The sequence below is a fragment of the Burkholderia pyrrocinia genome (assembly GCF_018417535.1).
GTDB classification, from domain to species: Bacteria; Pseudomonadota; Gammaproteobacteria; order Burkholderiales; family Burkholderiaceae; genus Burkholderia; species Burkholderia pyrrocinia_E.
In genome coordinates this window covers 854,751-911,974 of sequence record NZ_CP070978.1, presented here as the reverse complement: position 1 = coordinate 911,974, position 57,224 = coordinate 854,751, and the positions used below count along the sequence as shown (strand labels likewise).

51 protein-coding genes (2 of these 51 cut by a window edge) are annotated in these 57,224 nt (G+C 68.8%); 26 read left to right on the top strand and 25 right to left on the bottom strand.

The annotated features are described in order from the left end of the window. The 7 genes in view from JYG32_RS22180 to JYG32_RS22150 are tightly spaced (at most 36 nt apart) and all read right to left on the bottom strand, a layout consistent with a single transcriptional unit that may run on beyond the window. Positions 1-645: the 5' portion of a 2-aminoethylphosphonate aminotransferase gene (locus tag JYG32_RS22180; protein ID WP_213266980.1), read on the bottom strand. Its footprint begins 420 nt before the window's first position; 645 of the gene's 1,065 nt are visible here — the first part of the coding sequence; the start codon lies at positions 643-645; its stop codon lies beyond the left edge, outside the window. Further along, positions 645-1,826 (bottom strand): phosphonopyruvate decarboxylase, encoded by a 1,182-nt coding sequence (aepY, locus tag JYG32_RS22175; protein WP_213266979.1) that lies wholly within the window; start codon positions 1,824-1,826, stop codon positions 645-647. Before aepY ends, JYG32_RS22180 begins: the two co-directional genes overlap by 1 nt. Further along, positions 1,823-3,511 carry a phosphoenolpyruvate mutase gene (gene aepX / locus JYG32_RS22170; RefSeq protein WP_174382623.1) on the bottom strand — a complete coding sequence of 563 codons (1,689 nt, stop codon included), beginning with the start codon at positions 3,509-3,511 and terminating at the stop codon, positions 1,823-1,825. The genes aepY and aepX overlap by 4 nt, the downstream gene beginning before the upstream one ends. Continuing rightward, a complete protein-coding gene (locus JYG32_RS22165) occupies positions 3,508-4,275 on the bottom strand; it encodes an NTP transferase domain-containing protein (protein WP_213266978.1) in 768 nt (255 codons plus the stop codon). The genes aepX and JYG32_RS22165 overlap by 4 nt, the downstream gene beginning before the upstream one ends. 36 nt (positions 4,276-4,311) lie before the next feature. Next, positions 4,312-5,313, bottom strand: coding sequence for an HpnL family protein (locus JYG32_RS22160; RefSeq protein WP_213266977.1), 1,002 nt, complete (start codon positions 5,311-5,313; stop codon positions 4,312-4,314). Next, complete coding sequence (locus JYG32_RS22155; protein ID WP_174382620.1) at positions 5,310-6,119, bottom strand: HalD/BesD family halogenase; 810 nt, start codon at positions 6,117-6,119, stop codon at positions 5,310-5,312. Before JYG32_RS22155 ends, JYG32_RS22160 begins: the two co-directional genes overlap by 4 nt. Beyond that, on the bottom strand, positions 6,116-6,796 hold the full coding sequence (locus JYG32_RS22150) for a CDP-alcohol phosphatidyltransferase family protein (RefSeq protein ID WP_213266976.1): 681 nt from the start codon (positions 6,794-6,796) through the stop codon (positions 6,116-6,118). The genes JYG32_RS22155 and JYG32_RS22150 overlap by 4 nt, the downstream gene beginning before the upstream one ends. 651 nt (positions 6,797-7,447) lie before the next feature. Between JYG32_RS22150 and JYG32_RS22145 the strand changes: the two genes are divergently transcribed. Then, positions 7,448-8,962: an acetyl-CoA hydrolase/transferase family protein gene (locus JYG32_RS22145; protein ID WP_213266975.1), complete on the top strand. Its 1,515-nt coding sequence runs from the start codon at positions 7,448-7,450 to the stop codon at positions 8,960-8,962. A gap of 39 nt (positions 8,963-9,001) precedes the next feature. On the opposite strand, the gene JYG32_RS22140 is transcribed toward JYG32_RS22145, so the two are convergent. After that, positions 9,002-10,531 (bottom strand): DHA2 family efflux MFS transporter permease subunit, encoded by a 1,530-nt coding sequence (locus JYG32_RS22140; protein ID WP_213266974.1) that lies wholly within the window; start codon positions 10,529-10,531, stop codon positions 9,002-9,004. Between the two features lie 134 nt (positions 10,532-10,665). Between JYG32_RS22140 and JYG32_RS22135 the strand changes: the two genes are divergently transcribed. Beyond that, complete coding sequence (locus JYG32_RS22135) at positions 10,666-11,106, top strand: MarR family winged helix-turn-helix transcriptional regulator (protein WP_213267442.1); 441 nt, start codon at positions 10,666-10,668, stop codon at positions 11,104-11,106. Positions 11,107-11,250: 144 nt separating this feature from the next. Here JYG32_RS22135 and JYG32_RS22130 read toward each other — a convergent pair whose 3' ends face one another. Continuing rightward, entirely contained in the window at positions 11,251-11,748 is a 498-nt protein-coding gene (locus JYG32_RS22130) for a DUF2938 domain-containing protein (RefSeq protein WP_174382615.1), read from the bottom strand. Positions 11,749-11,888: 140 nt separating this feature from the next. On the opposite strand from JYG32_RS22130, the gene JYG32_RS22125 reads away from it, so the two are divergent. Then, a complete protein-coding gene (locus JYG32_RS22125) occupies positions 11,889-12,314 on the top strand; it encodes a helix-turn-helix domain-containing protein (RefSeq protein WP_174382614.1) in 426 nt (141 codons plus the stop codon). A 115-nt stretch (positions 12,315-12,429) separates the two neighbouring features. Continuing rightward, on the top strand, positions 12,430-13,218 hold the full coding sequence (locus tag JYG32_RS22120; RefSeq protein ID WP_213266973.1) for a hypothetical protein: 789 nt from the start codon (positions 12,430-12,432) through the stop codon (positions 13,216-13,218). A 1-nt stretch (position 13,219) separates the two neighbouring features. On the opposite strand, the gene JYG32_RS22115 is transcribed toward JYG32_RS22120, so the two are convergent. Together JYG32_RS22115 and JYG32_RS22110 are read right to left on the bottom strand one after the other, a co-directional pair. Next, complete coding sequence (locus tag JYG32_RS22115; RefSeq protein WP_174382612.1) at positions 13,220-14,101, bottom strand: helix-hairpin-helix domain-containing protein; 882 nt, start codon at positions 14,099-14,101, stop codon at positions 13,220-13,222. A gap of 181 nt (positions 14,102-14,282) precedes the next feature. Continuing rightward, on the bottom strand, positions 14,283-15,818 hold the full coding sequence (locus JYG32_RS22110; RefSeq protein ID WP_213266972.1) for a sigma-70 family RNA polymerase sigma factor: 1,536 nt from the start codon (positions 15,816-15,818) through the stop codon (positions 14,283-14,285). Positions 15,819-16,115: 297 nt separating this feature from the next. Here JYG32_RS22110 and JYG32_RS22105 point away from each other — a divergent pair, with 297 nt between their 5' ends. Beyond that, positions 16,116-16,547 (top strand): hypothetical protein, encoded by a 432-nt coding sequence (locus JYG32_RS22105; RefSeq protein ID WP_174382610.1) that lies wholly within the window; start codon positions 16,116-16,118, stop codon positions 16,545-16,547. Positions 16,548-16,580: 33 nt separating this feature from the next. After that, positions 16,581-17,402, top strand: coding sequence for an SH3 domain-containing protein (locus tag JYG32_RS22100; RefSeq protein WP_249744844.1), 822 nt, complete (start codon positions 16,581-16,583; stop codon positions 17,400-17,402). Between the two features lie 170 nt (positions 17,403-17,572). Here the strand turns inward: JYG32_RS22100 and ilvD are convergent, their stop codons facing one another. From ilvD to JYG32_RS22075, 5 genes are all read right to left on the bottom strand, one after another. Further along, on the bottom strand, positions 17,573-19,432 hold the full coding sequence (gene ilvD / locus JYG32_RS22095) for a dihydroxy-acid dehydratase (RefSeq protein ID WP_213266971.1): 1,860 nt from the start codon (positions 19,430-19,432) through the stop codon (positions 17,573-17,575). A 280-nt stretch (positions 19,433-19,712) separates the two neighbouring features. Further along, positions 19,713-20,735 carry an Ldh family oxidoreductase gene (locus JYG32_RS22090; RefSeq protein ID WP_213266970.1) on the bottom strand — a complete coding sequence of 341 codons (1,023 nt, stop codon included), beginning with the start codon at positions 20,733-20,735 and terminating at the stop codon, positions 19,713-19,715. Then, complete coding sequence (locus JYG32_RS22085) at positions 20,728-22,320, bottom strand: aldehyde dehydrogenase (NADP(+)) (protein WP_213266969.1); 1,593 nt, start codon at positions 22,318-22,320, stop codon at positions 20,728-20,730. Before JYG32_RS22085 ends, JYG32_RS22090 begins: the two co-directional genes overlap by 8 nt. A gap of 77 nt (positions 22,321-22,397) precedes the next feature. Further along, positions 22,398-24,023 carry an APC family permease gene (locus JYG32_RS22080; RefSeq protein ID WP_213266968.1) on the bottom strand — a complete coding sequence of 542 codons (1,626 nt, stop codon included), beginning with the start codon at positions 24,021-24,023 and terminating at the stop codon, positions 22,398-22,400. Between the two features lie 230 nt (positions 24,024-24,253). Further along, positions 24,254-25,174, bottom strand: a complete 921-nt coding sequence (locus JYG32_RS22075) for a dihydrodipicolinate synthase family protein (RefSeq protein ID WP_174384512.1) — start codon at positions 25,172-25,174, stop codon at positions 24,254-24,256. Between the two features lie 251 nt (positions 25,175-25,425). Between JYG32_RS22075 and JYG32_RS22070 the strand changes: the two genes are divergently transcribed. The 4 genes from JYG32_RS22070 to JYG32_RS22055 are packed head-to-tail and all read left to right on the top strand — an operon-like array spanning position 25,426 to position 28,977. Next, on the top strand, positions 25,426-26,358 hold the full coding sequence (locus tag JYG32_RS22070) for a 4-hydroxyproline epimerase (protein WP_213267441.1): 933 nt from the start codon (positions 25,426-25,428) through the stop codon (positions 26,356-26,358). Beyond that, entirely contained in the window at positions 26,355-27,482 is a 1,128-nt protein-coding gene (locus JYG32_RS22065; RefSeq protein ID WP_213266967.1) for an NAD(P)/FAD-dependent oxidoreductase, read from the top strand. Before JYG32_RS22070 ends, JYG32_RS22065 begins: the two co-directional genes overlap by 4 nt. Further along, the gene (locus JYG32_RS22060) at positions 27,479-27,712 is read left to right on the top strand and encodes a 2Fe-2S iron-sulfur cluster-binding protein (protein ID WP_012338331.1); all 234 of its coding nucleotides are present in this window, start codon (positions 27,479-27,481) and stop codon (positions 27,710-27,712) included. The genes JYG32_RS22065 and JYG32_RS22060 overlap by 4 nt, the downstream gene beginning before the upstream one ends. Continuing rightward, the gene (locus tag JYG32_RS22055) at positions 27,709-28,977 is read left to right on the top strand and encodes an NAD(P)/FAD-dependent oxidoreductase (protein ID WP_213266966.1); all 1,269 of its coding nucleotides are present in this window, start codon (positions 27,709-27,711) and stop codon (positions 28,975-28,977) included. The genes JYG32_RS22060 and JYG32_RS22055 overlap by 4 nt, the downstream gene beginning before the upstream one ends. A gap of 43 nt (positions 28,978-29,020) precedes the next feature. Here the strand turns inward: JYG32_RS22055 and JYG32_RS22050 are convergent, their stop codons facing one another. Next, complete coding sequence (locus JYG32_RS22050; RefSeq protein ID WP_213266965.1) at positions 29,021-29,965, bottom strand: LysR family transcriptional regulator; 945 nt, start codon at positions 29,963-29,965, stop codon at positions 29,021-29,023. A gap of 169 nt (positions 29,966-30,134) precedes the next feature. On the opposite strand from JYG32_RS22050, the gene gtdA reads away from it, so the two are divergent. The 8 genes from gtdA to JYG32_RS22010 all read left to right on the top strand — a co-directional run bounded on the left by gtdA (position 30,135) and on the right by JYG32_RS22010 (position 36,601). Continuing rightward, on the top strand, positions 30,135-31,181 hold the full coding sequence (gene gtdA / locus JYG32_RS22045; RefSeq protein ID WP_213266964.1) for a gentisate 1,2-dioxygenase: 1,047 nt from the start codon (positions 30,135-30,137) through the stop codon (positions 31,179-31,181). Between the two features lie 83 nt (positions 31,182-31,264). Next, positions 31,265-31,963, top strand: coding sequence for a fumarylacetoacetate hydrolase family protein (locus tag JYG32_RS22040; protein WP_174382303.1), 699 nt, complete (start codon positions 31,265-31,267; stop codon positions 31,961-31,963). 25 nt (positions 31,964-31,988) lie between these two features. Then, positions 31,989-32,630 carry a maleylacetoacetate isomerase gene (gene maiA / locus JYG32_RS22035; RefSeq protein ID WP_213266963.1) on the top strand — a complete coding sequence of 214 codons (642 nt, stop codon included), beginning with the start codon at positions 31,989-31,991 and terminating at the stop codon, positions 32,628-32,630. 19 nt (positions 32,631-32,649) lie between these two features. After that, positions 32,650-33,858: a 3-hydroxybenzoate 6-monooxygenase gene (locus tag JYG32_RS22030; protein WP_213266962.1), complete on the top strand. Its 1,209-nt coding sequence runs from the start codon at positions 32,650-32,652 to the stop codon at positions 33,856-33,858. A 79-nt stretch (positions 33,859-33,937) separates the two neighbouring features. Further along, positions 33,938-35,299 (top strand): MFS transporter, encoded by a 1,362-nt coding sequence (locus JYG32_RS22025; protein WP_213266961.1) that lies wholly within the window; start codon positions 33,938-33,940, stop codon positions 35,297-35,299. A 97-nt stretch (positions 35,300-35,396) separates the two neighbouring features. Then, positions 35,397-35,747 carry an ArsR/SmtB family transcription factor gene (locus tag JYG32_RS22020; RefSeq protein ID WP_213266960.1) on the top strand — a complete coding sequence of 117 codons (351 nt, stop codon included), beginning with the start codon at positions 35,397-35,399 and terminating at the stop codon, positions 35,745-35,747. Further along, complete coding sequence (locus JYG32_RS22015; RefSeq protein WP_213266959.1) at positions 35,737-36,171, top strand: YeeE/YedE family protein; 435 nt, start codon at positions 35,737-35,739, stop codon at positions 36,169-36,171. The genes JYG32_RS22020 and JYG32_RS22015 overlap by 11 nt, the downstream gene beginning before the upstream one ends. Position 36,172: 1 nt before the next feature. Further along, positions 36,173-36,601, top strand: a complete 429-nt coding sequence (locus tag JYG32_RS22010; protein ID WP_213266958.1) for a DUF6691 family protein — start codon at positions 36,173-36,175, stop codon at positions 36,599-36,601. Between the two features lie 142 nt (positions 36,602-36,743). On the opposite strand, the gene JYG32_RS22005 is transcribed toward JYG32_RS22010, so the two are convergent. The 3 genes from JYG32_RS22005 to JYG32_RS21995 all read right to left on the bottom strand — a co-directional run bounded on the left by JYG32_RS22005 (position 36,744) and on the right by JYG32_RS21995 (position 39,992). Continuing rightward, positions 36,744-37,019, bottom strand: a complete 276-nt coding sequence (locus JYG32_RS22005; RefSeq protein WP_174382310.1) for a hypothetical protein — start codon at positions 37,017-37,019, stop codon at positions 36,744-36,746. Between the two features lie 97 nt (positions 37,020-37,116). Next, entirely contained in the window at positions 37,117-38,532 is a 1,416-nt protein-coding gene (locus tag JYG32_RS22000; protein ID WP_213266957.1) for a cytochrome-c peroxidase, read from the bottom strand. After that, positions 38,529-39,992, bottom strand: coding sequence for a metallophosphoesterase (locus tag JYG32_RS21995; protein ID WP_174382312.1), 1,464 nt, complete (start codon positions 39,990-39,992; stop codon positions 38,529-38,531). The genes JYG32_RS22000 and JYG32_RS21995 overlap by 4 nt, the downstream gene beginning before the upstream one ends. A 179-nt stretch (positions 39,993-40,171) precedes the next feature. On the opposite strand from JYG32_RS21995, the gene JYG32_RS21990 reads away from it, so the two are divergent. Beyond that, positions 40,172-41,020 (top strand): class I SAM-dependent methyltransferase, encoded by an 849-nt coding sequence (locus JYG32_RS21990; RefSeq protein ID WP_213266956.1) that lies wholly within the window; start codon positions 40,172-40,174, stop codon positions 41,018-41,020. 96 nt (positions 41,021-41,116) lie between these two features. Here the strand turns inward: JYG32_RS21990 and JYG32_RS21985 are convergent, their stop codons facing one another. The 5 genes from JYG32_RS21985 to JYG32_RS21965 form a co-directional block, all read right to left on the bottom strand. Further along, on the bottom strand, positions 41,117-41,428 hold the full coding sequence (locus JYG32_RS21985; protein ID WP_174382314.1) for a hypothetical protein: 312 nt from the start codon (positions 41,426-41,428) through the stop codon (positions 41,117-41,119). Between the two features lie 61 nt (positions 41,429-41,489). Further along, a complete protein-coding gene (locus JYG32_RS21980) occupies positions 41,490-43,511 on the bottom strand; it encodes a BCCT family transporter (RefSeq protein WP_174382315.1) in 2,022 nt (673 codons plus the stop codon). A 308-nt stretch (positions 43,512-43,819) separates the two neighbouring features. Beyond that, complete coding sequence (locus JYG32_RS21975; protein WP_213266955.1) at positions 43,820-45,007, bottom strand: porin; 1,188 nt, start codon at positions 45,005-45,007, stop codon at positions 43,820-43,822. Positions 45,008-45,114: 107 nt separating this feature from the next. Beyond that, positions 45,115-47,535 carry a glycoside hydrolase family 31 protein gene (locus JYG32_RS21970; protein WP_213266954.1) on the bottom strand — a complete coding sequence of 807 codons (2,421 nt, stop codon included), beginning with the start codon at positions 47,533-47,535 and terminating at the stop codon, positions 45,115-45,117. 27 nt (positions 47,536-47,562) lie between these two features. Then, a complete protein-coding gene (locus JYG32_RS21965; protein ID WP_174382318.1) occupies positions 47,563-48,834 on the bottom strand; it encodes an MFS transporter in 1,272 nt (423 codons plus the stop codon). Between the two features lie 468 nt (positions 48,835-49,302). Between JYG32_RS21965 and JYG32_RS21960 the strand changes: the two genes are divergently transcribed. The 7 genes from JYG32_RS21960 to JYG32_RS21930 form a co-directional block, all read left to right on the top strand. After that, positions 49,303-50,247 (top strand): MurR/RpiR family transcriptional regulator, encoded by a 945-nt coding sequence (locus JYG32_RS21960; protein WP_213266953.1) that lies wholly within the window; start codon positions 49,303-49,305, stop codon positions 50,245-50,247. Further along, positions 50,244-51,248, top strand: coding sequence for an isoaspartyl peptidase/L-asparaginase family protein (locus JYG32_RS21955; protein WP_213266952.1), 1,005 nt, complete (start codon positions 50,244-50,246; stop codon positions 51,246-51,248). Before JYG32_RS21960 ends, JYG32_RS21955 begins: the two co-directional genes overlap by 4 nt. Before the next feature lie 25 nt (positions 51,249-51,273). Next, entirely contained in the window at positions 51,274-53,175 is a 1,902-nt protein-coding gene (locus tag JYG32_RS21950) for a dipeptide ABC transporter ATP-binding protein (protein WP_213266951.1), read from the top strand. A gap of 129 nt (positions 53,176-53,304) precedes the next feature. Then, on the top strand, positions 53,305-54,867 hold the full coding sequence (gsiB, locus tag JYG32_RS21945) for a glutathione ABC transporter substrate-binding protein GsiB (protein WP_213266950.1): 1,563 nt from the start codon (positions 53,305-53,307) through the stop codon (positions 54,865-54,867). 67 nt (positions 54,868-54,934) lie between these two features. After that, positions 54,935-55,855: a glutathione ABC transporter permease GsiC gene (gene gsiC, locus JYG32_RS21940; protein WP_128849790.1), complete on the top strand. Its 921-nt coding sequence runs from the start codon at positions 54,935-54,937 to the stop codon at positions 55,853-55,855. Positions 55,856-55,862: 7 nt separating this feature from the next. After that, positions 55,863-56,756, top strand: a complete 894-nt coding sequence (gene gsiD / locus JYG32_RS21935; protein ID WP_213266949.1) for a glutathione ABC transporter permease GsiD — start codon at positions 55,863-55,865, stop codon at positions 56,754-56,756. Beyond that, positions 56,756-57,224 carry the start of a P1 family peptidase gene (locus JYG32_RS21930; protein WP_213266948.1) on the top strand. The gene runs 614 nt beyond the window's last position, so only the first 469 of its 1,083 coding nucleotides appear in the window; its start codon is at positions 56,756-56,758; the stop codon falls past the right edge of the window. Before gsiD ends, JYG32_RS21930 begins: the two co-directional genes overlap by 1 nt.

Here is a 57,224-nt window from a genome sequence, read left to right as displayed (position 1 = left end):
GTACGTGCGGCTCGCGGCCTTCGCGAGCGCGCTGCGGCGCACGATCACGAACGCCGCGCCCGGCACGCCGTGCAGGCACTTGTTCGCGGTCGCGGCAACCGCGTCGATGTCGCCGCCGGCGAAGTCGATCGCTTCCGCGCCGAAGCTGCTGACGCCGTCGACGAGCAGCTTCACGCCGCGTGCGCGGCATACGTCGGCGATCGCGCCGAGATCGTTCAGGCGGCCCGTCGTCGTTTCGTGATGGATCACGGCGACGTGCGAGTAGCCGCCCGCGTCGAGGCGCGCGGCGATCTGCGCGAGATCGGGCGCCTGCATCCATTCATGCTTCAGCACGTCGTGCGCGATCCCGTACTGCGTCGCGATCTGCGCGATCCGCTCGCCGTACACGCCGTTCTCGATCACGAGCAGCCTGCCGTCCTGCGGCACGAGCGCCGCGATCATGCTCTCGACGGCGGCCGTGCCCGAGCCGGTCATCAGCACGGCGGCCCATTCGGCCGGATCGAGCTCGTATGCGGCGACGAGGCGCGCGCGCGCTTCGTCCTGCAGATCGAAGAATTCGCTTTCGCGATGGCACAGGTCGGGTTGCAGCAGGCTGCGGCGCACGCGTTCGGTGAGCGTTACCGGGCCGGGGTTCAGCAGCAGCATCAATGGGCTCCTTCAGCGTGGGCTTCGGTCTGCGCGGCGCCGATGTGCCGCATCAGACGGGTCTTGACCTCGACCGGCGTGACGGTCGGGCGGGGCAGGCCGTCGGGCACGCCCGTGCGGATCGCGAGACGAACGAACTGCGCACCATCGCTCGACGCGGCAAGCGCGGCATCGAGCACGTCGAGCGTGTCGCCTTCGGCCGCCGACGCGTAGCCGCATGCGGCCGCGACGCCCGCGAACGACACGTGCCGCGACACGGTCGCCTGGCCGCCCGTCGATTCGTGTGCGCCGTTGTCGAGCAGCACGTGCGTGAGGTTGGCCGGGCCGTAGGTGCCGAGCGTCGCGAATACGCCCATCCGCATCAGCGCGGCGCCGTCGCCGTCGACGGCCACCACGCGCAGGTCGGGGCGCGCGAGCGCGAGGCCGAGCGCGAGCGGCGTCACGCAACCCATCGAGCCGACCATGTACAACTGGTTCGGGCGATCGTCGATTGCGTAGAGTTCGCGGCCGCAGAAACCGGTCGACGCGAGCACGACGGTCGAATCGACCGGTGTGTGCGCGATCACGCGTTGCAGCGCGTCGTGACGGGTCGGCCACGCGTCGGCCGACACGGCGCGCGACGACGATTGCGCGGCGACATGCGCACGCGGCTGCGCCGCCGGGTTCGCCTGCAGTTCATACGGCGCGACGCTGCCTTTCTGCATCACGAGCGCGTACGGGCGGCCCGTCGCGTCCATGTGCGCGATCGCGCGGTCGAGTGCCGGGCCGACCTGTTCGGGGTCGGTCGGGAACGTCTCCCACGGAATCTCCATCGTGTCGAGCATCGCGGGCGTGATCGGGCCCATCAGCGCGTGCTGCGGCTCGTCGGCGACACCCGGCTGGCCGCGCCACGTGACGATCAGCAGTTGCGGCAGGCGGAACGTCCAGGTCAGCGACGTCAGCGGGCTCACCGCGTTGCCGAGCCCCGAGTTCTGCATCATCGCGATCCCGCGCTTGCCGCCGAGCGTCGCGCCCGCGATCAGCGCGACCGCGTCGCCTTCGTTCGCGGCCGACACGTAGTGCAGCGTCGGGTCCTGCAGGACGTAGTTGATGAACGGCGTCAGGTACGAGCAGGGCACGCCCGCGTACCAGTCGAAACCGCGTTCGCGCGCGGCCTCGACGAACCGGGCCGCTTCGATCATTGCGCGCCCCCGTTGCCGGCGCCCGGCTCGGACAGCGGCGTCTGGCCGTGCGCGAAGTCGCCCGCGCGGCGGAAGTCTTCGAGATCGTTGACGCCGCGCCAGTGGCCGTGCACGTACTGCACTTCGATCTTCTCGCCGGCGGCGATCAGTTCGTTGAGGAGCGTGGGGAGGTCGAGCGTGTCGAAATCGTCGCGCGCCTGCAGCGTCGCGAGCATCGCCTTCAGGCGATCGACGCCGGCGCCGCGCACGTTCAGCAGGCCGATCCAGCGGCCGTGCGTCGTGCCTTCGGTGGCGTCGCTCGACACGCGCTGCAGCGTGGTCTTCTGGCCGAACAGGCCGCGGTCGTCGGCGGCCGAGCAGACCGCGAAGTCGCGCACGCTCTGGTTCGACGGCTGCGTCAGCGACGAATCGACGACGACGCTGAACTCGGCCTCGCTCTCGGCGAGGTCGCGCAGGATGTAGCTGCGGAACAGCAGGTCGCCGTACGAGATCACGGTGTCGCCCGTCAGGCGCTCCGCCGCGCACGCGAGCGACGCGAGCTCGCCCGTCTGCGCATGGCGCTCGTTGACGACGAGCTTGATGCCCGACGTGTCGATCGCGTCGGCGCGATAGCCGCCGACCACGGTGATGTCGTTCACGCCTTGCTTCTTGAAGCCGTCGACGAGCCAGCGCAGCAGCGGCTTGCCGGCGACCGGCAGCATGACCTTGGGCTTGTCTTCGGTGACGGCTTCGAGCCCCTTGCCGCGGCTCGCGGCGAGCACGACCGCCGCGTTCGACGCGCGCGACGACGACGACAGGTAGATGCGCTCGGCCGCCGAGTATTCGTCGGCGTCCTGCAGGCGGAAGATCTCGTTGACCGACGCGACGCGGTCTTCGACGTTGATCAGCGTTTCGTTCTCGTGGATCTCGCGCGCGACGGCCTGCATTGCCGACGCGGACGCGCGGATCAGGTGGTTCGCCCAGATCACGGTGCTGATGCCGGCCTGGCGGAACACGTCGGTCGGCGTGCTGTAGTACTTGGTCGGCACGATCACGAGCGGCGCCTTGCCGCTCCATTCGCGTGCGAACTGCAGGATTTCGTCCGGGCGCGACAGCTTGCTGTGGATCAGGATCGCGTCGGCGCCGGCTTCCGCGTACGCGTTCGCGCGGCGCAGCGCCTCGTCCATCCCCCAGCCCGCGATCAGCGCCTCGACGCGCGCGACGATCGAGAAGTCGGGATCGGTCTGCGAATCCTTGCCGGCCTTGATCTTGCCGCAGAACTCGTCGATCTCGGCGAGCGGCTGGCGCTCGCCGTCGATGAAGCTGTTCGTCTTCGGGAACTGCTTGTCCTCGATGCAGACGCCGGCGATGCCGCGCTGTTCGAGCTTCTTCACGAGGCGGCGCACGTTGTTGAAGTTGCCGTAGCCGGTGTCGCCGTCGAGCAGGATCGGCAGGTCGCTTGCGTCGGCCATGAATTCGAGCACGTCGACGACCTGGGTCCAGCTGGCCTCGTTGTTGTCGCGCACGCCGAACTGCGCGGAGATCGCGAGGCCCGAAGCCCAGATCCCCTTGAAGCCGGCCTCGCGGACGATCCGCGCGGACAGGCCGTTGTGCGCTTCCATCAGGAATTCGAGGTCGCTGCTGACGAGCATGCGGCGCAGGCGTGCGCTGCGCGATTCGGTGAAGTTGGGTTCGCGTGCGTTCATCGTGCGGCTCCTGCGGTGGTGCGTTGAATCAGGGGGAGGATTTCTTGCGTCGCGCGTGCGACATCGTTCGGGAAGTCGATCTCGATCCACGGCGAGCCGGTGACGTCGGCGACGTCGAACGAATGGCCGCCTTCGAGCAGCAGGTCGCGCACGGCTTCCTCGTGCGGCATGTTCGCGCGGCCGCTGTCGACGTAGCTCGCGACGATCGTCGCGAGGCGGCGCGCGGTGCCTTCGGTGAAGCGGAAGAAGCCGACCGATTCGCCGATCGTGTCGTAGTCGAGGTCGACCGCGAGCTGCTTGCGCAGCTCGACCGGCACGCCGTTCTTCACGCACAGCTTGACGGGTTCGTCGCCGGCCTCGAAGTCGCGATCGATCAGCAGGCGGTCGACCGCCTTGTCGGGATCGGCCACCAGCGCGTGCAGGATGTTCTCGTCATACAGCACGTCGGCGTCCATCAGCAGCACGTCGCCGCCGCGCGTCATCGCATCGGCGACGGTATGCACGGTCAGCACGCTGCCGAGGTCGTAGCGCTCGTTCAGCACGATCTCGGCCTGGCGGCCGAGGCGCTTCAATTCCTGCTCGACCTTCCCGGCCTGGAAGCCGAGCCCGAGCACGATCTCGTCGACGCCCGCGGCGTCGAGCACGCGCAGATGGCGCTCGAGCAGCGAAACGTCGTCGAAGCGCAGCAGGCACTTCGGGAACTGTGCCTCGGGCGGTTGTTGCAGGCGCAAGCCGAGGCCTGCCGCAAGAATGATGGCTCGCATGGGTTCTCCAACCAAAAAGCCGGCGGATCTGAACGATCAGTCGGCGAGCGGCTGCGGCGCACGGCGCCGCTGCCAGTTTCTTTCACTGAAATGCAGATAGAGCAGGCCGGGCAGGCCGAGCGCGAGTTCGCGCGCGCGCTTCGCGAGCGACAGCGCGAGCGCCGCGTCGGGCGGCAGTCCGACCAGCGGGGCGAGCAGCAGGTAGCCGCCTTCCTGCGCGCCGAGCGAGCCCGGGATCGCGAAGGCCGCGCCGCGGATCGCCTGGCCGACGCTTTCGAGCAGCAGCGCGTCGAGCCAGCTCACCGGGTGCCCGAGGAAGTGCAGCGCGAGCCACACTTCCGCGGTACCGACGATCCAGCCGACGAGGCTCAATGCGAAGGTTTTCGCGACCTTCGCGCGATCGCGGTACAGCGCGCCGACCGCGTCGTCGATCGCGTCGGCACGGGTCGCGAGCGACGACCAGTCGCGCGGGCCGAGCAGCTTCGACGCGAGGCGCAGGCCGCGGCCGAACAGCCCGCGTCGCTGCGCCATGTAGAACAGCACGGCGAGCGCGCCGAGTACACCGGTGGCGATCAGCGCGGGCGTGCGCAGGTGCGCGACCGACTCGTGCGTTGCATAAAGGCTGAACGCGGCGATGCCGATCAGCGCGAACGCCATCTGCGCGAGCGCCTGCATCGTCGTGCCGACGGTAACGGCAGCCGCCGCGTCGGCCATCCGCGTGCCGCGCTGCGCGAGGTGGCGCACCATCAGCACGGGGCCGCCGATCTGCCCGGCGGGCAGCAGGCTGTTGACCGATTCGCCGACCCAGCGCGCGCGCAGCGCGTTGCCGAGCTCGGCGCCCGGCTGGCCGCGGCGGAACATCACGGAGATCGCGATCGCGTCGATCACGAGCGGCACGACGTGGAACGCCGCGACGAGCGCGAGGCCCCAGCCGGCCGCGAGGAACGTGGACGCGACCGCGCCGACGCCCTGCCATGCAAGGAGTGCGATGAAGAGTGCCGTCCCGAGGGACAGCAGGATCAGGCCGGCGCGTGTCATGACCCGATCGTGCGTCGCGTGGCCAGTTGCTTGAACACCTGGCGGAAACCGAAATACGCGATCGCGTCCTTCATGTTCGAGATGAAGCGCTTCCACGGCCGCATGCCGGGGTTCGTCACGTATTCGAAAGTCAGCGACACGCGCATCTCGTTCTGGCCGAGCGGCGTGATGCGGTGGCGCAGCTTGTCGCCGTCGAACAGCACGATGCCGCCGTCGGCGATCTGCACGGAGCCCGGTTCGTCGGGCACGTCCGGGTTGCGCGTGTGCAGCTCGTAGTCGAGCCGGCACGACGATTCGTCGATCACGCCGATCAGCAGCGTGTAGCGGCGGCCGTCGTAGTACGACGTGTCGTAGTGCCAGCCGATGTGATCGCCGGGCTTCGTGTAGTAATACAGCGCGTACGCGTGCGGATCGTCGTCCGGCGACAGCATCAGCTTGTCGCCCGTGACCTTCTCGAGGAAGCCGATCAGCGCCTTCGACCGATACAGCTCGGCGATGTACGGCGCCTGCTCGTCGATCGTATGGCGACTCACGCTGCCGCCCTGCTTGTGGCCGGGCAGGTAATTGCGGTTCAGGCCGGCCTGCATCGCGCGGGCGGCCGCCGCGAGTTTCGCGTGCGCGTCGGCCGGCAGGAACGCGTCGAGATACAGGAACGACCCCTGGCGCGTGTAGTCGCCGCGCAGGTGGTCGAGGTCGAGATGGCCGACGCAGTCGGCCACCGTGCGATCGGGGTCGGACGCGGCCGCGCGCGCAGGCGCGGGGCGTGCCGGGCTCAGCACGGAGTCGTCGCGCGTGCTCGGAGTCATTTGGAAGCCTGGATTTCGGTTGGATTCTGCGGGAGGTTGCCGCGCCGGACGACGCGCCACCAGTCGATCACGACCCATGCGGCGAACAGCGGGGCGCCGATCGACGCCGCGAGCAGGAACGGTTCGACGCCGTCGACGAGCGTCACGAGCGGCAGCAGATACAGCACGTCTTCGGTCTCGAAGCCGCCGGCGAACGCCTGCTTGGTACCGGCCTTGCCGGCGATCGATTCGATCCGCATGCGCAGGAAGAAGATCAGCGCGACGGCCGCGCCGGCCACCGCGCCGAGCAGCACCGGCGACGCGGCCATCTGGCCGCCCTGGGCGACGATGCCGAGGCCCATGCTGACGAACAGTGCGATCGTCACCACCGCATCGGCCGCGAGGTCGTAAAAATGACCGATCTTGCTGGACTTGCCGCTGATGCGCGCGAGCTCGCCGTCGGTGTGGTCGACGAAATTCGACAGCACGATCAGGAACGCGCCCGCGTTGCTCCAGCCGAAACCGCCGTGCGCGAGGCACCAGGCGCCGGCGAGGCCGATCAGCAGACGAAGCGTAGTAAGGTGATTCGGGGTGACCGGCGTATCGACAAGCGGTCGGACAAGCGAGCGCGCGAGCCGCGCATCCCAGGTGCGAGGCAGGGGGGGCTCGGAGCGTGTGGCGGTTTTTCTTTGGTCCATCGGCGAAATATATACGGAATTGTAATTTGTTGCTTTTTATTCAATCAGTGTCCTGACATACGGTAGTGATACCGCTTCTTGCGGGCCGCGGTCGGGCGAAAACCGGGCGTGCGAAAGGGCGCGCAAACGGGGCGGCCGGGCCCGTATTCCAGTGTGGTTCGCATCGCGCGGCTGTCAAGGACAGGCGGGCCTCGAAGGCCGCTGCGGCGGTGCTTTTCGTGCATGCCGGCGGGCGGCGCGCGGCGCGTGCGATCTTGATCTGCGTCAGGCCCGGAAACGGCGCATCGGGCGACAATCGGCCGCGCCGCATCCGTATCGACCATTGCCGATCGGCGGGCGGCAAATTGCAATGGAAATCCGCCGATTGATTCGCGAAGGTTGGCGATCGGCGACCGGTCATTCGTCCCGATGCTTTCGCGCACCTTTCGTGTGCATCCGGTTCATGCGGAGCACCTGTCACAGAACGGTCGTTCGATACCCGGCAAATTCGGCAAGGATCTTTTGCATCCGACGGACATTTCGCGGCGAGCGCGTCTGCGATACTCCGACCGTGCCTGTGGTGCAGGCCGCTCCTTGCGGCCCCAAGGGCTTCATGTCGCTCAGGAGCGCCCCCGCGACGTCAACGACAGATCAAAGCGTCAGAAACCAGCCATGTCTTCATCACGCATCCTCGCTCCCGCCCTGCGTTCGCTCGTCCGCACCGCCGACGAAGCCGCCGCGCTGATCCGTCCCGGCATGACCGTCGCCATGAGCGGCTTCACCGGGTCGGGCTATCCGAAGGCCGTGCCGGCCGCGCTTGCCGCCCGCATCGACGCGGCGCACGCGCGCGGCGAGGACTTCCGGATCAACGTGCTGACGGGCGCGTCGACCGCGCCGGAACTCGACGGCGCGCTCGCCCGCACCAACGGCATCTCGATGCGGCTGCCGTACCAGTCCGACCCGACGCTGCGCGACAAGATCAATAGCGGCGAAGTCGACTACCAGGACGTCCACCTGAGCCACGTCGCGCAATATGCGTGGTTCGGGCTGTACGGCGATCTCGACGTCGCGATCGTCGAAGTCGCGGGCATCCGCGAGGACGGGCTGCTGATTCCGTCCGCGTCGATCGGCAACAACAAGACGTGGCTCGAACGCGCGAAGCACGTGATCCTCGAAGTGAACGCGCGCCAGCCGCTCGGCCTCGACGGGATGCACGACATCTATTACGGCACGGCGCTGCCGCCGCATCGCAAGCCGATTCCGCTGACGAAGAGCGACGACCGGATCGGCGAGCCGTACCTGCGCTGCCCGGCCGACAAGATCGTCGCGATCGTCGAGACCGACGCGCCGGATCGCAGCAATGCGTTCTCCGCGCCGGACGAGACGTCGAAGCAGATCGCGCTGCAATTGATCGACTTCCTGCGCCACGAAGTGAAGCGCGGCCGGCTGCCGGACAACCTGCTGCCGCTGCAGTCGGGCGTCGGCAACATCACGAACGCGGTGCTCGCGGAGCTCGGCTCGGCCGGCTTCTCGAACCTGACCGCGTACACCGAAGTGATCCAGGACGGCATGCTCGACCTGCTCGACGACGGCACGCTGAGCTTCGCGTCGGCCACCGCGCTGTCGCTGAGCCCGGCCGCCGTGCAGCGCTTCGCCGACGAGATCGCGACGTTCCGCGAGAAGATCGTGCTGCGCCCGCAGGAGATCAGCAACCATCCGGAACTCGTGCGCCGCCTCGGCTGCATCGCGATGAACGGGATGATCGAGGCCGACATCTACGGCAACGTGAACTCGACGCACGTGATGGGCACGAAGATCCAGAACGGCATCGGCGGCTCGGGCGACTTCGCGCGCAACGGCTACCTGTCGTGTTTCATGTCGGCGAGTACCGCGAAGGGCGGCGCGATCTCGCGGATCGTGCCGATGGCGAGCCACGTCGACCATACCGAGCACGACGTCGCGGTGGTCGTCACCGAGCAGGGCCTCGCGGATTTGCGCGGCCTGTCGCCGAAGCAGCGCGCGCGCAAGGTCATCGCGACCTGCGCGCACCCGGATTACCGGCCGATGCTCGAGGACTACTTCGAGCGCGCGTCGCGCGAAAGCTTCGGCAAGCACACGCCGCACCTGCTCGCCGAAGCGCTGTCGTGGCACGAGCGCTACGTGCGGACCGGGACGATGAAGGCCTGACGCGAAGCGGGCGCGCGTCGCGTGCGCCCGCCGTGATCGTCAATCCATCGCCGCGTGCGCGACGTCGACGCTCGCCGTTTTCTGCGGCGGGCGGATCAGCAGCAACAGCGGAATCATCAGCAGCGTCGCGACGAACATCAGCTTGAAGTCGTTCAGGTACGCGATCATCGTCGCCTGCTGGTTGATCGTGCGGTCGAGCAGCGCGAAGTCGAGCTGGCTGCCGGCGATCGCCTGCACGGCCGGGTTGAACGGCGTGATGTGGGTCGCGAGGTCGGCATGCGCGACCTGCGTGTTGCGCGTCATCAGCGTCTGCACGATCGAGATGCCGATACTGCTGCCGATGTTGCGCATCAGGCTGTAGGTGGCCGTGCCGTCCGCGCGCAGCTCGGGCGGCAGCGTCGAGAACGACAGCGCGCTCAGCGGCACGAACACGAGCCCCAGCCCGAAGCCCTGGACGACGCCGGGCCACACGATGTCCGATTCGGACAGCACGACCGTGTACTGCATCATCTGCCACAGCGCGAGCGCCGAAATCGACAGCCCCGCGAGCAGCAGCAGTCGCGCATCCACGTATTTCAGCAGCCGCCCGACGAACAGCATCGCGATCATCGTGCCCGCGCCGCTTGGCGCGGTGACGAGGCCGGTCGTCGCGACCGGGTAGCCCATCAGGTTCTGCAGCATCGGCGGCAGCAGCGCGCGCGTCGCGTACAGCACCGCGCCGACGACGAAGATGAACAGCGTGCCCGTTGCAAAGTTCGAGTCGCGCAGCAGTTCCGACTTGAAGAACGACGCGTTGCCGACGGTCGCCGTATGCACGAGGAAGAACGCGAAGCCGAGCGCCGCGACGAGCGCCTCGATGCGGATTTCGTATGAGCCGAACCAGTCGAGCTGTTCGCCGCGGTCGAGCATCGCCTGGAACGCGCCGATCGCGAGCGCCAGCGTCGCGAAGCCGAACGCGTCGAATTTCACGTGCGGGCGCGGTGCGCGCGCGGGCAGGAAGGTCATCACGCCGGCCAGCGCGAACGCACCGATCGGCACGTTGATGAAGAACACCCAGCGCCAGTTGTAGCTGTCGGTGAGCCAGCCGCCGAGCGTCGGGCCGAGGATCGGGCCGACCATCACGCCCATCCCCCAGATCGCCATCGCCTGGCCCTGTTTCTCGCGCGGGTTGATGTCGAGCAGGATCGACTGCGACAGCGGCACCAGCGCGGCGCCGAACACGCCCTGCAGCAGCCGCGCGCCGACGATCTGCACGAGCGTCTCGGACAGCCCGCACAGCGCCGAGGCGACCGTGAAGCCCGCGATCGAAACAATCAGCAGCCGCTTGACGCTCAGCCGGTCGGACAGCCAGCCGGTGAGCGGCGTCGCGATCGCCGCGGCGACGATATAGGAGGTCAGCACCCACGTGATCTCGTCCTGCGACGCGGACAGGGTGCCCTGCATGTGCGGCAGCGCGACGTTCGCGATCGTGCTGTCGAGGGTCTGGATCAGCGTGGCGAGCATGATCGACAGGGTCAGCATCGGCCGGTTCAGGGCGGGCGAGGCGGGGGCGTCGGCGGCGGGGTTCAAGCGGTGTCTCCATGGGGCGGTCGCCGTGGGCAGCGATCCGGTATGGCTCGAATTATAAGCACGCTTATTATATATCTGCTTATCGCCGGGTCTCGAGCCGAGGGTCGTCGATGGCTTGCCCCTATAATCCGCGCATGGACAAGACCTACGAGAACCGGTTCGGCTACCTGATTTCCGATGTGGCCCGCCTGAACGGACGCCTGTACGACCGGCGCGCGAAGCGCATCGGGCTGACGCGTGCGCAAAGCCGCGTGCTCGCGTACCTGACGTGGAAGGGCGAGATGAATCAGGCGCGGCTCGCCGAATGGCTCGAGATCACGCCGATCTCGCTCACGCGGCTGCTCGACCGGATGGAAAGCTATGGCTGGATCGAACGCATCGCGAACGACGACGACCGCCGCGCGTTCGTGATCCGGCTGACCGACAAGTCGCGCGAGATCTTTCCGCAGATGCTGGAGGTCGGCGATACCGTTTCCGACGACGGGCTGCGCGGCTTCACGCCCGACGAGCGCGATACGCTGGTGCGATTGCTCGGGCGCGTGCGCCATAACCTGATCGACTGCGGCGGCGAGTGACGCGCGTGGATATCCGGGCGCGCCGGATGGATCGAAAACATCGAGAACGCCGGGAGACATGGCACGAGCACGACGCATCGCAGGTTTCGGCGACGGCCGGCCGGGCCGGGCCCACCCGGCTGGGCGTTCCGCAAAGCCGCGTGCTCAACGGGCCAGCGCCGCGAGCGTGAATGCCGCCAGATAGAGCCCCACGCCGTACGACAGATGCGTGATGAGACTGCGCCGGCGCGCGACGCCCGGATGCGGCGTGCGCGACGCCGCGATCCCGAAGCCGAACGCGGGCTGCATCACGAAGAACGGCGCGACCACGCTGGCGAGGCCGGCTACGAGCGCGGGGAGCGGTGTCGGCGTGCCGATCCATTCCGTGCCCGCGATCGCGACAGGCAGCGCCGCGAACGCGATGCCGATCGCGTAATGCGCGATCCAGCCGAGCGCACGCTCGCCCGGCACGGGCGGCGCCGCGACGATCGACACATGCCGGAACCGGCCGTGCATCATGTGGCCGACCCAGCGGCCAACCAGCGCATAGTCGAGCGACGGAATGTCGAACGCACGCCGCCGGAACAGCGCCCACAGATCCATCACGAGCGTGGCGCCCGCGCCGATCGGCAGCAGGTCGAGCAGGATGTCGGGCGGGCTCATTGCACACCTCCGCGGCGAACGGCGAGGGCTGCGCGGCGCAGCGGAATACGTGTCGGTTTCAGCGGTTTCATTGAGGTCCACGCTTGTCTTTACGGAGTCGAGCGACTATCTTGCAACTTCAAGTTCACTTGAGGTCAAGCATGGGCCGTCTGGACATTGCGGACGTCGCGCGGCGCACGGGATTGCCCGCGTCGACGCTGCGCTACTACGAGGAAAAGGGGCTGATCGTCCCGAACGGCCGTCACGGGCTGCGGCGTCAATACGACGAATCGGTGCTGGAGCGCCTGGCGCTGATCGCGCTCGGCCGCGAGGCCGGTTTTTCGCTTGACGACATCCTCGCGATGGTCGGCGCGGACGGCCGGCCCGCGATCGATCGCGCGAAGCTCGACGGCAAGGCCGACGAACTCGACCGCACGATCCGCCGTCTCGGCGCCGTGCGCGATGCGCTGCGGCATGCTGCCGTGTGTCCGGCGCAGAACCATCTCGAATGCCCGTCGTTCCAGAAGCTGCTGCGCATCGCCGCGCATCGTCATCCGGCGCGCCGCACGAAGGCGGACGGCGCGTAAGCGGCCGGCCTGCGCGATGCGCGTGCATCGACGGAGGACAGCGGCGGTCGGGTGGCAGCGCGATGCGGTGCCAGTACCGCGTGGACGTCACAAACAGGAACGACGGGGTTGCCGCATGTGGTTTTTCTATGCGCTTTTTGCGTTTCCGGCAGCGTATGCGGCATCGAAGGTCGGGCCGCATTACGGGTTTCTCGCGGGGTTCGTGACGCTGGCCGCCGTGATGGCGACACAGGCCGCGCTGCTGGGGTGGGTAGTGGCCCGGGTGACAGGGCAGAGCGCGGCCGCGCAGCCTGCGGCGGCCACGCCGTCGGCTGACGGTCCGGAGGCCGAGCCTGATGACGAGCCGGGCGACGAACCCGAAGTGCGGCTGCGCTACGGTGAGCACGCGCGATTCAAGCAAGTGGTCCTGATTGCCGACGACGCGCGGCCCGACGTCACGCACCGTCTCTACGATCGGTTGAAGCGTGCGATCGAAGCGTTCGTGGACGTCGAGACGGGGCGCGGCGGTTCGGGCGCGGAAATGGTGTCGGCGGCCGAACTTGCACCGGCAGACGGCGAGTCGGCCGCGCCGCCGGCCGATACGCTGACCATGTTCGTGTCGAACGACGGTACGTGGTCCGGATTCCGCGTCGGCGACGACTGCTTCCGGTTCCGCCACGGCGCGATCACGAGGCTGCAACTCACGCACGTGATGCCGCTTCGCTGGAAGGGCGACTACATGGTGACGTTATGGTTCGACGTGCCGAAGCGCAAACAGACTGCCGAATACGTGTCGCATTCGACGTGGTTCGATCTCGATCTGGAACATTCCGATCGCCGCTCACGCACGCTCACGCATGCGTGTCGCGAGATCGCGTCCGTGCTCGATGCGGCATTCGACGTCAGCGAAGCGTCCGACGCATGACTCATCCCGCGTAATACACGCGGCACTCCATCTCGCGCCCGCGCACGATGCGCTTGCCGACGAGCGAGCCGGACGTTTCGGTGAAAACCGTGCGCTGGTGTTCGCACTGCACGGCATCGTAGAAGTAGAGCGAAACCCAGTCCATCGTGTGGCCGATTTCCGGCGTGCGCGCGGCGGCGTGCAGGCACAGCGCCGTGAAATGCCAGCCGCCTTTCGTCATGTGCATCACGGGCGGCGGTACGTAGTCGTCCGCGTTCAGGCGTCGGTGCGTGAGCGTCGGCAGCACGCCGGCGGCGGCCTTGTTGCGGTACTGGCGATCGATGTAGAGCAGCAGCTCGACAGGCGGCTCCGTGCCGGGGCCGGCGTCTTCCACGTGACCCTGCCAGCGCCGGCGGCGGGTCAGCACGTCGTCGAGCGCGGTGCGGATGCCGACCGCACGCCGCGGGCCGACGCCTGCGATCGTTTCGAGCTGGCCGTTGCGGGCCGCGCGTTCGAGCTCCTCGAGCGTGTCGATGTGCAGCGCGTCGTGAATGCGCAGCGCGAGCGCGTGGCCGATGCCCGGCACGGCCTCGAATGCGGATGTCCGTTCGGAATCGCCGCGCAGCCGGTCGAGCTGGCGCCAGCGTCCCGTCACCAGCAGTTCGGCGATCGCCTGCGCGACGCCCGTGCCGATGTCGGGCAGCGCGTCGAGTGCATCGACGCCACCGGCTTCGAACAAGGTGCGGATGTTGCGGTCGAGTACCTCGACCGTATCGGCCGACGCGCGGTACGCAGCGACCCGGTAAGGATTCGCGCCCTGGTCGGCGAGCCACTGCGCGGCCTCGCGCAGGCATGCCGCGATGTGCCGGTTTTCCTCGTACGTTTGGCTGGTGGTCGACTGCATGGCGAGGGACCCGGGGAAGCACAAACGGAATGGACGCGGCGAACGATGCGCCGGTCGGCTTTTGATCATTGTCGCGACGCACGACGAGCAAGACTTGACGCACATCAATGGCAAACGTAACACAGGCGCGTAGAGCACGGTCGTGCCGCATGCCGGCACGACCGTGCGTCGCGTGATGCGATTACGCGTCGAGAAACGACTGCGCGTTCTCGGCCTCGGCGGCCGCGCGCAGCGCGGCGAGCGCACGTTTCTCGATCTGCCGCACGCGTTCGCGCGACATGCCCGCGTCGTGCGCGATCGCGTCGTACGTATCGGGCTCGGCGCCACCGAGGCCGAAGCGCCGGCGCAGCACGTCGGCCTCGGCCGGCGTGACCGACCGCAGCAGCGACGTCACGCATTCGCGCATGCGCGTGTCGGCCAGTTGCTCGAACGGGCTGGCCGACGCGTGGTCCTCGATCAGGTCCACGAGGCCGGTGTCCGCGTCGGGCAGCGGCGTGTCGAGCGAGACGGGCTCGGCAGGCAGCGCGAGCACCGCGCGCAGCTTGTCCTCGTCGAACCCGGTTTCGGCCGCGAGTTCGGCAGGCGTCGCGCGGCGGCCCGTGCGCTGGCGAAAGCGCAGCGCCTGCCGCTGCACGCGCTGGTACTGGTCGCCGACGTGCACCGGCACGCGGATCGTGCGCGAGCGATCCGCGACCGCGCGCGCGACCGCCTGGCGGATCCACCAGGTCGCATAGGTCGAGAACTTGAACCCGCGCCGGTATTCGAATTTCTCGATCGCGCGCATCAGGCCGAGGCAACCGTCCTGCACGAGATCGGACAGGTCGATGCCGCGGTTCATGTACTTGCGCGCGATCGACAGTACGAGCCGCAGGTTTGCCTCGAGCATTGCGCGCGTCGCGTCGCGCACTTTCTGCTGGCCGTCGGTAAGCGCCGCCGCGAGGGCACGCCGGGCGACCGTGTCGAAGCAGGCGGCTTCGCCCGTGGCGGCGTCATGCGGCGCTGCCGCGAGCGCGCGCACGACGCGGCTTGCATCGTCGACGGCCGGCCCGACCCATGCGATCGAGCCGAGCAGCGCGGCCATGCGGTTGCGTGCGTCGCGGTATTCGCCCGAACGGCAGCCGTGCTCAAGCAATGCACCGCGCAGCGCCGACACGGCTGCCTGCAGTGCGTCGTCGCCGGCGGGCAAGGGCGTGTCGCCGTCGTCGTCATCGGACGATCCGGTTGTGCCGGCGGCACCCGTTGTGCGGTGACGCGCGAGCAGCGCATCGACCGCCGCCGGACAGCCGGCGAGCGCGTGCAGCACCTGGTGGCGGCCCGTCTCGATTTCGCGGGCGAGCACGATTTCGCCTTCGCGCGTGAGCAGCGGTACGGCTTGCATGCGCCGCATGTAGAGCGCGAGCGGATCGGTCGACGCGCTCGTGCCGCGGGCGAGGTCGCCGAGCACGGCCCGGCCTTCGTCGAGCGTGTCGCGATCGACATCGACAGGCGCCGTGCCGGCGAACGGCGCGGGCGCGGCCGGCTCGTCGAGCACGGCGATGCCGATATCGGCGAGCGCGGCGCGCACGACGTCGAGCGCGTCGGGGCTGTCGCTTTCGGGCGGCAGCGCGTCGACGAGGTCGGCGTGTGTCAGATAACCCTGTTCACCGGCGAGCGCCAGCAACTGGATGATCGGATCGAGCGGTGTGTCCGCCCGGGGCGTGGGGCGTGGCGTAGTCATGTCGATGGCGGCGTGGGCCGCGCTCCTGTCGGGGGCGGGCCGAAGTCCGCCGGTTTCGGGCTGCCGGGTGTCCGCGAACGCTCGTCCGCGCCGGTCAGCCTGACATCGTTCAAGTTGAGGGCATTTGCGCCAACTTCAACGCGGGCGCGGCAGACGGGCCAGCACGCAGCATACCCGCACGACCGCCGAAGCAGGAAACAAAAAGTAACCGATCATACCCGCTGAAATCTGCAGGGGACGTAAGCTAGAGTCAGGCGCGCGCCCGGCGGCGGCGCGCGGATTCTGCCGGAGCATGAGATGAACCCGATTCCCGCCGCGAGGCCCGCCGTCATCGCACTGGCTGCGCTGACGCTCGGCGGCTGCTACTACACGAGCCCGTACGGCTATGCGCCTTATTACGCGCCGGTGCCCGCCACGGTGACGCAGCGCGAGATTCCGGTTGCACCGGCCGCGCCCGGTCCGGCCCTTTCGCCGGCGCCCATCGCGCCCGACACGTCGGCCGACGTCGGCTCGCCGGCGCCGGTGTATGTCGCGCCGGCCTATGTGCCGCCGCCGTATCCGTACTACTACCCCGGGTACTACCCGGGATGGTACGGGCCGCCCGTCACGATCGGCTTCTGGGGCGGTTGGGGCGGCGGATACTGGCGCGGGCGCGGCGGGTACTGGCATCGTCCGTGGGGCGGTGGGCATTGGGGCGGCGGCCACTGGGGCGGCGGCCATCGGCACTGACCGGCGCGCGGCGGGGCCGCGCGGGAGAGCATCATGAGCAACACGATTGTCCGAAGTCTGTGCGTCGTCCTGCTTGGCCTCGCGGCCGCGCCGGGCGTCGCCGATGCGCAGAGCAGCGCCTACACGAACTCGCCGGCCGAACTGTTCGCCGGGCCGGCGCCTGATTATCCGGTGGTCGCGGAGATCCCGCCCGACACGGCGCTGGACGTATTCGGCTGCCTGAGCGACTACTCGTGGTGCGACGTCGCGCTGCCGGGCGTGCGCGGCTGGATCGATGCGCAGTTGCTCGCGTATCCGTACCAGGGCAGCTACGTGCCGGTGCTCGAATACGGCGCGATCATCGGTGTGCCGGTGACCGGATTCGCGATCGCCGCGTACTGGGATCGTTATTACCGGCACCGCCCGTGGTACCACGACCGCGATCGCTGGGCGCATCGCGCGGAACCGCGGCTCGGCCCCGGCGGGTTCCCGCCGGGACAGGGCCGTCCGCAGCCGGGCGGGCCGATGCACGCCGCACCGGGCGGCCCGCCGCCGGGGGGGCCGCATGATGCACGGCCGTCGGCTACGCGCGGCGGCTGGAACGGTGCGAACCGCACGCCGCCGCCGGCGGCACCTGCGCCGATGCCGGGCGCGGTGGGCAATGCCCGTCCGGCAAGCCCGCCGCCGGCCGTGTTGCGTCCGCCGCCCGCACCGGGCGGCGAGGCCCGTACGATGCCGCCGCCGATGCGTCAGGGAGGTGGTGGCGGCGGCGGCGGTGGCGGTGGTTATGCGCGGCCGCAAGGCGGCGGAAACGGCGGCGGTAGCCACGGTGGCGGTGGCGGAGGCGGCGGCGGACCCGAGGAATTCCGGCATTGACGGCGCCAGCGCGGCGGGTTCTCCCGGCGCCGGACGAAAAAAAGCCGCTCCGGAGAGCGGCTTCTGGATCGGGTGAACGGGCGGTCGGGCGGTTGTGTGGTCCGCAGCCCGACCGGCTGCCCGTCGTCGGATGCCCGTTGCCGGCCACCCGTCGTCGGTAGGCCGCCCCGTCAGTCGTCGAGCAGCGACAGGTCGCGCACCGCACCCTTGTCGGCCGACATGACCAGCTTCGCGTACGCCTTCAGCGCCGCGGACACCTTGCGCGGACGCGGCTGCGTGGGCTTCCAGCCCTTCGCGTTCTGCTCTTCGCGGCGGTGCGCCAGTTCCTCGTCCGATACCAGCACGTCGATCGTGCGGTTCGGGATGTCGATGCGGATCCTGTCGCCGTCGCGCACGAGGCCGATCGCGCCGCCCGCTGCCGCTTCCGGCGAGCAATGACCGATCGACAGACCCGACGTGCCGCCCGAGAAGCGGCCGTCCGTCAGCAGCGCGCAGGCCTTGCCGAGCCCCTTCGACTTGATGTAGCTGGTCGGGTAGAGCATTTCCTGCATGCCGGGGCCGCCCTTCGGGCCTTCGTAGCGCACGATCACCACGTCGCCGGCCTTGACCTTGTCGTTCAGGATGTTCTCGACCGCTTCATCCTGCGATTCGGTCACGTGAGCCGAGCCCTCGAACACGAGGATGCTCTCGTCGACGCCGGCCGTCTTCACCACGCAGCCGTCGAGCGCGATGTTGCCCGTCAGCACGGCGAGGCCGCCTTCCTTCGAGAACGCATGCTCGTACGAGCGAATGCAGCCTTCGGCGCGGTCGACGTCGAGGCTCGGCCAGCGCGTGTCCTGGCTGAACGCGACCTGCGTCGGGATGCCGGCCGGGCCGGCCAGGTAGAACGTGCGGACCGCGTCGTCCTGCGTGCGGACGATGTCCCACTGGTCCAGCGCGTCCTTCAGCGTCGGCGCGTGCACGGTCGGCACGTCGGTGTGCAGCTTGCCGGCGCGGTCGAGCTCGCCGAGGATCGCCATGATGCCGCCGGCGCGGTGCACGTCCTCGATGTGGTACTTGTTCGTGTTCGGCGCGACCTTGCACAACTGCGGCACGACGCGCGACAGGCGGTCGATGTCCTTCATCGTGAAGTCGATGCCGGCTTCCTGCGCGATCGCCAGCAGGTGCAGGATCGTGTTGGTCGAGCCGCCCATCGCGATGTCGAGCGTCATTGCGTTCTCGAACGCCTTGAAGCCGACCGAGCGCGGCAGCACGCGCGCGTCGTCCTGCTCGTAGTGCTGGCGGGTCAGCTCGACGATGCGGCGGCCGGCGCGCTTGAACAGTTGTTCGCGATCGGCGTGCGTGGCGACTACCGTGCCGTTGCCGGGCAGCGACAGGCCGAGCGCTTCGGTCAGGCAGTTCATCGAGTTCGCGGTGAACATGCCCGAGCACGAGCCGCAGGTCGGGCAGGCCGAGCGCTCGACTTCGGCGACTTCGGCGTCGGAATACGACGGGTCGACCGCGATCACCATCGCGTCGACGAGGTCGAGCTTCTTCAGTTCGACGGTCTTGGTGACCGGGTTCGCGAGGCGCGTCTTGCCGGCTTCCATCGGGCCGCCCGACACGAAGATCACCGGGATGTCGAGGCGCATCGCGGCCATCAGCATCCCCGGCGTGATCTTGTCACAGTTCGAGATGCACACCATCGCGTCCGCGCAGTGCGCGTTCACCATGTATTCGACCGAGTCGGCGATGATGTCGCGGCTCGGCAGCGAATAGAGCATGCCGTCGTGGCCCATCGCGATGCCGTCGTCGACCGCGATCGTGTTGAATTCCTTCGCGACGCCGCCGGCGGCTTCGATCTCGCGCGCGACGAGCTGGCCGAGATCCTTCAGGTGCACGTGCCCGGGCACGAACTGGGTGAACGAGTTGACGACCGCGATGATCGGCTTCGAGAAATCGTCGTCTTTCATGCCGGTGGCGCGCCACAGCGAGCGCGCGCCTGCCATGTTGCGGCCGGCGGTGGAGGTTTTGGAGCGGTAAGTGGGCATTGTGGTGGCTGAAGAAATATCGCGGAAAAGGGTGGAGGCACGGGAATAAAGGCCTCTCTCGCGCCCGTGCGAACAACCTCTTGAGCTGCGCCCTGGGCAAACCGGGCGATTATCCCACAGCCGCCGCGGGCGTGGCGCCCGCGGGGCGGCAACCGGCGCGTGCGGCGGGCGCGGCGCGGAACGCGCGGGCGGTTGCGGCGCGCCAGCGCGGCTGGGCCGGGAGGCGGCCGGATCGCTCTGTTGTCGACGATGCATGCGCGCCGCCTCCGCGTTCCGGCCGTCAGTCGAGCAGCGTCAGGATCTCGTCGTAAAGCGCCTTCGGAATCCGCACGCCGTTCGCGATGCTGCGCGCGCGGGCGTCGAAGCGCCGTTGCGACGGCAGCCGCGCGCCCTGCGCGACGATCGACCCGAACATCCGCTCGCCGCGCGCGAGCCCCGCGTCGAGATCGTCGCCGAGGAACACCTTCGGATCGAACGCGATTACGAGCTCGCCGTGGCACGGCGTCGCGCCGACGCCTTCGTCGAAATCCATCGATTCCCGGCTCGTCATGTCGCCGATCAGCGCGCCGCCGAGCAATTCGACCATCGCCGCGAGCGCCGAGCCCTTGTGGCCGCCGAACGTGCGCATCGCGCCCTGCAGCGCGGCCTTCGGGTCGGTGGTCGGCTGGCCGTCGGCGTCGATCGCCCAGTGCGGCGGAATCGCCTTGCCTTGCTTCGCGTGCAGCTCGATGTCGCCGCGCGCGATCGCGCTCGTCGCGAAATCGAACACGAACGGCTCGCCGCCCGGGCGCGGCCACGCGAACGCGATCGGGTTCGTGCCGAACACGGGCTCGCGGCCGCCTTCCGGCGCGACCCAGCTATGGCTCGGGTTCATCGCGATGCCGACCAGCCCCTCGGCCGCGATCGCCTCGACCTCGGGCCACAGCGCGGAGAAGTGGTAGCAGTGGTTGATCGCCATCGCGGCGATCCCGTGCTGCTTCGCCATCTCGACGAGCACCGGCAGGCCGGTTTCGAAGCTCAGCAGCGAGAAGCCGCGATGCGCATCGACCGCGACGATCGACGACGACAGCCGGCGCAGCGTCGGCACCGCTTGCGGATCGACCTTGCCCTTGCGCAGCGAACGCACGCAGACGAGCAGCCGGTACACGCCGTGCGAGTGGCATTCGTCGCGCTGGCCCTGCGTGATCACATTGGCGATCGCCCGCGCATGCGCGTCGGACATCCCGTTGTGCGTCAGCACGCGCAGTGCGAGCGCATGGACCTCGTCGAGCGACAGGACGACTTCGGCGGTTTGCTCAGCCATGGTTCGCCTCCCGCGGCGCGGGCACGCCGTCGATGCGCTGCGGCACGTTCAGCGGATTGCCGTTGCGGATCGCTTCCGGCAGCAGCGCGTCCGGCAGGTCCTGGTACGACACGGGGCGCAGGAAGCGCTCGATCGCGCGTGCGCCGACGGACGTCGTGCGCGTGTCGGACGTCGCCGGGAACGGCCCGCCGTGCACCATCGCATGGCCGACCTCGACGCCCGTGCCGAAACCGTTGACGAGAATGCGGCCGGCCTTGCGCTCGAGCGTCGGGCGCAGCGTGGCGAACAGCGACGCGTCGCCGTCGGCGAGATGCGCGGCGATCGTCAACTGGCCTTCGAGCGACTTCAGCACGCGATGCAGCGTGTCGGCGTCCGGGCAGCGCACGATCAGCGACGCGGGGCCGAACACTTCTTCGCGCAGTTCGGGGCGCGCGATGAACGCGTCGGTCGACGTTGCGAACAGCGCCGCGCGGGCCTGATGGCGGCCGCCTTCGACGCCTTCCGCCAGCAATTCGACCGCGTCGTGCCCGCGCAGCGCCGCGACGCCTTGCGCATAGCTTGCGTGGATGTGCGGCGTCAGCATCGTCTGCGCGGCCGCCGAACGCACGGCATCGGCCGCCGCGGCTTCGAACGCGCGCAGCGCGGGGCCGTCGACGGCGAGCACGAGGCCCGGGTTCGTGCAGAACTGGCCGGCGCCGAGCGTGAGCGATGCGACGAATTGCGGCGCGATGGTGTCGTGACGCGCGTCGAGCGCCGCGGGAAACAGCAGCACGGGATTGATCGAGCTCATTTCCGCGTAGACGGGAATCGGCTCGGGGCGCGCGGCCGCGATATGCATCAGCGCGACGCCGCCTCGGCGCGAGCCGGTGAAGCCGACGGCCTTGATGCGCGGATCGGCGACGAGCGCCTGGCCGATCTCGCGCGACGCGTCGAACAGCAGCGAGAACACGCCGGCCGGCATCCCGCATTCGCGCGCGGCCTGCTGGATCGCGCGGCCGACGAGCTCCGACGTGCCCGGGTGCGCGGAATGCGCCTTGACGATCACCGGGCAGCCGGCCGCGAGCGCCGACGCCGTATCGCCGCCGGCGACCGAGAACGCGAGCGGGAAATTCGACGCGCCGAACACGGCGACGGGCCCGACCGCGACGTTGCGCAGGCGCAGGTCGACGCGCGGCAGCGGCTTGCGCTCGGGGCGCGCCGGATCGATCCGCGCATCGAGAAAACCGCCGTCGCGCACCAGCGACGCGAACAGCGCGAGCTGGCCGACCGTGCGGCCGCGTTCGCCTTCGACGCGTGCGCGCGGCAGGCCCGTTTCGGCGATGCAGCGCTCGATCAGGTCGTCGCCGAGCGCCATGATGTGGCGGCCGATCGCGTCGAGAAATGCGGCGCGCGCGTCGAGTGTCGTTTCGCGGTACGTGTCGAACGCGTCGTCGGCGAGCGCGCAGGCCGTCTCCAGGTCGTGCAGGCTCGCGCCGCCGAACTTGGGTTCGAGTTGCTCGCCGGTCGCGGCGGCGATCGCGTGGAGGGTGCCGTTCTGTCCGGCGACGGCGGACTGGCCGATCAGGAGCTGACCTGTGAGTTGCATGGTTTTCCTCGGAAAAAACAGGGGCCGGGCGTGGGGCGCCCGGCCGAAGAGATGGTGTGAAAGGGGGGGCGGGTGCGTCAGTCCTCGTCGTCGTCGAGCTGCAGCTTGTCGGAACGCACGCCCGTGTTGGCGCCCCAGTAATAGATGACGAGCGCGACGGCCGCGACGACGACCGTGTCGTACGGATGCGCGAGCCGGCCCGTGCCGCCGAAGCCGCCGAGATACGACAGCACGATCATCGCGGCATAAAACGCGATCAGCCACGCGGACGAGCGCACCTGTTCGGCGAGGCTCAGGTGCGCGGTCGGCACCCAGCGGCGGCACGCGAGATAGATGACGAACATCACGATCTGCAGGCCGAGCAGCCAGGACACCGTGCTCCAGCCCGACCAGTAGACGATCAGCGCGGCGATCACGAACGACGCGGGGCCGGTGAGGCCGAAAGCGCTCGCGCGGAACGGCCGAGGCAGGTCAGGGGCGGTGCGGCGCAGTGCGGCGACCGATACGGGCGCGACCGCATAGCTCAGCACCAGCGCGGCCGACACGATGTTGATCAGCGCTTCCCACGACGGGAACGGCATCGTCCAGAAGATCGCGAGGCCGAACGTGAGCCACAGGCCCGCGCGCGGGATGCCCGACGCTTCGTCGACGCGCGTGAACACCTTGAAGAAGGTGCCCGTCTTCGCCCAGCCGTAGACCACGCGCGGCGTCGCGTTCATGTAGATGTTGCCGCAGCCGCTCGGCGAGATCATCGCGTCGGCGACGACCATCACCGCGAGCCAGCCGACGCCGAGCGCGAGCGCGATGTCGCGGTACGGCAGCGTGAACGCCTTGCTGATGTCGTGCCAGCCGCCGGCGAGCATCGCGGTCGGGATGCTGCCGATGAACGCGAGCTGCAGCAGCACGTAGATCAGCGTCGACAGCAGGATCGACAGGATCAGCGCGATCGGGATCGTGCGCTGCGGATTGCGCACTTCGCTCGCGACCGACACGATCGGCGTGAGCCCGAGATACGCGAAGATGATGCCGCCCGCGGACACGGCCATCTCGATGCCCGGCATGCCGAACGGCGCGAAGCCGTGCACGGTCAGGTTCGCGGGCTTGAAGAACGTGAACAGCACGCCGATCACCGCGAGCGGCACGATGAACTTGAAGATGCTGATGATGTTGTTCGCCTTCGCGAACGTCTTCACGCTCGAATAGTTCAGGTAAAAGAAGAAGCAGAGCAGCGCGGCCTGCACGAGCCAGCCGATCGTCGTCGGGTCGCTCGATCCTTCAACGGTCAGGCCCGGAAACCACGCGGCCGCATACTGGCGTGCGGCGACGACTTCGATCGCGATCAGGCTCGAAAACGCGATCAGCGTGATGAAGCCCATCAGGTAGCCGAGCAGCGGGCCGTGCGAGAACACCGGGTAGCGGACCACGCCGCCCGCGCGCGGCAGCGCGGCGCCGAGTTCGCAGTAGACGATGCCGAGCAGCAGCACCGCGAAGCCGCCGAGCAGCCACGAGAAGATGCCGGCCGGGCCCGCGATCGTCGACACGTGACTCGCGGCGAACAGCCACCCCGAACCGAAAATGGCGCCGAGACCGATGAACGTGAGATCGGTCAGCGACAACTGTTTCTTGAATTTGCCGTGACCCGCGTCGGGGTGCGCGGTACGGGAAAGCGGGACGGACGGGTGAGCGTTGCCTTGGCCTGGCATGGGCTTGTCTCCTGGGGGAATGGCGGTGCAGGCGTGAGCTGCGCGAGCTCCGACGGAGCGGCGCGCACGCCTGCCGGCCGGCGTCGCCCGGTTCGAACGACCGGGGCGGGCCGCGTGCCGTTCGCGCGCGGCGCGGGCAGGCGCCGGGGCGAACGGGCCCGCAGGCCATGCCGGACCGGAGGCGGCGGCGCGAGGGGGGAAAGCCTTGCGCCGCCGCCGGGGGGAGTCGATCAGAGACCGACGTCGGGCAGCACCGGGCGCGTTTCGAGCGCCTTCGCGACGATCGCCTTCACTTCCGCGAGCGTGTCGCCCTGCAGCGCGAGGCGCGGCGGACGCGTGATCGCGCTGCCGCGGCCGACCAGCTCTTCGCACAGCTTGATGCACTGCACGAGGTCGGGACGTGCGTCGAGATGCAGCAGCGGCATGAACCAGCGATACAGCGCGAGCGCTTCGTCGAAGCGCTTTTGCTTCGCGAGGCGGAACAGCGTCTCGCCTTCCTTCGGGAACGCGTTCGACATGCCCGACACCCAGCCTTCGGCGCCCACGGCGATGCTCTCGACCACGACGTCGTCGAGGCCCGCGAACAGCACGAAGCGATCGCCGACCGCGTTGCGCAGGTCGATGAAGCGGCGCGTATCGCCCGACGAATCCTTGAAGCAGACGATGTTCTCGCAGTCCTGCAGCGCGATCAGCACGTCGGGCGTCACGTCGTTCTTGTAGATCGGCGGGTTGTTGTAGACCATCACCGGCAGGTCGGTGCTCGTCGCGACCGCGCGGAAGTGCGCGGCGGTTTCATGCGGCTTCGCCGAGTAGACCAGCGCGGGCATGACCATCACGCCGTCGACGCCGACGCGCTGCGCTTCGCGCACCGTGTTGCGCGCGAATTCGGTCGTGAATTCGGCGATGCCGGCGATCACCGGAATCTTGCCGCCGGCCGCGTCGCGCGCGGCCTCGATCACCTGGAGCTTCTCGCTCGTCGACAGCGACGTGTTCTCGCCGACCGTGCCGCAGACCACGAGGCCCGACACGCCGTCGTTCACCAGGTTCTTCACCACGCGGTGCGTGGCATCGATGTCGAGGGAAAAGTCCGGCTTGAACTGGGTGCTGACGGCCGGGAAAACCCCGGTCCATTGAATGGCTTTGCGGCTCACTGAAATCTCCTACGTTCGTATCGGTCGGCCGACAGGTGTGTCGGTGTGGCAACCAGTATCGCCGCGCAAATGCCCATCACGCTTGAGTCGTATCGCGGAGCAAAATGACGAAATCGGCACAGTGGCCGGCGGGGGCGCGAAGGGCGCCTCGCACTATGCCGATTTCGTCGTCGTCCTCATCGAAAAGCCACAAGCGGACGGACGCGCGACAGAGGAAGCTATGCTCCTTTCCCCACTTCGGACGGCTCATGATGAAGCGTATCCAGATCATCGATTCGCACACGGGCGGCGAACCCACTCGGCTCGTCGTGTCCGGTTTCCCCCCGCTCGGCAGCGGCACGATGGCCGAGCGCCGCGACGTGCTCGCACGCGAGCACGACCGTTATCGCACCGCGTGCATCCTCGAGCCGCGCGGCAGCGACGTGCTGGTCGGCGCGCTGCTGTGCGAACCCGTGTCGCCCGACGCGGCGGCCGGCGTGATCTTCTTCAACAATAGCGGCTATCTCGGGATGTGCGGGCACGGCACGATCGGCGTCGTGCGCACGCTGCATCACATGGGGCGCATCCGGCCCGGCGTGCACCGGATCGAAACGCCCGTCGGCACCGTCGAGGCGACGCTGCACGACGACCTGTCGGTCAGCGTGCGCAACGTGCCCGCGTATCGCCACGCGCAGGGCGTCGCGGTCGACGTGCCGGGTTACGGCCCCGTGAAGGGCGACATCGCGTGGGGCGGCAACTGGTTCTTCCTGATCAGCGACCACGGGCAGCGCATCGCCGGCGACAACGTCGCGGCGCTCACCGCGTATGCGTCGGCCGTGCGCGAAGGGCTCGAACGCGCGGGTGTCACCGGCGCGAACGGCGGCGAGATCGACCATATCGAGTTGTTCGCCGACGATGCCGAACACGACAGCCGCAGCTTCGTGCTGTGCCCGGGCCTGGCATACGACCGTTCGCCGTGCGGCACCGGCACGAGCGCGAAGCTCGCGTGCCTCGCGGCCGACGGCAAGCTCGCGCCGGGCGCCGTGTGGCGGCAGGCCAGCGTGATCGGCAGCGTGTTCCACGCGAGCTACGAGCAGGCCGACGGCGGCATCGTGCCGACGATTCGCGGCAGCGCGCACCTGAGCGCGGAAGCGACGCTGCTGATCGAGGAAGACGATCCGTTCGGCTGGGGCATCGCGCCGTGAGCGACGCAAGTACCGACGTCGTCGTGATCGGTGCAGGCATCGTCGGCGCGGCGTGCGCGCACGAACTCGCGCAGCGCGGGCTGCGCGTGCTCGTCGTCGACGACGCGAGCGGCGGCGCAACCGGCGCGGGGATGGGCCACCTCGTCGCGATGGACGACAACGCGGCCGAGCTCGCGCTGAGCCATTACTCGATCGAACTGTGGCGCGCGTTGAGCGGCGAGATGCCGGAAGGCTGCGCGTACCGCAACTGCGGCACGCTATGGCTCGCGGCCGATGCGCACGAGATGGATCTCGCGCGCGCGAAGCAGGCGACGCTTGCCGCGCACGGCGTGGCCGGCGAGCTGATCGACGCGGCGACGCTCGCGCAACTGGAGCCGATGCTGCGCGCAGGGCTCGGCGGCGCGCTGAAGATTCCCGGCGACGCGATCCTCTATGCGCCCGTCACCGCGAACTGGCTGCTGCAGCGTGCCCCGCGCATCACGTTGCGTTGCGACCGGGCGGTGGCGGTCGATGGCCCGAGCGTGACGCTCGCGAGCGGCGACACGCTGCGCGCGGAGCGCGTGGTCGTCGCGAACGGCGTCGCGGCGCGCACGCTGCTGCCCGAACTGCCGCTGCGCCCGAAAAAGGGCCACCTGCTGATTACCGACCGCTATCCGGGCCAGGTGTCGCACCAGCTCGTCGAGCTCGGTTATGCGGCGAGCGCGCATGCGAGCGACGGCACGTCGGTCGCGTTCAACGTGCAGCCGCGGCCGACCGGCCAGTTGCTGATCGGCTCGTCGCGCCAGTTCGACACCGAAGACGCGCGCGTCGAGCCGCCCGTGCTCGCGCGGATGCTGCGCCGCGCGGTTGGCTACCTGCCGGATCTGGCCGACCTGAACGGGATCCGTTCATGGACAGGGTTCCGTTCCGCGAGCCCCGACGGCCTGCCGCTGCTCGGCGAGCACCCGGCGCGGCCGGGCGTGTGGCTCGCGGTCGGGCACGAAGGGCTCGGCGTGACGACCGCGCCGGGCAGTGCGCGGCTCGTCGCCGCGCAGATGGCCGGCGAACGGCCGCCCATCGATATCGAACCGTATTTGCCGGGACGCTTCCTGACCGCGTCCCCTGTAGCCGGAGCGCTGACATGATCATTCATCTGGACGGCCGCGCGCTGACGGTGGCCGACGGCGCGACCGTCGCGGCCGCCGTCGCGGCGAGCGGCGACGACACGACGCGCGTGTCGTGCACGGGCGCGGCGCGTGCGCCGTTTTGCGGAATGGGCATCTGCCAGGAGTGCCGGATGACGATCGACGGCCGCCGCCGGCTGGCTTGCCAGACGCTGTGCCGCGACGGGATGCAGGTGGAGCGGACGCGATGAAACAGGAACGACTGAGCGTCGACGTCGCGATCGTCGGGGCTGGCCCGGCCGGGCTGTCGGCGGCGCGGGCCGCCGCAAAAAGCGGTGCAACGGTTGCAATCGTCGACGACAACCCGCGCGCGGGCGGGCAGATCTGGCGGCAAAGCGCAGCGGCCACGCCGACGCCGGCTGCCGCCGAACGCCTCGCCGTACTGCAGCAGCCGAACGTCACGCACCTTGCAGCGACGCGCATCGTCGCCGAAACGCAGCCGGGCACGCTGCTGCTCGAGGACGACGAACGCGGGCTGCTGCTCGATTTCCGGACGCTGATTCTCTGCTGCGGCGCACGCGAGCTGCTGCTGCCGTTCCCGGGCTGGACCCTGCCGGGCGTCACCGGCGCAGGCGGCTTGCAGGCGCTGATCAAGTACGGCCTCGACGTGCGCGGGCAGCGCACGGTGATCGCGGGCAGCGGGCCGCTGCTGCTGGCGAGTGCGGCGACGGCCCGTCAGGCCGGCGCGCGCGTGTCGCACGTGCTCGAACAGGCCGCGTGGGGCGACGTGGCCGGCTTCGGCGCGGGGCTGTGGCGCTGGCCGTCGAAGCTCGCGCAGGCCGCGAAGCTCGTCTTGGCCGCCTATCGGCCCGATGCGCACGTCGTCGAGGCGTTCGGCGACAAGCGGCTCGAACGCGTGCGGATCCGCCTCGGCGATCGCGAGTTCGACGTCGACTGCGACCGGCTCGCGTGCGGCTTCGGCCTCGTGCCGAACACCGTGCTGCCGAGCCATCTCGGCTGCCGGATCGAGAACGGCGCGGTGGCGGTCGATGCGCACCAGCGTACGAGCCGCGACGGGTACTTCGCGGCCGGCGAGTGCACGGGCGTCGGCGGCAGCGAGCTGGCGATGGTCGAAGGCGAAATCGCCGGTCATGCGGCGACCGGGCAGACGGCGCCGTTGGCCGCGCTCGTCGCTCGTCGCGCGCACTGGCAGGCTTTTGCCGATGCCGTACGCGAGCGTTTCGCGATCCGCGAACCGATCCGTCGGCTCGCGCGGCCCGATACGCTGCTGTGCCGCTGCGAGGATGTGCGCTTCGACGCGGTCGCACGCGAGCCGGGCTGGACGGCCGCGAAGCTGCAGTCGCGCTGCGGGATGGGCGCGTGCCAGGGCCGCGTGTGCGGCGCGGCCGCGCAGACGCTGTTCGGCTGGACGCCGCCCGTGCCGCGCACGCCGCTCGTGCCCGCGCGGGTCGGCACGCTGATGCTCGACGGCACGGCATCCTGCGACGGCGCGTGACGCGTCGCGGTGAAGCGGCCCGGTCGACACCGGGCCGCGCCATTCACTCCACCTTTACTTTCTCCCATCCGCCGACCTGAGGCGCCGCACAGGCGCGCAGGCACTCGATCGTCGCGGCCACGGCCGCGCGATTCGCGCTGTCGGGGTGCCAGTACATCGACACCGCGCCCTGGCCTTCGAGCTCCATCGGCAGGATGCGGATCGCGTTCAGTTGCGCGAAACGCTGCGCGGCGCGGTGCGACGCGACGCCAAGCAGGTCGGTGTTGTTCAGCAGCGTGAGGTTGAGGATCGACGAATTCGATTCGACGCAGTGCGGCGGCCGCACGCGGCCGGCGGCCGTCAGCGCGGCCTCCAGCGCGTTGTGCACGGGCGTGCCAGCCGGCCATACGATCCACGAATAGGCGAGCACGTCGTCCCAGCCGACCGAAGCCGCACCGGCGAGCGCGTGGCCGGGCCGCGCGACGAACACGACCGGATCGACATACAGCGCTTCGGCCTGCAGGTGCGGATCGACGGACGTCGAACCCGAGCGGCCCACGACGATGTCCAGTTCGCTGCGCGCAAGCTGCGGCATCAACTGGTTCATCGTGCTTTCGGTGAGCCGGACCTGCGCGCGCGGCATCCGTTTCAGCAACTGCGACACCGCGAGCGGCACCGTGTCGGCCGCCGCGACACCCGACGTGCCGATCGTCACGAGGCCGCTGCCGCCTTCGCGCAGCGCGGCCATGTCGTCGCGCGCGGCGTCGAGCTGCGCGTCGACGCGGCGCGCGTGCTCGATCAGCGCTTCGCCGTAGGGCGTCGGCCGCAGGCCGCGCGCATGCCGCTCGAACAGCGGCAACCCGACATCCTCCTCCAGTTCCTTCAGCCATTTCGACAGCGCGGGCTGCGTGGTCGCAAGCGCCACGGCCGACTGGCTCAGGTTGCCGGTGCCCGCAAGGCTCAGCAGTATCTGCAGATGCCGCAGTCGCAGCCGGTGAGTCCAGTCCATCGCATGCCTCGTCGCGAAAAGGTATATCCAGAATCATATGGATCAGATGATTTGACCATTTTACCGGGTATGGCTGCGTCGAATATAAATCGGCTAACGGACTGCAACACGATTCCCGACCTGACCCGACACAGCGCCGACGCCGATCGGCCGACTCCAAGGAGACATCATGACGACCCGCCATCCGGACGTGCCGCGCGCCGCCTACTACGCAAGGATCGCCGAGCAGCGCCTGGCGCCGTTGTGGGAATCGCTGCACAACCTCGTGCCGAAATCCCCGCAGCCGGCCGCGCAGGCCGCGATCTGGAAGTACGCGCAGGTGCGCGATCTCGTGATGCAGGCCGGCAGCGTGATCAGCGCGGAAGAGGCCGTGCGCCGCGTGCTGGTGCTGGAGAACCCGGGGCTGCCCGGCAAGTCGAGCATGACGCCGAGCCTGTACGCGGGCCTGCAGTTGATCCTGCCGGGCGAGATCGCGCCGAGCCATCGGCATACGCAGTCGGCGCTGCGCTTCATCGTCGAAGGGCGCGGCGCGTGGACGGCGGTGAACGGCGAGCGCACGACGATGCATCCGGGCGACTTCATCATCACGCCGTCGTGGGCGTGGCACGACCACGGCAACCCGTCGGAGGAAGAGGGCGGCGAGCCGGTCGTGTGGCTCGACGGGCTCGACATTCCGCTCGTCGCGAGCCTCGACGCGGGCTTCGCGGAGAACTACCCGGAAGCCGTGCAACCCGTGAGCCGCCCGGAAGGCGACAGCTTCGCGCGCTTCGGTCACAACATGGTGCCGGTGCGGCATCGCGCCAGCGATCCGACGTCGCCGGTGTTCAGCTATCCGTATGCGCGCACCCGCGAAGCGCTCGACACGCTGTACCGGAGCGGCGAGCTCGATGCGTGGGACGGCGTGAAGCTGCGCTACGTGAACCCCGCGACGGGCGGCTGGCCGATGCCGACGATCGCGACCTTCATGCAATTCCTGCCCGCCGGGTTCGACGGCCGCACGTACCGCAGCACCGACGCGACGATCTACTGCGTCGTCGAAGGCAGCGGCACCGCACATATCGGCGGCGACGCCTTCGCGTTCGAGCCGCACGACATCTTCGTCGCGCCGTCATGGGCGCCCGTGCGGCTGTCGGCGGCGTCCGACAGCGTGCTGTTCAGCTATTCCGACCGGCCCGTGCTGTCCGCGCTGAACCTGTTGCGCGAAGCGCGCGACTGACGCCTGCCGGTTTCATCGATCCGTTTCCCGTGCGCCGCCGCGCGGCGCGCGTCCCTTCGTTCATGCCTACGCTGGAGCCGTTCATGACTTTCGTTTTCCCGCCCGAAGCGCCCGTGGCGCTGCCCGTCGCCGGCAGCGACGCCCGGTTCGCGGTACGCCGCGTCTATTGCGTCGGCCGCAACTACGCGGCCCACGCGCGCGAAATGGGCTTCGATCCCGATCGCGAGCCGCCGTTCTTTTTCTGCAAGCCGGCCGATTCGGTCGTGCCGGTCGCGTACGGCGAAACGCTCGACCTCGCGTATCCGTCGCAGACGCAGAACTACCACTACGAAGCCGAACTCGTCGCGGTGATCGGCAAGGGCGGCGCCGACATCCCGCTCGAGCGCGCGCTCGAACACGTGTGGGGCTACGCGGTCGGCCTCGACATGACGCGCCGCGACCTGCAGATGAAGATGCGCGAGATGGGCCGGCCGTGGGAGATCGGCAAGGCGTTCGACCGCTCGGCGCCGGTCGGGCCCGTGCATCCGGCGAGCGAAGCCGGTCATTTCGAGCAGGGCGGGCTGTGGCTGACCGTCAACGGCGCGACGAAGCAGAAGAGCGACGTGTCGCACCTGATCTGGTCGGTCGCGGAGACGGTTGCCGACCTGTCGAAGTTCTTCCGCCTCGAACCGGGCGACGTGATCTTCACGGGCACGCCCGAGGGGGTCGGCGCGGTGGTCGCGGGCGACGTGATGAAGGTCGGCGTCGAGCGGCTCGGCGAACTGACCGTGCGCGTGGTCTGACGCGTTTTCCTCGAAAGGTCACATCGTGCAACTGCATAGCTTCTTCAACAGTTCGACGTCCTATCGGGTGCGCATCGCGCTCGCGCTGAAAGGGCTGCCGTACGACACGCTGCCCGTGAACATCCGCACCGGCGAGCATCGCGATGCCGGTTACGTCGCGCAGGTGAACCCGTCGGCGTCGGTGCCGGCGCTGGTCGACGGCGATTTCCGTCTCGGCCAGTCGCTCGCGATTCTCGATTACCTCGACCAGATCCATCCGGAACCGCGGCTGATTCCGCTCGAGCCGCGCCGTCGTGCGCGCGTGCTGGAACTGGCGGCGCTGATCGCATGCGACATCCATCCCGTCAACAACCTGCGCGTGCTGCGCTATCTCGACAGCGAGCTGAAGGTCGCGCCGCAGCAGAAGACCGCGTGGTACCGGCACTGGGTCGCGGAAGGGATGGCAGGCGTCGAGCGGCTGCTGGCCCGCGCGGACGAGGGCCCGTGGTGCTTCGGCGACGCGCCGACGCTGGCCGACGTGTGCCTCGTGCCGCAGGTCGCGAACGCGTTGCGGATGGATTGCGACCTGAGCGCGTATCCGCGTTGCCTCGCGGTTCATGAACACGCACGGCGCGAGCCGGCTTTCGAGGCTGCGCAGCCGCAGCGCCAACCGGATTACGTCGCGTAACACGACGCAGGAGACAGACATGAGAGAGACAAACAACAATGGCCGGCGCGTACTCGTGATCGGCGGCGGTATCGGCGGGCTCGCGGTGGCACTTGCGCTCGCGCGCCAGGGCATCCGCGTGAAGCTGCTCGAACAGGCCGGGCAGATCGGCGAGATCGGTGCAGGGATCCAGCTGGCCGCGAACGCGTTCAACGCACTCGATGCGTTGGGCGTCGGCGAGGCCGCACGCGGCCGCGCGGTGTTCACCGACTGGTTGCAACTGATGGACGCGGTCGATGCGCGCGAGGTCGTGCGCATCGATACGGGCGCCGCGTACCGCGAGCGTTTCGGCAATCCGTATGCGGTGATCCATCGCGCGGACATTCACCTGTCGATCTACGAGGCGGTCAAGGATCACCCGCTGATCGAATTCCGGACGAGCACGCAGGTGTGCGGGTTCGAGCAGGACGGTAACGGCGTGACCGTGACCGACCAGCACGGCGAACGCCATCGCGCCGATGCGGTGATCGGCTGCGACGGCGTGAAGTCCGTGATCCGTCAGGCGCTGGTCGGCGACGTGCATCGCGTGACAGGGCACGTCGTATATCGCGCGGTGGTCGACGCCGACAACATGCCGGAGGACCTGCGGATCAACGCGCCGGTCGTGTGGGCCGGCCCGCATTGTCATCTCGTCCACTATCCGCTGCGCGGCGGGCGGCAATACAACCTCGTCGTCACGTTCCACAGCCGCGAGCAGGAGACCTGGGGCGTGCGCGAGGGCAGCAAGGAGGAAGTGCTGTCGTACTTCGACGGCGTCCATCCGTTGCCGAAGCAGATGCTCGACCGGCCGACGTCGTGGAAGCGCTGGGCGACCGCCGACCGCGATCCGGTCGAACGCTGGAGCGCAGGCCGCGCGACGGTGCTCGGCGACGCCGCGCATCCAATGACGCAATACCTCGCGCAGGGCGCGTGCCAGGCGCTCGAAGATGCGGTGACGCTCGGTGCGGCAGTCGCGCAGGCAGACGGCGATTTCGAGGCCGCGTTCGCGCTGTACGAACGCGTGCGGATTCCGCGCACCGCGCGCGTGCTGTATTCGGCACGAGAGATGGGGCGGATCTATCACGCGAAGGGTGTCGAGCGGCAGGTACGCAACGGGCTCTGGGCCGGGCGCTCGCAGGCGCAGTTCTACGACGCGCTCGACTGGCTGCACGGCTGGCGCGCGGAGGATTGCCTGAAGCCCGTCGCGTAACGCACGCTTTCAGCCCGATTCCGGCGGCGCGTATTTCAACGACACGACGCGCGACCGCCTTCATGGAGGAGACACCATCATGGCCGATACGCTGTCCATCGACGTCAGCAAATGGATCGACCGGCATCGCGTTGCGCCGTTCCAGGCCGCGATCGTCGTACTGTGCTTTCTGATCGTCGCGATCGACGGGTTCGACACCGCGTCGATCGGTTTCATCGCGCCCGTCATCCGCGCGGAATGGAGCTTGTCGCCCGCGCAGCTCGCGCCCGTGTTCGGTGCGGGGCTGGCCGGGCTGATGGTCGGCGCGCTCGTGTTCGGGCCGTTCGGCGACCGGTTCGGCCGCAAGCGTCTGCTGCTCGCGTGCGTGGCGTGCTTCGGCATTGCGAGCGCGGCGTCGGCGAGTGCGGGCGGTTTGACCGAGCTGATCGCGTGGCGCTTCGTGACCGGGCTCGGGCTCGGCGGCGCGATGCCGAATGCGATCACGCTGACGTCCGAGTACTGTCCGGCGCGGCGCCGCTCGCTGCTCGTGACGACGATGTTCTGCGGCTTCACGATCGGTTCCGCGCTCGGCGGGCTCGCGGCTGCGTCGCTGATCGAGCATCACGGCTGGCGCGCGGTGCTCGTCGTCGGCGGCGCCGCGCCGCTGCTGCTCCTGCCGGTGCTCGCGTGGCGGCTGCCGGAATCGGTGCGCTATCTCGTCACCACCGGGGCGGCACCCGAGCGGATCGCGGCGATGCTCGGCCGGATCGCGCCGGATCCGCATCTCGCGAACGCATCGTTCATCGCGCCCGCCGGCAAGCCGGCCGGGTCGCCGCTCGGCCGCCTGTTCGGCGCCGACCTGCTGCGCGGCACGCTGCTGCTGTGGCTCACGTTCTTCATGAGCCTGCTCGTGATCTACCTGCTGTCGAGCTGGCTGCCGACGCTGCTGCGCACGACCGGCGCGACGCTGCAGACGGCCGCGCGCGTGACCGCGATGTTCCAGGTCGGCGGCACGCTCGGCGCGATCGTGCTCGGCTGGCTGATGGACCGCTTCGACCCGCACCGCGTGCTGGCCTGCAGCTATGCGACGGCCGGCGTATTCGTCGCGGCGATCGGCGTGTGTGCCGCGACGTCGTGGGGCGCCGCGCTCGCCGTGTTCGCGGCCGGTTTCTGCGTGTCGGGCTCGCAGGTGGGTGCGAACGCGCTGTCGGCCGCGTTCTATCCGACCGAGTGCCGGACCACGGGCGTGAGCTGGGCGAACGGGATCGGCCGCGGCGGGTCGGTGGTCGGCTCGATGGCGGGTGGCGCGATGCTGGCGATGGGCGTGCCGCTGTCGACCGCGTTTGCCGTCGTCGCGGCGCCGTGCGTGATCGCGGCGATTGCCGTGCTGGCGCTCGGCGTGGTTCGCGCCGATGCGGCGCGTGCGTCGAGTGCCGACGGGATCGCGGGCGAGCAAGCCTGAGCGCAGGAACGCACAAGACTATCGGTTTGCGACAGCGTGAATCAATATTATATAAATTGATATAATATTGAATCTTTAATTGTGTTGTCCTGCCGCGATGAACGACGATCTTCCCGCCGGGCTGCCCGAGCCCGACCAGATGCGCGCAGCCGCCGAATCGGCCTGCGTGCTTCTCAAGGTGTTGTCGAATCCCGACCGGCTGCTGCTGCTCTGCGAACTGTCGCAGGGCGAGCGCTGCGTGAGCGATCTCGAGACGAGGCTGGACATCCGCCAGCCGACGCTGTCGCAGCAGCTCGGCGTGTTGCGGGACAACGCGCTGGTCCGCACGCGCCGCGAAGGCAAGAACATCCACTATTCGCTCGACAGCCCGGCCGTGATCGCGGTGATGGGCGTGCTGTACGAACAGTTCTGCGGCCCGGCCGCGCAGGGGACGCGCGATGCAGCTTGATGCGCTTCATTTCACGCCGTGGCTGTCGCTGGCCGGCGGCGTGCTGATCGGGCTTGCGGCCGCGTGGCTCGTCGCGTTCAACGGCCGGATTGCCGGTATCAGCGGCATCGTCGGTGGCTTGTTCACGGCGGGTGCAGGGGAGCGCGACTGGCGCGTCGCGTTCGTCGCCGGGATGATCGCCGCGCCGATTGCGATGCGCGTCGCCGGAGCGGGCCTGACGCCACAGGTCGACGCAAGTTGGCAGGAGCTGCTGGCGGCCGGCCTGCTGGTCGGGATCGGCACACGATACGCGGGCGGATGCACGAGCGGCCACGGTGTGTGCGGGATGTCGCGCGGCGCACTGCGTTCGATGGTCGCGACCGCGACTTTCATGATCGCGGGCTTCGTGACCGTATTCGTGCGGCAGCACGTGCCGGGAGGCTGACATGCAGGCAGGATTCGCGTTTCTGGCGGGGCTGCTGTTCGGTGTCGGCCTCATCGTGTCGGGCATGGCCAATCCGCAGAAGGTGCTCGGCTTTCTCGACCTGGCGGGCCGCTGGGATCCGTCGCTCGCGTTCGTGATGGCCGGCGCGACGGGCGTGGCCGTGTTCGCGTTCGCGTGGGCGAAACGCCGGACGCGGTCGTGGCTCGGCTTGCCGATGCAGTTGCCGGCCCTGCGGGCGATCACCGTGCGCCTGGTCGCCGGAAGCGCCGTGTTCGGTATCGGCTGGGGGCTGGCCGGGTTCTGCCCGGGGCCCGCGATCGTATCGATCGGCTTCGGGTCGGCCAAGGGGATCGGGTTCGTCGTCGCGATGCTGGCCGGGATGGCGATATTCGAGTGGGTCGAGCGTCGCAGGAGCAGGAGCGCGCGGTGACGCGATGGCCGCCGCATGCCAATCAGGCCGCGGCTGTCGAGGCTGCCTACCCGGATGAGGGCGGCTGGAACGGAGCGCGTTTGCTCGTTGCCGCGACGCCGCGGCGGCTGCGTAAGCACCACGGCGGCCGGACGCTACCATGTCAGCGGCCGGCCGAGTGCGAGGCGAGGTGCTGGCGGATCAACGACAGGTAACGATCGCCAACCGAGAAATCGCGTGCGACGCGCGGCCGTTCGGCCTGGCGCAGCGTGGCCGGCGCGCTCATGCCCAGATACCGGCAGATGGCCGACGGAAACGGCTTGCGTGTATGCCCGAGCTGGCGCGCCGCGCGCTCGACGCGGGCGTCGCCGACCTGGGCACGAAGCCACGCCAGTACTTGGCGATCGGTGTCGTTGACGATACGGACCAGATGTTCCATCGCGCACCCCACTGTTCATAAATACAGTACTGTAAATATAACCAGTGTTTGCGGCGACCGCAAGCGGGCGCGCTTGCGGCTGGCCGTTCGGCCAGGGTCAGCGCGCCGGCGCGGCGGTTCGGCGGTCCGACAATCCGGTGACCCGGGCGGCGGGGGCAGCGGCGGCGGGAGTGGCGATGCCCGTATGGCGCGCGTCGGTCAGCGTGCCGAGGAACGCGACGATGTCGTCGATTTCCGCGTCGGTCAGCGCGGGCGGCGTGCCGGGCCGGCGGTTCATCGGCGTCGAGTTGACGTTGATGTTGCCGCGGTAGGCGGCCGGCACGTCGTCGAAGGTCCTGGCGCCGTGATACCAGAAGCGGGGGTCGGTCGAGCGCGTGTTGTAGAACGCGACCGCGTCGCGCAGCGTCGTGAACACGCCGTTGTGCATGAACGTCTGCTTGACCGCGACGTTGCGCAGCCCCGGCGTACGCAGGTAGCCGCACCATTGCGTCGGCTCGGGCCAGCGCAGCCGCCGCGCGGTATCGCACAGCCCGTTGTCGAAATGGCGCGGATCGCGGTTCGCCGGCAGCGCGCGGTTGCGCGGCACGGCGATCGCGTCATAGCCGAAATCGGTGAAGAGCGAGCGCTCCGGGCGGCTCGACGTGTCCGACAGCGTATGGCACGTCATGCAGTTGCCCTTGTCCGGATTCCGGAACAGCGCGAGGCCGCGCATCTCGGCCGGCGCGAGCGGCTGGCGGGTGCGCAGGAATGCGTCGAAGCGCGACGTGAACGGCGCCATCTCGTCGCTCTGCAGATAGGCCTCGACGGCCGAACCCAGCGCGCGCACGAGTTGTTCGGGATCGCGTCGCACCGGCGCACCGAAACGCGCGGCGAGATCCGGCGCGAGTTCGGTCGCATCGACCTTGCGCAGCAGCGCGGCCGGCGACCGGTTGTTCATCTCGTTCGGATCGAACAGCGGCCCGCGGATCTGCTCGGCGAGCGTATCCGCTCGGCCATCGCTGAACAGGCCGCCGAACGGCGACGGCGCGGGCGCATCGTCGTCCTGGTAGAAGTGGCGGCGCGGCACATAGCGCACATAGAGCAGCGACGGCGCATTGCGCCGGCTGAAGCGCCCGGGCCGGCTGCCTTCCGGCACGCCGGGCCCAGCGAGCGAAGCCGCCGACAGCGTCGGCGCGAACGCACGGCCCGGATCGTGGCAGCCCGCGCACGACATGCCGCGCGGCTCGGACAGCCGCGGGTCGAAGAAGATCCGGCGGCCGAGGGCGACGAGCGTCGGGTCGGGCGCGAAGCGCGCAGTGGCCGCGTCGATCTTGCCCGCCACCTGCGGCGTGCCGTTGCCGATCGTGTCGACGACGCGAGACGGCGGCGCGCCGGGGAGCAGGACCGTTTCGGACGGCGCGGCGTGCGCAGCGTGCACCACCAGCGCCAGGCCGGCGAGCACGGCCGCGGCAAGCGTGTGCCGCGTTTGCCGGCCGCGCGCAACGCGGCCGTCACATCGAACCTCTTCGCTCACGGCGCAATGAACCCCGTCTTGTCGCAGGCGAGCGTCGTGCCCGACTGGTTGCACGACGCGAGCAGCTTGCCTGCCGCCGAATATGCATGGAACACCCAGCCCGTCGCCGGCGCCGCGCGGCGTTCCATGATCAGGAAGCCGAAGCTGTTGTTGTGCGACAGCCGCTCGATCACGGCGCCCGGTGCGGGCGTCAGGCCGGCCGGGAATGGGTCGGGCAGTGCGACGTCGAGGTTGTCGCCGCCGTTGCCCGACACGATCGTCGCCGGGTGCCCGGATGAGAAGTTGATCGCCTGGAAATCGTGCACGTGACCGTGCAGCGCGACGTGCACGCCCGGCGGGTAGTACGCCTGCGCGTTGAGGCTCGACATCACTGACTGCAGCGCGAGGTTGCCCGGCGCGGGCGTGCTGCCGGCGATCGGCGCGAACGCGAGGATCGGATGATGGTTCGTGAAGATCGTCGTCGTCATGCCGGCCTTCGACGCGAGCACGGCCACCGTCTGGAACTGCTTCTGGTAGATGCCGAATTGCGCGTCGGTCGTCTTGAGCGGCGTGCGGCCGACCTTCGCGGTGTCGAACACGATCACCTGCGAGCCGCCGCCGAGCGACACCGCATAGGGTTCCGAATAGTTCGCGTTGTTGTCGTTGGCCGGATCGTCGCACGAACGCGCGGCCGAATACGGGCGCGGATCGAGGAAGCGGAACCAGCCCTGGCCCCCGCGCGCGCATTCCTCGTGGTTGCCGCGCACGACGACCCACGGCGCCTTCGCGAGCAACGGCGCGGCGGGGCGGAACAGGTCGGCCTGCCACGTATCCCAGCCATAGCCCCACGGGCTGTCCTTGCAGCCGGCGATGTCCGGCGGGCAGGCGTTCTCGCGATAGTGGTAGTCGCCCACATGCATGACCAGGTCCGGCGACAGCTTCGCGACGCTGGCCGCGATCGTGTCGAACGGCCAGACCGTCGCGTCGTTGCACGCCTGCCATGCGTTGTCGGCCTTCTTCATCCGGCAGCCGGTGTCGGCGATGATCGCAATGCGCTGCGGCTGCGCTTTCGGCAGCGGCAGCGTGCGGCCCGCGACGCTCGCCGCCTGTGCGTCGGCCGGCAACGTCGTTTCGCAGACGGAGACCGGGAAGCTCGACGGCTTGGAATCGGCCGGATCGCTGGCGGTCGGCCGCTGGGCCAGGGTCGCGGCGCCGGCGCGCAGCGTCATGCGCGACAGCTTGCCGTCGACGGTCAGTTGCGGGCACAGCGGATCGCTGGCCGACGCTGGGGTGTAGTTTGTGATGACGCGCGCGATTGCCTGGTTCGCGTCGCCGATCTCGACCCACGCGGACTGCACGTTGATCGCCGCACTGGCCGGATCGGCCGGCGTATCGATGTGATTCGAGCACGCGGACAGTGCGGCGAGGGCAACAAGGGGAGCGCAGCGCGCGAGCAGTGCGCGCGGGAGGAGTCGTCGCATGGGAGGCACCGTAGGAAAGTCGTCAACGATACGCAGCGCGAATGTAAGAAATATGAAAAGCCGGAGCGCGACGGGGTGCTCGTCTACGCGCCGGGTTTCGCGGCCGGAACCTTGACCTCAAGCCGGCTTGAAGCAGCACAGTGTGCTTCATGATCAACGAACCAGAAAGGGAATCGACGATGGAAACCAACCGGCCCAACGACGAACAATCCGCGCTGTGGAACGGCCCGTCGGGGCGTGCATGGGTCGATGCGCAAGCGCTGATCGACCGGATGTTCGAGCCGTTCGAGACGCTGCTCGCCGATGCGGCGGCCGCGTCGTCCGCGCGCAGCGTGCTCGACGTCGGCTGCGGCACGGGCGCGGTCACGCTCGCGATCGCACGGCGGCTCGGCGCGAATGCGCAATGCACGGGCATCGATATTTCGGCCAGGATGATCGATGCCGCGCAGGCGCGCGCCGAACGCAGCGGTGTTCATGCCCGCTTCGTGCGAGCGGATGTGCAGACGCATGCATTCGAGCCCGCGAGCGTCGACCTGATCGTGTCGCGCATGGGCGTGATGTTCTTCGACGATCCGGTCCGGGCCTTCGCGAATCTGCGGCACGCGGCGCGGCCGGACGCGCGGATGCGGTTCGTCGCGTGGCGCAGTGCGGCCGACAACCCGTTCATGACGACGGCCGAGCGGGCTGCCGCGCCGGTGCTGCCGAACCTGCCCGCGCGGCGTCCCGGCGCGCCGGGGCAGTTCGCGTTCGGCGACCGGCAGCGGATTGCGTCGGTGCTGTCGGACAGCGGCTGGGCCGACATTGCGATCGAGCCGGTCGAGATGGCGTGCGCGTTGCCCGAGCCCGCGCTGAACGACTACATCGCGCGGCTGGGCCCGGTCGGGCTCGCGTTGCTGGAGACGGACGACGCGACGCGACGGCGCGTGGTCGATACGGTGCGCGCCGCGTTCGAGCGTTACGTGCACGGCGCGGAGGTGCGCTTCGACGCGGCATGCTGGCTCGTGACGGCGCGCGCGCCTTCCGCGTAACGCATTGCGATAAAAGCGGATCAAGAAAGGGCCGCCTGCTGGCCATGCGCATTGCTGTTCGCGCACGACGAAACCGGGCCACGTGACGTGCGCGTGTCAGCGTTTCCGCGCGCGCAGCATCAGCCACGCGCAACCTCCGGCAACCAGCGCGAGACCGAGCAGGACGGCCTCGACGCCGAGCGCGAAACCGGGCGGCATTTCACCGCTGTTCGGCGCGGGTGACAGGTTGCCGCCCATCGTGATGGCGCCGCCGGCCAGCAGCGCCATGCAGACGATCCAGTAGAGCTTGCCGCGCGGCGCCGCGGCCCGGATCCGCCACAGCGCGATGCCGGCTCCGCCGAGATAGAGCACGGCGAGCGTGCCGAGTGCGACGAGGTCGGCGGCGCGGCTTTGCAGAAGCCCGCTCATCGTGTGGCTCCGTTGAACGTGCCGGACCGGCGCGGCGCAGAAAAGGCTGCGGCGTATGCGCTCATTCGGCCTCCGTCGCATGCCCCGGCGCGCGGCTCAGCAGATGCGTGCGCTTGTCGGCCGCGAGCGACACATAGCGTTCGTACTGCCGCAGCACGTCGGCGATCACTTCGTCGCCGCGCAGGTATTCGACGTCGTACCCGAGTCGCCCGTCCTCGAAGAACGTGACGATCCCGTACAAGTGCGTACGCGCCGCTTCCGGCTCGGCCGCCTCGCGCACCAGGAACGCGGCCGCGGATTTCACCGTCACGCGCACGCCGTACACGAAATCGCGATGCTCGGCGGTCGGCACGGTGAGCCGCACGGCGTCGTCGCTGTCGCGCTGCACATGCGCATCGACGCCGCTCGCGCGCAATTCGTCGGCGACCTTGCGCAGCGCAGGCTCGACCGTCCCGGCGACGAACTGGCGCGCCTCGGCCTCGGTCGTCTGCCGCAGGATGTGCGTCAGGCGGTGGCGCCAGTGCTGGCCGGTCCAGAAGCTCGTCGCGGGCGCGACGTCCTGCGAATAGTGCGCGCGGTCGGCCGCGAGCCCGCGCCACAGCCCGTAGCAGAGCGCGAGCATGATGATGGCGACCGGCAACGCGGCGATCAGCGTCATCGCCTGCAGCGCGCCGAGCCCGCCGGCGACCAGCAGCACCGCGGCCGTCACGCCGAGCAGCGCGGCCCAGAACAGCCGTTGCCAGACGGGCGAGTGCGCGTTGCCGCGCGTTGCGATCTGGTCGATCACGAACGCGCCCGAATCGGCGGACGTGACGAAGAACACCGCGATCAGCACGATCGCGACGATCGACAGCAGGTGCGGCAGCGGCAGGAAATCGAAGAAGCGGAACAGCAACGCGTCGACGTTGGTGGCCGTCTGCGCGAGCGCGCCGGCCGCGCCGTGCGTGTCGAGCCAGATCGCGCTGTTGCCGAACACGGTCATCCACACGAGGTTGAACGCGGTCGGCACGAGCAGCACGCCGATCACGAACTGGCGGATCGTGCGGCCGCGCGAGATGCGCGCAATGAACATGCCGACGAACGGCGACCACGATATCCACCACGCCCAGTAGAGGATCGTCCAGCCGCCGAACCAGCCTTCCTCGCGCGGAGACGCGTACGCGTACGTGCGGAACGACAGGTCGACGAGACTCGACAGGTACTGGCCGATGTTGTCGCCGAGCGCGCGCAGCAGGAAGGCGGTCGGGCCTGCGACGGCCACGAACGCGAGCAGCAGGAACGCGAGCAGCAGGTTCAGCTCGGACAGCCGCCGCACGCCCTTGTCGAGGCCGCTTGCGGCCGACAGCCCTGCGAGGATCACGACGAGCGCGACGAGCCCGATGCGAAACGCATTGCTGCCCGTGTCCCAGCCGGCGACCGTATGCAGGCCCGCGCTGATCTGCATCACCCCGTAGCCGAGCGTCGTCGCGATGCCGGCGACGGTGCCGACCAGCGCGAACGCGTCGACCGTGTGGCCGATCCAGCCGTTGATGCGCTCGCGCAGCACCGGATACAGCCCCGAGCGCAACGTCAGCGGCAGGTTGTAGCGAAAGCCGAAGTACGCGAGCACGAGCCCCATCAGCCCGTAGATCGCCCACGCATGGAAGCCCCAGTGGAAGAAGGTCATCAGCATCGCCTCGCGCGCGGCGGCGGGCGTGCCGGGGTCGACGGTCGGCGGTTTCAGGAAGTGCTGCATCGGCTCGCCGACGCCGAAGTACATGAGCCCGATGCCCATGCCGGCCGCGAACAGCATCGCCGTCCACGATACGAAGCTGAATTCGGGTTCGGCGTCGTCGGGGCCGAGGCGGATGTTGCCGAAGTCGCTGGCGGCGATCAGCACGAGAAACACGAGGAAGCCGGTGACGGCCAGCACGTAGAACCAGTCGAAGCGCGCGATGACCCATTGCTGGCCGGCGGAGAACAGCGCGCCGGCTTCGCTCGGGACTAGCGCGCACACGGCGAGCAGCGCGCCGATCACCGCGAGCGCGGGCAGGACGACCTGCGGCTTGAATGTCGTGCGGGGCGAGGGACGGGAATCTGGCATGACGGGCATCCAGTTGTGGGCGCAACGAGGCGCGACGCCGCCCGGCGCGCACGTGGCGCGTCGGACCCTGATACGGCGTGCGTCGAGTGTACCGCGGTGTCAGGACTGCAAGAAGGGGCATGCAGAAGAGCTAAACCTGACGAATTGTAAGGTATCGGGGAGATCGAGAAAACCCGCGCGGTTGGCGCGGCGTGTGGAAGGGATGCGAAAAGCCCGGTGGACGCCGGGCCTCGGGCGCCCGGACGGCGCACGCGCAATGCGCATCGTCCGGGGCGCGGACAGCGCGCTGAAGACGCTGCCGCGCGGGTTCAGAACGTGACGGCGATCCCGGCCATGCCGACGAACTGGCCGTGCGTCGTCGACGGCGTGAGCTGCTGCGAATCGCCGACGATCGGTGCCGCGTCGATGATATGGCCGGCGCCTTGCGCGCCGAGCGTCTGCCCGCTCGAATGCGTATACGCCTGCAGCGCATAGAGCGTCGTGCGCTTCGACAGGCTGTACGACTCCTTCAGCGAATACTGCTGGTAGCGGGCCGCGCTCGCGACGCCGTTCGCCTTCGACGCGAGCGTGTACGCGAGGGCGCCGGCCACCGAGAACGCCGGCGTGAAGCGGTATGCGGCGAGCGCGCCGTAGGTGTTGAACACGGCCGTGTCGGTGAATGCGGAACCGTTGCCGGGCAGGTACTTCACGTTCGAATAGTTGACGCCCATCGTCAGGTTGCCGAGCGTGTAGTTGCCGGCCGCCGCGACGTGTTCGACGGCCTTCGCGGTCAGGTAACCCTGGTTCAGCACGGACACCGCGAAGCTGCCCGACGACGCGGTGCCCGGGTTCAGGAAACCCGCGGACGAGCCCGAGCTGTTGATGCGCAGGTAGCCGGCCGCGATCCCGATCGGCCCGTTCGCGTAGCGCAGCGCCGCGCTGAACGTGTTGCCCTTGCCGGTCGCGCCGGCAATGCCGCCGAATGCGTACATCGCACTTGCGGTCAGCCCGGCGAAGGTCGGCGACGTATAGGTGACCGAGTTGTTCACGCGGATCGTCGTGTCGAGGCCGTCGATGTCGCCCGGATGCGCGCCCGTCGCGCCGGTCAGCCAGCTGCTCGACGCATACGGGCCGACGAGCAGGAAGTAGGGCGTGTACTGGCGGCCGGCCGTCAGCGTGCCGTAGCGATCGTTGCGCAGGCCGACGAATGCCTGACGATTGAAGATCGTGCCGGCGGCGGCCTGCGCGCCGTTGTTCAGGTTGAAGCCGGACTGCAGGTCGAAGATCGCGTGCGTGCCGCCGCCGAGATCCTCGTCGCCGCGCAGCCCGAACTTCGACGCATACAGGTTGCCGTCGCGCATGTAGATGTTCGAGCGGCCCTGCTGGTTGTTCACGTAGGCAAGCGAATCGTCGACGACGCCGTACAGCGTCACGCTGCTCTGCGCGTGGGCGGCGGTCGCGCCGAGCGACGCGGCCGATAAAATCAGGATTACATAACGGTTGACGGGTGCTTTCATTGTCGATCTCCATGTCTCTTCAAAAGGGGGCGGGAGGTTCGGAGACCTCCTCTGTGGCGGGCGGCGGGCCGCGCGAACGGCCCGCCTGATCGGTGCGGCGTGCGCCGTTAGCTATCGAACGCGACGACGATGCGACGCCATGCACCGTCCTGCGCGTCCTGCTCGACCCGCGCGCCGCGGACGGCGAGCGGGCCTTGCAGCGATGCGGGCAGCAGGATCTCGACGCGGTCGGCCGGTCGGGCCGGTCGACCGTCCCAGCGGACCGACACGCCGAGCACGCCCGACGCCTCGCGGCCGGTCTCGATCCGCCACAGTCCGTATTCGCCGTCGCGCCACGCTTCCGTCTCGCCGTCGTCCTCGATGCATTCGCCGTACGCGACGCCGTCCTCGATACGCGGCGCGACCAGGAATCCGCGCGCGTCGGCGCGCGCGCCGAAATGCTGTGCCGCGACGTTCAGCGGCAGCGCGCGGCCTTCGCGCAGCAGCATCACCGGCGTGTCGAGCGGCGCGGGCAGCGTCACGCTCGCGCCGCCGTCGAACGACCGCGCGCTCGCGCAGCACATCCAGCGCGCGCCCGACGGCAGGTAGACCGTGCGCTCCGTGCGGCCGGGATCGACGACCGGCGCGACCAGCAGCGCGTCGCCGAGCATCATGTCGTCGCACTCGTCGTAGCAGCGCGCGTCGCCGGGGAAATCGGCGAAGGTCGGCCGCAGCACGGGCTCGTAGCGTGTCGTCGACAGCCACAGCAGGTGATAGAGGTAAGGCAGCAGCCGGTAGCGCTGCTTGATCAGCGACGCGACCTGCGCGGCGATCTCCGGATACATCCACGGTTCGTTGACGGTGCCGTCGTCGTTCCACGAATGGATGCTGAAGCGCGGCATGAAGATGCCGAACTGCACCCAGCGCAGCAGGAGTTCGGGCGACGGCGCGGGCCCGGAGAAGCCGCCGATGTCGTGACCGATGTTCGACACGCCCGACAGCGCGAGCCCGAGGCCCATCTTGAGGTTGTAGCGCAGCGTTTCCCACGACGTGGTGTTGTCGCCGGACCAGGTCTGCACGTAGCGCTGCATGCCGGCGCCGCCGGAGCGCGACACCAGGAACGGCCGTTGCGCCGGTGCATGCGCGCGCTGAGCGTCGCGCGATGCACGCATCATCAGCATCGTCTGCAGCACCTTCGCCTCGTGCGCGGGGAACGGCTGGCCGAACCCGTGCGCGATCGCGTCGGGCGACCAGATCTCGTATTCGTTGTTGTCGTTCCAGGTCGATTCGATCCCGTATTCGAGCAGCGCCGACGTGACCTGCTCGCGCCACCAGCGGTATGCGTCGGGCTGCGTGAAGTCGAGATACGCGCCGACCTCGTCCCAGAACTGCACCCACGCGGGCTCGCCGGACGCCGAGCGGATCAGCAGCCCGCGTTTGGCGGCCTCGTCGAATGCGGGATGGTCGCGCAGCAGGCACGGCTTGATGTTCGCGCACAGGCGGATGCCGTGGTCGCGGTAGTGCTTCACGAAACCCTTCGCGTCGGGAAACTTGTCGCGGTTCCAGTTGAATACGTAGCGCTTCGCGCCGATCGACGTATAGCCCGACGACAGGTGGAACGAATCGCACAGGATGTCATGCGTGTCGCACTGCTCGACGAACTGGTTCATCTGCTGCTGCGCGTCCGGCGCATCGGTGTAGCTCATCGTCGAGCCCGAATAACCGAGGCCCCATTTCGGCGTGCGCGCGGGGCGCCCGGTGAGCCACGTAAAGCGCCGCGCGGCCGCGAGCGGCGTATCGGGCGATGCGATGAAGTAATAGTCGAGATCGCCGTGCTCGGCGACGAAATAGCGGTACGGGCCGTGATAGTTGTCGAGCTCGCGGCCCATGTCGAACGAGCAATCCGACAGCGTGTCGTAGAAGAGGCCGAATCCCTGGCACGCAGCGGGCGACCACGTGATGTAGAACGGGATGTGCTTGTAGAGCGGGTCGGTGTGCTTCGCGCTGTAGCCCATCGCGTCGATGTTGCGCATCTCGAAGCGCGCGCCCGTGCGGTCGAGGTCGCCCGCGCGTTCGCCGAGGCCGAACACCTTGTCGCCGCGCTCGCGGGCGACGTAGTGATACGCGCGATCGTCCCACCAGCCGAAGTTGTACGCCTGCGTCGCGCGGTCGGCGAGTGCGACGCGCCATGCGCCGTCCGCGCCGCGCATCGACCATGTGCAATGGCCGCCTTGCCAGCGCACCGCGAGCCGGATCTGCGCGGTTTCGATGCACAGGCCGTCGTCGTCTTCGACGACGCCATAGGAAGGCAGTGCGAAACCGTCCAGGTCGAGGCGGTCGCGCCCGTCGAGCGGCACGTCGTCGAGGCCCGGCGCGATCGACCACGTGCGCGGGTTGCGTGCCGTCGCATCGGGCAGCACGCGCACACGCACGATGTCGTCCTCGAGCACGAAGATCTCGAGCGTCGCGCCCGAGTCGGACGCGAGCAGCAGGCGGTTCGCGTGCCGGCCGGCGACGCGGAACACGGGCGGATGAAGAAGCGAGGTCATGAATGCGATTCCTGGTGAAAGCGAATGTCAGGCGTGTCGTGCGAGCAGGCGTTCCTGCTTCGACTGCCCGCGGATCAGCACCGCGAGCAGCGTGACGCCGATGATGTCGAACAGGCCGAGGCACGCGAACAGCGGCGCATAGCCGATCTTGTCGGCGAGCGCGCCGACCAGCAGCGAGAAACCGAGCCCGCCGATCCACGCGGCCATCCCGGCGAAGCCGCTCGCGGTGCCGACTTCCTCGGAATCGAACACGTCGGCCGACAGCGTGTTGACGAGCGCGGAGATCATCTGGTGCGCGAAGCCGCCGACGCAGAACAGCGCGATGGCCGTGTACGGCGACGACACGAGGCCGATCATCGCGGGCCCGAGCATCAGCACCGCGCCGAGCGCGACGCCGGCGACGCGCGACCACACGAGCGGCAGTTTGAAGCGGTTGGCGAGATACGGCGACAGATAGCCGCCCGCGATGCCGCCGGCGTCGGCCGCGAGAAACGGCATCCACGCGAAGATCGCGATCTGCGCGAGCGGCATGTGGCGCTCGGTCGCGAGGTACAGCGGAATCCAGAAGCTGAAGGTCTGCCACGCGGGTTCGGCGAAGAAGCGCGGTAGCGCGATGGCCCAGAAGCGCCGCGCGGTGACGACGTCGCGGATGCGGCGCTTCGATACGGGCGGCATCGTGGCCTGGCCGTCGCGGATCAGCGCACGCTCCTGCGGCGTGATGCGCGGATGATCGGCCGGCGACCGGTATTGCGTGTACCACAGCGCGGCCCACACGAAGCCGAGCGCGCCGGTGACCATGAACGCCGACTGCCAGCCGAACCGCATCGAGATGAACACGACGAGCGGCGGCGCAATTGCGGCGCCGAGCGACGTGCCCGCGTTGAAGTAGCCGACCGCGACGGATTTCTCGCGATCGGGAAACCATTCGGCGACGGCCTTCATCCCCGACGGAATCGCGGCGGCCTCGAACAGCCCGAGAAAGCCGCGCAGGATGCCGAGCGACAGCCAGCCCGACGCGAAGCCGTGCGCGACGCCGACCACCGACCACAGCATCGCGAACAGCGCGAACCCGAGCCGCAGCCCGATCAGGTCGACGATGAAGCCGCACACGGGCTGCATGATCGTGTAGCCGATCTGGAACGCGCCGACGATGTACGAATACTGCTGCGTCGAGATCGCGAATACCTGCTTCAGCTCGGGGGCGAGCACCGCGAGGGAGTTCCGTGCGAGGTAGTTGAGGATCGTGCCGAGACATACGAGCACGATGATCCACCAGCGCAACGCCTTGACTGTTTTCACTGCTGTCTCCTGTTGGGCAGGGCGGGCATGCGGCACCTGCCTGATCCATGCAAGCCGTCCGGTCAGGAAGGCTTTTTCGTCTTATTCATACGATGTCTGATCTTGATGGGAGCCGATTTTCCCGGTTTATATCGAAATTCCGCTGTTCGAGCGAACATTTCTTCGTCATTAGATGCGGATGTTATCTGACGACTGATCATTTTCGAACATCCTATGTTCGAATACGAATCCGGTCAACGGGAATTTGCATTCGAACGAACGTGATCGGGGTTTTCCCGAGGACGGGGGAAGCGGCGCGCGCGGAGACGCACGGCGGTCGCGTGCCGGATGCCCGCGCGGCGGGGCTGTGCGATGGCCGGGCGATCGGCGGGCGACGGATGAGCCGTGACAACCCCGGTGAAAATTTATTTTTTTCTCGGCTGCGGATTGTGTAAATTGATTTTCATCTACCTTGCAACAACCATTCGCATGACGCCTCTCGTTCCGCACAACGCCAGTCACGACGAAGCCGCGATCGCCGAGCGGATCGCGTCGGCGATGCCGTTGATGACGCCGATCCACCGGCGCATGGGCGAATTCGTGCTCGCGAATCCGTTTCGCGCAGCGACGATGCGGATCGACGAGCTCGCGCAGGCCGTGAATGCGTCGATCGCGACCGCGAACCGCTTCGCGAAGGCGCTCGGCTTCGACGGCTATCCGGCGATGCGCGCGGCGCTCGTGCGCGGCTTCGAGGCGACGCTCGGGCCGGTCGAACGGCTGCGCTCGGCGCAGGAGCAGGAGCCCGGCGTACGCGGTGCCGCATGGATCGACGCGGTGTTCGATCAGGCCGCCGCAAACATCGAGAACACGCGCGCGCAACTGGACGCGGCCGATGTCGAGGCTGCGGTCGAGGCGATCGTCGGCGCGCGACGCGTGCTGATCCTCGGTGCGGGGTCGAGCGCGTTTCTCGCCGGGCTGATGGAGCACGGGCTGTCGGTGTGTCACGACAGCGTGCAGTCGCTCGCGCTGCTCGGCGGCCCGTCGCACGCGGCGCGGCGCCTGTATACGGCCGACTCGCGCGATCTCGTGATCGCGCTCGCGTTTCCGCGCTACGTGAAGGACACGATCGAGCTGGCCCGCCGCGCGGCGGCGCGCGGCGCGCGCGTGCTCGGCATCTCCGACGGCCCGGAATCGCCGCTTGCGCCGATCGCGTCGCTGAACCTGTACGTCAAGGCCGAACGGCGCTTCGCGGCCACGTCGGAAGCGGCCGTGCTCACGATGATCGAGGCGCTGATCGATGCGGTTGCGCTGCGCACGCACCGGTCCGCGAAATCTGCCGCCGAGATGACCGAATTCCTGCTGCCGTGGCTCGTGCAGCCGCAAGCGGCGCTGTCGGCCGCCAACCCTTCTTCCACCCGTCCGAAAAAATCATGACTTCTCCCGCGATCGTCGCGATTCACGGCGGCGCAGGCACGATCCTGCGCGATGCGATGGATACCGACACCGAACGTCGGTACCGTGCCGAACTGACCGCGATCCTGCAGGCCGCGCAGCAGGTGCTGGCCGACGGCGGCAGCGCGCTCGACGCCGTCACCGTCGCGGTGCGGATGCTCGAGGACTGTCCGCTGTTCAACGCCGGACGCGGCGCCGTGTACACGGCCGAAGGCAAGCACGAACTCGACGCGGCGATCATGGATGGCGCGACGCTCGACGCCGGCGCGATCTGCTGCGCGACGCGTGTGCGCAATCCGGTTCTTGCCGCGCGGCGCGTGATGGAGTCGAGCGAACACGTGCTGTTCGCCGGTGCAGGCGCCGATGCGTTCGCGGCCGCGCAGGGGCTCGAACTCGCGGAACCCGGCTACTTCGCCACCGAAGCGCGTCATGCGCAGTGGCTCAAGGCGCGCACGGCGGCCGGCGCGATGCTCGACCACGATGCGGCGACGTTCGCGTTCGGCACATCGCAGCCGCAGCCGCAGCCGCAGCCGGCCGAACCGCTCGATCCGGACCGCAAGCACGGCACGGTCGGCGCGGTCGCGTGCGACCTGCACGGCCACATCGCGGCGGCGACGTCGACGGGCGGCATCACGAACAAGCAGCCGGGGCGGGTCGGTGATTCGCCGATCATCGGCGCCGGCTGTTACGCGGACGACGCGACCTGCGCGGTATCGTCGACGGGCACCGGCGAGATGTTCATCCGGCTCGCGACCGCGCATGACGTCGCCGCGCAGATCGCGTATCGCGGTGCGTCGCTGGCCGATGCCGCGCACGATGTCGTGATGAACAAGCTGTCGCGCCTGGCGGGCCGCGGCGGGATCGTCGCGGTCGACGCGCATGGCAACGTCGCGATGCCGTTCAACACCGAAGGGATGTACCGCGGCTACGCGCGTGTCGGCGAAGCGCCTGTCGTCGGCATCTATCGCGACGACGCAGCCTGATTCCGGATCGCACGAGGAGACCCGCATGACTTCGAGCCGTAACCCGTCCGATCTGGCGCTGCCCGAGCAGCGTGTCGTCGCCGTCGACGACCTGTCGGTCACGTTCCGCCGCGAAGGCGAGACGTTCGACGCGGTGCGCAACGTGTCGTTTCACGTCGATCGCGGCGAGACGCTCGCGATCGTCGGCGAATCGGGCTCCGGCAAGTCGGTCACGTCGCTCGCGCTGATGCGGCTCGTCGAGCATGGCGGCGGCGCGATCACGGGCGGCCGGATCGCGTTCCGGCGCCGCGGCGGTGCGCTCGTCGATCTGGCGCAGGCGAGCGCCGCGACGATGCGCGGCATCCGCGGCTCGGACATCGCGATGATCTTCCAGGAGCCGATGACTTCGCTGAACCCGGTGTTCACGGTCGGCGACCAGATCAGCGAGGCGATCGCGCTGCACCAGTCGAAGAGCGCGTCGGAAGCGCGTGCGGAAGCGCTGCGGCTGCTCGATCTCGTGCGCATCCCGGAAGCGCGCCGCGTGTTCGCGCGCTATCCGCACCAGTTGTCGGGCGGGATGCGGCAGCGCGTGATGATCGCGATGGCGCTGTCGTGCCGGCCCGCGCTGCTGATCGCCGACGAGCCGACGACCGCGCTCGACGTGACGATCCAGGCGCAGATCTTGCAACTGGTTCGCGGGCTGCAGGACGAGATGAACATGGGCGTGATCTTCATCACGCACGACATGGGCGTGGTGGCCGAAGTGGCCGACCGCGTGCTCGTGATGTATCGCGGCGAGAAGGTCGAGGAGGGCGAGTCGGACCACATCTTCGCGGCGCCCGCGCATCGCTACACGCGTGCGCTGCTCGCGGCCGTGCCGCGGCTCGGCTCGATGCAGGGCACCGACATACCCGAGAAATTCCCGCTGCTGAAGGTGGATGGCGCAAGCGCCGCGGCGCCGGCGGCTGCGGCCGCGGCAAGCGACGATGTGCAGCCGCCCGTCGATCAGGCTGCGCCGCCGATCCTGCGCGTGCGCGATCTCGTCACGCGCTTTCCGGTGAAGAGCGGCGTGTTCGGCCGCGTGTCGCAGTACGTGCATGCGGTCGAGCGCGTGAGCTTCGAGTTGCGCGCGGGCGAGACGCTCGCACTCGTCGGCGAGTCGGGTTGCGGCAAGTCGACCACCGGCCGCTCGCTGCTGCGCCTCGTCGAATCGCAGAGCGGCTCGATCGAATTCGACGGCCGCGACATCAGCGCGCTGAAGGGCCCTGACCTGCAGGCGCTGCGCCGGAACATCCAGTTCATCTTCCAGGATCCGTTCGCGTCGCTGAACCCGCGTCTCACGGTCGGTTTCTCGATCATGGAGCCGCTGCTCGTGCACGGCGTCGCGAGCGGCCGAGAAGCGCAGGCGCGCGTCGACTGGCTGCTCGACAAGGTCGGCCTGCCGCCCGAGGCTGCGCGCCGCTATCCGCACGAATTCTCGGGCGGCCAGCGCCAGCGGATCGCGATCGCGCGTGCGCTCGCGCTGAACCCGAAAGTCGTGATCGCCGACGAATCGGTGTCGGCGCTCGACGTGTCGGTGCAGGCGCAGATCGTCAACCTGATGCTCGACCTGCAGCGCGAGCTCGGCGTCGCGTACCTGTTCATCTCGCACGACATGGCCGTCGTCGAGCGCATCAGCCATCGCGTCGCGGTGATGTATCTCGGCCAGATCGTCGAGATCGGCCCGCGCCGCGCGGTGTTCGAAGCGCCGCAGCATCCGTACACGAAGAAGCTGATGAGCGCGGTGCCGGTGGCCGACCCCGCGCGCCGGCATGCGCCGCGCCAGCTCGCGGCGGACGAGATCCCGAGCCCGATCCGCGCGGCCGGCGACGAGCCGGCGGTTGCGCCGCTCGTCGCGGTCGGCCCCGATCACTACGTCGCGACGCATCGCGTCGGCGGCGCGTACTGAACGCGCGGGAGGTTGCATATGGACCGAAGCTGCGCACGAGCGAGGCAACGGCGTCTTTTTCCCGAAAGGGTGCAGTCACGCCGCGATTTCCACCACGCGTTACCGAATCATCCACAGGAGCCCAACAAGATGAACAAGCCGTATTCGTTCCCGATGTTCCGTCCGCGCGCGCTGCTCGCTGCGAGTGCCGGCGCGCTCGCGTTGTCGGCCGCGGTGCCCGCGTTCGCGCAGCAGAACGTCGTGGTCGCCGTGTACTCGACGTTTACGACGATGGACCCGTACGACGCGAACGATACGGTGTCGCAGGCTGTCGTCAAGTCGTTCTACGAGGGCCTGTTCGGTTTCGACCGGAACATGAAGCTCGTCAACGTGCTCGCGACCAGCTATACGGCGTCGCCGGACGCGAAGGTGTACACGGTCAAACTGCGCCAGGGCGTGAAATTCCACGACGGCACCGATTTCAATGCCGCCGCGGTGAAGGCGAATTTCGACCGCGTGACCGATCCGGCGAACAAGCTGAAGCGGTACGGCCTGTTCCGGGTGATCGAGAAGACCGAAGTGGTCGATCCGACCACCGTGCGGTTCACGTTGCGCGAGCCGTTCTCGGCGTTCATCAACACGCTCGCGCATCCGTCCGCGGTGATGATTTCGCCGGCCGCGCTGAAGAAGTGGGGGCGCGACGTGTCGCTGCATCCGGTCGGCACCGGGCCGTTCGAGTTCGTCGAATGGAAGCAGACCGACGACATGAAGGTGAAGAAATTCGCCGGTTACTGGAAGAAGGGCTATCCGAAGATCGACGCGATCGACTGGAAGCCGGTGGTCGACAACAACACGCGCGCCGCGCTGATCAAGACCGGCGAAGCCGATTTCGCCTTCACGATTCCGTTCGAGCAGGCGAACGAACTGAAAAGCAATCCGAAGGTGGACCTGATCGAGGCGCCGTCGATCATCCAGCGCTACATTTCGCTGAACACGCGGCAAAAGCCGTTCGATAACCCGAAGGTGCGCGAAGCGCTGAACTACGCGGTCAACAAGGATGCGCTCGCGAAGGTCGTGTTCGCCGGTTACGCGACTCCGCAGACAGGGGTTGCGCCGATGGGCGTCGAATACGCGACGAAACTCGGGCCCTGGCCGTATGACCCGGCGAAGGCGCGCGCGTTGCTGAAGGAAGCCGGTTATCCGAACGGCTTCGAATCGACGCTATGGTCCGCCTACAATCACACGACGGCGCAGAAGCTGATCCAGTTCGTCCAGCAGCAGCTCGCGCAGGTCGGCGTGAAGGTGCAGGTGCAGGCGCTCGAGGCCGGCGAGCGGGTCGCCCGGGTGGAGAGTGCCCAGGATCCGGCGAAGGCGCCGGTGCGGATGTACTACAGCGGCTGGTCGGCGTCGACCGGCGAGGCGAACTGGGCGCTGTCGCCGCTGCTTGCTTCGGAATCGGCGCCGCCGAAGCTGTACAACACGGCGTACTACAAGAACGGTCTGGTCGACGACGACCTCGCGCAGGCGCTCTCCACGACCGATCGCACGAAGAAGGCCACCCTCTACGCGGATGCACAGAAGCAGATCTGGGCCGACGCGCCGTGGATCTTCCTCGTGCAGGAGAAGATCGTCTACGCACGCAGCAAGCGCCTGCAGGGCATGTACGTGATGCCGGACGGCTCGTTCAACTTCGACGAAATCTCGCTGAGATGACGGCGGTTCACCCGCCACGCGGTGCCGGCGGCGCAATCCGCTGGCGCGTTGACCCGATCGGTGCCCCATGCTGAATTTTCTCGTCAAACGCCTGTTCGGCCTGCTGCCCACGCTCGCGATCGTCGCGGTGCTCGTGTTCCTGTTCGTGCACCTGCTGCCGGGCGACCCGGCGCGGCTCGCGGCCGGGCCGGAAGCCGACGACGCGACGGTCGCGCTCGTGCGCGCCGACCTCGGCCTCGACAAGCCGATGCCGACCCAGTTCGCGAACTTCTTCGTGAAGATCGCGCACGGCGATTTCGGCATGTCGACGCGCAGCAAGCGGCCGGTATCGACCGAGATCGGCGAGCGCTTCATGCCGACGCTGCTGCTGACGCTCGTCAGCATGGTGTGGGCGACGCTGTTCGGGATGGCGATCGGGATCGCGTCGGCGGTGTGGCGCAATCGCTGGCCCGACCGCATCGGCATGACGATCGCGGTGTCGGGCATCTCGTTTCCCGCATTCGCGCTCGGCATGTTGTTGATGGAGATCTTCTCGGTGAAGCTCGGCTGGCTGCCGGTCGTGCCTGACGGCACGTGGAAGAGCTATGTGCTGCCGTCGCTGACGCTCGGCGCCGCGGTCGCGGCCGTGATGGCGCGCTTCACGCGCGCGTCGTTCGTCGAGGTGCTGAACGAGGATTTCGTGCGCACCGCGCGCGCGAAGGGCGTGCACGAGCCGATGGTCGTGCTCAAGCACTGCCTGCGCAACGCGATGATCCCGGTCGTCACGATGATGGGGCTGCAGTTCGGCTTCCTGCTCGGCGGCTCGATCGTCGTCGAGGCCGTGTTCAACTGGCCGGGGCTCGGGCGCCTGCTCGTCGACGCGGTGACGATGCGCGACTACCCGGTGATCCAGGCGATCGTGCTGCTGTTCTCGCTCGAATTCATCCTGATCAACCTGACCGTCGACGTGCTGTACGCGGTCATCAACCCGACCATCCGGTTCAAGTGAGGCGCGCATGAACGCGACTGTCCAGACCGCGGCGCCCGCCGCATCGAGCGCGATCCGCACGCCGTGGCGCGAATTCTGGCGCAAGTTCCGCAAGCAGACCGTCGCGCTCGCCGCGGGCGGCTTCGTGCTGGCGCTTGTGGTGCTGGCATTCGTCGGCCCGCACATCGTGCCGTTCGATCCGGAGAACTATTTCGACTACGACGCGCTGAATGCGGGGCCATCGGCCGTGCACTGGTTCGGCGTCGATTCGCTCGGCCGCGACATCTTCAGCCGGATCGTCGCAGGCACGCGCATCTCGCTCGCGGCCGGCTTCTTCTCGGTCGCGCTCGGCGCGCTGATCGGCACGTTCTTCGGGCTGCTCGCCGGCTACTACGAAGGCTGGTGGGATCGCATCACGATGCGCATCGCCGACGTGCTGTTCGCGTTCCCGGGCATCCTGCTCGCGATCGGCGTGGTCGCGATCCTCGGCAACGGGATGGTCAACGTGATCTGCGCGGTCGCGATCTTCAGCATCCCGGCATTCGCGCGGCTCGTGCGCGGCAACACGCTGATGCTCAAGCACATGACCTACGTCGAGGCCGCGCGCAGCATCGGCGCGTCGGACTGGACGATCATCATGCGGCACATCCTGCCGGGCACCGTGTCGTCGGTCGTCGTCTACTTCACGATGCGGATCGGCACGTCGATCATCACGGCCGCGAGCCTGTCGTTCCTCGGGCTCGGCGCGCAGCCGCCGACGCCGGAGTGGGGCGCGATGCTCAACGAGGCGCGCGCGGACATGGTGACGGCGCCGCACATCGCGGTCTTCCCTAGCCTCGCGATCTTCCTGACCGTGCTCGCGTTCAACCTGCTCGGCGACGGGCTGCGCGACGCGCTCGACCCGAAGCTGGAGCGCCGCTGATGCGCGCTGCACCGATGTGGACGGCGATGCTGCCGGCCGGGCCGCGCGGCACGATCGCCGACGTGCCGGGCGTGACGGTCGGCCATTGCACGCTCGCCGACGGCAACGTGCAGACCGGCGTGACCGTCGTGAGACCGCATCCGGGCGATGTGTACCGCAGCAAGGTGCCGGCCGGCGCGGCCGTGATCAACGGCTTCGGCAAGAGCGTCGGGCTCGTGCAGGTCGACGAACTCGGCACGCTCGATACGCCGATCGCACTGACCAATACGTTCGGCGTCGGCGCGGTCGCACAGGCGCAGATCCGCGCGGCGATCGCGGCGAATCCGCAGACCGGCCGCGACTGGCCGACCGTCAACCCGCTCGTGTTCGAGTGCAACGACGGTTACCTGAACGACATCCAGGCGTTCGCGGTGACGGCCGCGCATTACGACGACGCGTGCCGCGCGACGTCGCGCGTCGTCGCACGCG

Coding starts and splice junctions, on each gene's coding strand:
- JYG32_RS21960 (WP_213266953.1), top strand. CDS start 49,303: ATGACGCCTCTCGTTCCGCACAACGCCAGTCACGACGAAGCCGCGATC.
- JYG32_RS22050 (WP_213266965.1), bottom strand. CDS start 29,965: ATGGACTGGACTCACCGGCTGCGACTGCGGCATCTGCAGATACTGCTG.
- JYG32_RS22150 (WP_213266976.1), bottom strand. CDS start 6,796: ATGGACCAAAGAAAAACCGCCACACGCTCCGAGCCCCCCCTGCCTCGC.
- JYG32_RS22005 (WP_174382310.1), bottom strand. CDS start 37,019: ATGGAACATCTGGTCCGTATCGTCAACGACACCGATCGCCAAGTACTG.
- JYG32_RS21990 (WP_213266956.1), top strand. CDS start 40,172: ATGGAAACCAACCGGCCCAACGACGAACAATCCGCGCTGTGGAACGGC.
- JYG32_RS22155 (WP_174382620.1), bottom strand. CDS start 6,119: ATGACTCCGAGCACGCGCGACGACTCCGTGCTGAGCCCGGCACGCCCC.
- JYG32_RS22110 (WP_213266972.1), bottom strand. CDS start 15,818: ATGACTACGCCACGCCCCACGCCCCGGGCGGACACACCGCTCGATCCG.
- JYG32_RS22125 (WP_174382614.1), top strand. CDS start 11,889: ATGGGCCGTCTGGACATTGCGGACGTCGCGCGGCGCACGGGATTGCCC.
- JYG32_RS22025 (WP_213266961.1), top strand. CDS start 33,938: ATGGCCGATACGCTGTCCATCGACGTCAGCAAATGGATCGACCGGCAT.
- JYG32_RS21985 (WP_174382314.1), bottom strand. CDS start 41,428: ATGAGCGGGCTTCTGCAAAGCCGCGCCGCCGACCTCGTCGCACTCGGC.
- JYG32_RS22040 (WP_174382303.1), top strand. CDS start 31,265: ATGACTTTCGTTTTCCCGCCCGAAGCGCCCGTGGCGCTGCCCGTCGCC.
- JYG32_RS22105 (WP_174382610.1), top strand. CDS start 16,116: ATGAACCCGATTCCCGCCGCGAGGCCCGCCGTCATCGCACTGGCTGCG.
- JYG32_RS22080 (WP_213266968.1), bottom strand. CDS start 24,023: ATGCCAGGCCAAGGCAACGCTCACCCGTCCGTCCCGCTTTCCCGTACC.
- JYG32_RS22020 (WP_213266960.1), top strand. CDS start 35,397: ATGAACGACGATCTTCCCGCCGGGCTGCCCGAGCCCGACCAGATGCGC.
- JYG32_RS21980 (WP_174382315.1), bottom strand. CDS start 43,511: ATGCCAGATTCCCGTCCCTCGCCCCGCACGACATTCAAGCCGCAGGTC.
- JYG32_RS22115 (WP_174382612.1), bottom strand. CDS start 14,101: ATGCAGTCGACCACCAGCCAAACGTACGAGGAAAACCGGCACATCGCG.
- gsiB (WP_213266950.1), top strand. CDS start 53,305: ATGAACAAGCCGTATTCGTTCCCGATGTTCCGTCCGCGCGCGCTGCTC.
- JYG32_RS22010 (WP_213266958.1), top strand. CDS start 36,173: ATGCAGGCAGGATTCGCGTTTCTGGCGGGGCTGCTGTTCGGTGTCGGC.
- JYG32_RS22085 (WP_213266969.1), bottom strand. CDS start 22,320: ATGCAACTCACAGGTCAGCTCCTGATCGGCCAGTCCGCCGTCGCCGGA.
- JYG32_RS22130 (WP_174382615.1), bottom strand. CDS start 11,748: ATGAGCCCGCCCGACATCCTGCTCGACCTGCTGCCGATCGGCGCGGGC.
- gsiD (WP_213266949.1), top strand. CDS start 55,863: ATGAACGCGACTGTCCAGACCGCGGCGCCCGCCGCATCGAGCGCGATC.
- JYG32_RS22060 (WP_012338331.1), top strand. CDS start 27,479: ATGATCATTCATCTGGACGGCCGCGCGCTGACGGTGGCCGACGGCGCG.
- JYG32_RS22145 (WP_213266975.1), top strand. CDS start 7,448: ATGTCTTCATCACGCATCCTCGCTCCCGCCCTGCGTTCGCTCGTCCGC.
- JYG32_RS22135 (WP_213267442.1), top strand. CDS start 10,666: ATGGACAAGACCTACGAGAACCGGTTCGGCTACCTGATTTCCGATGTG.
- JYG32_RS22100 (WP_249744844.1), top strand. CDS start 16,581: ATGAGCAACACGATTGTCCGAAGTCTGTGCGTCGTCCTGCTTGGCCTC.
- ilvD (WP_213266971.1), bottom strand. CDS start 19,432: ATGCCCACTTACCGCTCCAAAACCTCCACCGCCGGCCGCAACATGGCA.
- JYG32_RS21975 (WP_213266955.1), bottom strand. CDS start 45,007: ATGAAAGCACCCGTCAACCGTTATGTAATCCTGATTTTATCGGCCGCG.
- JYG32_RS21955 (WP_213266952.1), top strand. CDS start 50,244: ATGACTTCTCCCGCGATCGTCGCGATTCACGGCGGCGCAGGCACGATC.
- aepX (WP_174382623.1), bottom strand. CDS start 3,511: ATGAACGCACGCGAACCCAACTTCACCGAATCGCGCAGCGCACGCCTG.
- JYG32_RS22070 (WP_213267441.1), top strand. CDS start 25,426: ATGAAGCGTATCCAGATCATCGATTCGCACACGGGCGGCGAACCCACT.
- JYG32_RS21995 (WP_174382312.1), bottom strand. CDS start 39,992: ATGCGACGACTCCTCCCGCGCGCACTGCTCGCGCGCTGCGCTCCCCTT.
- JYG32_RS22160 (WP_213266977.1), bottom strand. CDS start 5,313: ATGACACGCGCCGGCCTGATCCTGCTGTCCCTCGGGACGGCACTCTTC.
- gtdA (WP_213266964.1), top strand. CDS start 30,135: ATGACGACCCGCCATCCGGACGTGCCGCGCGCCGCCTACTACGCAAGG.
- JYG32_RS21950 (WP_213266951.1), top strand. CDS start 51,274: ATGACTTCGAGCCGTAACCCGTCCGATCTGGCGCTGCCCGAGCAGCGT.
- gsiC (WP_128849790.1), top strand. CDS start 54,935: ATGCTGAATTTTCTCGTCAAACGCCTGTTCGGCCTGCTGCCCACGCTC.
- aepY (WP_213266979.1), bottom strand. CDS start 1,826: ATGATCGAAGCGGCCCGGTTCGTCGAGGCCGCGCGCGAACGCGGTTTC.
- JYG32_RS22165 (WP_213266978.1), bottom strand. CDS start 4,275: ATGCGAGCCATCATTCTTGCGGCAGGCCTCGGCTTGCGCCTGCAACAA.
- JYG32_RS22120 (WP_213266973.1), top strand. CDS start 12,430: ATGTGGTTTTTCTATGCGCTTTTTGCGTTTCCGGCAGCGTATGCGGCA.
- JYG32_RS21970 (WP_213266954.1), bottom strand. CDS start 47,535: ATGACCTCGCTTCTTCATCCGCCCGTGTTCCGCGTCGCCGGCCGGCAC.
- JYG32_RS22030 (WP_213266962.1), top strand. CDS start 32,650: ATGAGAGAGACAAACAACAATGGCCGGCGCGTACTCGTGATCGGCGGC.
- JYG32_RS22055 (WP_213266966.1), top strand. CDS start 27,709: ATGAAACAGGAACGACTGAGCGTCGACGTCGCGATCGTCGGGGCTGGC.
- JYG32_RS22090 (WP_213266970.1), bottom strand. CDS start 20,735: ATGGCTGAGCAAACCGCCGAAGTCGTCCTGTCGCTCGACGAGGTCCAT.
- JYG32_RS22015 (WP_213266959.1), top strand. CDS start 35,737: ATGCAGCTTGATGCGCTTCATTTCACGCCGTGGCTGTCGCTGGCCGGC.